Annotated in this window: 42 protein-coding genes, 1 pseudogene and 1 riboswitch (1 of these 44 only partly in view); of the genes and pseudogenes, 18 read left to right on the forward strand and 25 right to left on the reverse strand. The window is 54.3% G+C overall.

All coding sequences use genetic code 11. The features are described from left to right. The 3 genes in view from HX773_RS18430 to HX773_RS18440 are tightly spaced (each overlapping or abutting the next) and all read right to left on the reverse strand, a layout consistent with a single transcriptional unit that may run on beyond the window. On the reverse strand, positions 1 to 326 hold the start of the coding sequence (locus tag HX773_RS18430; RefSeq protein WP_081113234.1) for a PotD/PotF family extracellular solute-binding protein. 751 nt of this gene lie to the left of the window's left edge; 326 of the gene's 1077 nt are visible here — the first part of the coding sequence; the start codon lies at positions 324 to 326; its stop codon lies off the left edge, out of view. Next, positions 310 to 2340, reverse strand: coding sequence for a hydantoinase B/oxoprolinase family protein (locus tag HX773_RS18435; RefSeq protein WP_176972730.1), 2031 nt, complete (start codon positions 2338 to 2340; stop codon positions 310 to 312). Before HX773_RS18435 ends, HX773_RS18430 begins: the two co-directional genes overlap by 17 nt. Beyond that, the gene (locus tag HX773_RS18440) at positions 2337 to 4394 is read right to left on the reverse strand and encodes a hydantoinase/oxoprolinase family protein (protein ID WP_176972731.1); all 2058 of its coding nucleotides are present in this window, start codon (positions 4392 to 4394) and stop codon (positions 2337 to 2339) included. Before HX773_RS18440 ends, HX773_RS18435 begins: the two co-directional genes overlap by 4 nt. A 210-nt stretch (positions 4395 to 4604) precedes the next feature. Here HX773_RS18440 and HX773_RS18445 point away from each other — a divergent pair, with 210 nt between their 5' ends. Beyond that, positions 4605 to 6080, forward strand: coding sequence for a Sapep family Mn(2+)-dependent dipeptidase (locus tag HX773_RS18445; RefSeq protein ID WP_176972732.1), 1476 nt, complete (start codon positions 4605 to 4607; stop codon positions 6078 to 6080). A gap of 180 nt (positions 6081 to 6260) precedes the next feature. Here the strand turns inward: HX773_RS18445 and HX773_RS18450 are convergent, their stop codons facing one another. The 3 genes from HX773_RS18450 to HX773_RS18460 form a co-directional block, all read right to left on the reverse strand. Next, positions 6261 to 7028 (reverse strand): 3-oxoacyl-ACP reductase, encoded by a 768-nt coding sequence (locus tag HX773_RS18450; protein ID WP_176972733.1) that lies wholly within the window; start codon positions 7026 to 7028, stop codon positions 6261 to 6263. Between the two features lie 115 nt (positions 7029 to 7143). Further along, positions 7144 to 8592 carry an acyl-CoA reductase gene (locus HX773_RS18455; RefSeq protein WP_176972734.1) on the reverse strand — a complete coding sequence of 483 codons (1449 nt, stop codon included), beginning with the start codon at positions 8590 to 8592 and terminating at the stop codon, positions 7144 to 7146. Beyond that, positions 8589 to 9671 carry a long-chain fatty acid--CoA ligase gene (locus HX773_RS18460; protein ID WP_176972735.1) on the reverse strand — a complete coding sequence of 361 codons (1083 nt, stop codon included), beginning with the start codon at positions 9669 to 9671 and terminating at the stop codon, positions 8589 to 8591. Before HX773_RS18460 ends, HX773_RS18455 begins: the two co-directional genes overlap by 4 nt. 98 nt (positions 9672 to 9769) lie before the next feature. Then, a riboswitch (TPP riboswitch) is annotated at positions 9770 to 9897 on the reverse strand. Positions 9898 to 10018: 121 nt separating this feature from the next. Between HX773_RS18460 and HX773_RS18465 the strand changes: the two genes are divergently transcribed. From HX773_RS18465 to HX773_RS18475, 3 genes are all read left to right on the forward strand, one after another. Then, positions 10019 to 10285, forward strand: a complete 267-nt coding sequence (locus HX773_RS18465; RefSeq protein WP_176972736.1) for a DksA/TraR family C4-type zinc finger protein — start codon at positions 10019 to 10021, stop codon at positions 10283 to 10285. 82 nt (positions 10286 to 10367) lie between these two features. Then, on the forward strand, positions 10368 to 10601 hold the full coding sequence (locus HX773_RS18470) for a YgdI/YgdR family lipoprotein (RefSeq protein ID WP_176972737.1): 234 nt from the start codon (positions 10368 to 10370) through the stop codon (positions 10599 to 10601). 27 nt (positions 10602 to 10628) lie between these two features. Beyond that, positions 10629 to 10859, forward strand: a complete 231-nt coding sequence (locus HX773_RS18475; protein WP_176972738.1) for a YgdI/YgdR family lipoprotein — start codon at positions 10629 to 10631, stop codon at positions 10857 to 10859. 85 nt (positions 10860 to 10944) lie between these two features. Here the strand turns inward: HX773_RS18475 and HX773_RS18480 are convergent, their stop codons facing one another. The 6 genes from HX773_RS18480 to HX773_RS18505 form a co-directional block, all read right to left on the reverse strand. Then, on the reverse strand, positions 10945 to 11784 hold the full coding sequence (locus HX773_RS18480; RefSeq protein ID WP_176972739.1) for a sugar phosphate isomerase/epimerase: 840 nt from the start codon (positions 11782 to 11784) through the stop codon (positions 10945 to 10947). Continuing rightward, positions 11768 to 12724: an amidohydrolase gene (locus tag HX773_RS18485; RefSeq protein WP_176972740.1), complete on the reverse strand. Its 957-nt coding sequence runs from the start codon at positions 12722 to 12724 to the stop codon at positions 11768 to 11770. Before HX773_RS18485 ends, HX773_RS18480 begins: the two co-directional genes overlap by 17 nt. Then, positions 12706 to 13995, reverse strand: coding sequence for an MFS transporter (locus tag HX773_RS18490; RefSeq protein WP_176972741.1), 1290 nt, complete (start codon positions 13993 to 13995; stop codon positions 12706 to 12708). The genes HX773_RS18485 and HX773_RS18490 overlap by 19 nt, the downstream gene beginning before the upstream one ends. A gap of 59 nt (positions 13996 to 14054) precedes the next feature. Then, positions 14055 to 15053: a 4-hydroxythreonine-4-phosphate dehydrogenase PdxA gene (locus HX773_RS18495; RefSeq protein ID WP_176972742.1), complete on the reverse strand. Its 999-nt coding sequence runs from the start codon at positions 15051 to 15053 to the stop codon at positions 14055 to 14057. A gap of 10 nt (positions 15054 to 15063) precedes the next feature. Continuing rightward, a complete protein-coding gene (locus tag HX773_RS18500; RefSeq protein ID WP_176972743.1) occupies positions 15064 to 16359 on the reverse strand; it encodes an MFS transporter in 1296 nt (431 codons plus the stop codon). Positions 16360 to 16769: 410 nt separating this feature from the next. After that, on the reverse strand, positions 16770 to 19472 hold the full coding sequence (locus tag HX773_RS18505; RefSeq protein ID WP_176972744.1) for a cation-transporting P-type ATPase: 2703 nt from the start codon (positions 19470 to 19472) through the stop codon (positions 16770 to 16772). 508 nt (positions 19473 to 19980) lie between these two features. Here HX773_RS18505 and HX773_RS18510 point away from each other — a divergent pair. Both HX773_RS18510 and HX773_RS18515 read left to right on the forward strand, forming a co-directional pair. Continuing rightward, positions 19981 to 21069, forward strand: coding sequence for an efflux RND transporter periplasmic adaptor subunit (locus HX773_RS18510; protein ID WP_176972745.1), 1089 nt, complete (start codon positions 19981 to 19983; stop codon positions 21067 to 21069). Further along, positions 21069 to 24113 carry an efflux RND transporter permease subunit gene (locus tag HX773_RS18515; protein ID WP_176972746.1) on the forward strand — a complete coding sequence of 1015 codons (3045 nt, stop codon included), beginning with the start codon at positions 21069 to 21071 and terminating at the stop codon, positions 24111 to 24113. The genes HX773_RS18510 and HX773_RS18515 overlap by 1 nt, the downstream gene beginning before the upstream one ends. A gap of 95 nt (positions 24114 to 24208) precedes the next feature. Here the strand turns inward: HX773_RS18515 and HX773_RS18520 are convergent, their stop codons facing one another. Then, positions 24209 to 25231: an AI-2E family transporter gene (locus HX773_RS18520; protein WP_176972747.1), complete on the reverse strand. Its 1023-nt coding sequence runs from the start codon at positions 25229 to 25231 to the stop codon at positions 24209 to 24211. 125 nt (positions 25232 to 25356) lie between these two features. Then, positions 25357 to 28044 (reverse strand): cation-transporting P-type ATPase, encoded by a 2688-nt coding sequence (locus HX773_RS18525; RefSeq protein ID WP_176972748.1) that lies wholly within the window; start codon positions 28042 to 28044, stop codon positions 25357 to 25359. A gap of 850 nt (positions 28045 to 28894) precedes the next feature. Between HX773_RS18525 and HX773_RS18530 the strand changes: the two genes are divergently transcribed. Genes HX773_RS18530 through HX773_RS18540 form a run of 3 tightly spaced genes read left to right on the forward strand, consistent with a single transcriptional unit; the run spans position 28895 to position 33914 of the window. After that, complete coding sequence (locus HX773_RS18530) at positions 28895 to 29890, forward strand: efflux RND transporter periplasmic adaptor subunit (RefSeq protein WP_255433264.1); 996 nt, start codon at positions 28895 to 28897, stop codon at positions 29888 to 29890. Next, positions 29890 to 32952 (forward strand): efflux RND transporter permease subunit, encoded by a 3063-nt coding sequence (locus HX773_RS18535; protein WP_176972750.1) that lies wholly within the window; start codon positions 29890 to 29892, stop codon positions 32950 to 32952. Before HX773_RS18530 ends, HX773_RS18535 begins: the two co-directional genes overlap by 1 nt. Next, positions 32949 to 33914, forward strand: a complete 966-nt coding sequence (locus HX773_RS18540) for an acyltransferase (RefSeq protein ID WP_176972751.1) — start codon at positions 32949 to 32951, stop codon at positions 33912 to 33914. Before HX773_RS18535 ends, HX773_RS18540 begins: the two co-directional genes overlap by 4 nt. On the opposite strand, the gene HX773_RS18545 is transcribed toward HX773_RS18540, so the two are convergent. The 3 genes from HX773_RS18545 to HX773_RS18555 form a co-directional block, all read right to left on the reverse strand. Further along, on the reverse strand, positions 33901 to 35418 hold the full coding sequence (locus HX773_RS18545) for a carboxylesterase (RefSeq protein WP_176972752.1): 1518 nt from the start codon (positions 35416 to 35418) through the stop codon (positions 33901 to 33903). The genes HX773_RS18540 and HX773_RS18545 overlap by 14 nt on opposite strands. Further along, positions 35408 to 35968 (reverse strand): lipid IV(A) palmitoyltransferase PagP, encoded by a 561-nt coding sequence (gene pagP, locus HX773_RS18550; RefSeq protein WP_370463617.1) that lies wholly within the window; start codon positions 35966 to 35968, stop codon positions 35408 to 35410. Before pagP ends, HX773_RS18545 begins: the two co-directional genes overlap by 11 nt. Before the next feature lie 350 nt (positions 35969 to 36318). Continuing rightward, positions 36319 to 36657, reverse strand: coding sequence for a hypothetical protein (locus HX773_RS18555; protein ID WP_176972753.1), 339 nt, complete (start codon positions 36655 to 36657; stop codon positions 36319 to 36321). A gap of 159 nt (positions 36658 to 36816) precedes the next feature. On the opposite strand from HX773_RS18555, the gene cspA reads away from it, so the two are divergent. Next, positions 36817 to 37029 (forward strand): RNA chaperone/antiterminator CspA, encoded by a 213-nt coding sequence (gene cspA / locus HX773_RS18560; RefSeq protein WP_007885867.1) that lies wholly within the window; start codon positions 36817 to 36819, stop codon positions 37027 to 37029. A 189-nt stretch (positions 37030 to 37218) separates the two neighbouring features. Further along, positions 37219 to 37866: a dTMP kinase gene (locus tag HX773_RS18565; protein ID WP_176972754.1), complete on the forward strand. Its 648-nt coding sequence runs from the start codon at positions 37219 to 37221 to the stop codon at positions 37864 to 37866. Between the two features lie 27 nt (positions 37867 to 37893). Here the strand turns inward: HX773_RS18565 and HX773_RS18570 are convergent, their stop codons facing one another. Next, positions 37894 to 38370 carry a substrate binding domain-containing protein gene (locus HX773_RS18570; protein WP_255433261.1) on the reverse strand — a complete coding sequence of 159 codons (477 nt, stop codon included), beginning with the start codon at positions 38368 to 38370 and terminating at the stop codon, positions 37894 to 37896. Between the two features lie 29 nt (positions 38371 to 38399). Here HX773_RS18570 and HX773_RS18575 point away from each other — a divergent pair. Further along, positions 38400 to 38543: pseudogene (locus HX773_RS18575) on the forward strand (cold shock domain-containing protein); the annotation flags it as partial. 464 nt (positions 38544 to 39007) lie between these two features. Here HX773_RS18575 and HX773_RS18580 read toward each other — a convergent pair. Then, positions 39008 to 39418 (reverse strand): response regulator, encoded by a 411-nt coding sequence (locus HX773_RS18580; RefSeq protein WP_176972756.1) that lies wholly within the window; start codon positions 39416 to 39418, stop codon positions 39008 to 39010. A gap of 840 nt (positions 39419 to 40258) precedes the next feature. On the opposite strand from HX773_RS18580, the gene HX773_RS18585 reads away from it, so the two are divergent. The 3 genes from HX773_RS18585 to HX773_RS18595 all read left to right on the forward strand — a co-directional run bounded on the left by HX773_RS18585 (position 40259) and on the right by HX773_RS18595 (position 41604). Continuing rightward, complete coding sequence (locus HX773_RS18585; protein ID WP_176972757.1) at positions 40259 to 40528, forward strand: hypothetical protein; 270 nt, start codon at positions 40259 to 40261, stop codon at positions 40526 to 40528. A 311-nt stretch (positions 40529 to 40839) separates the two neighbouring features. Further along, positions 40840 to 41082, forward strand: a complete 243-nt coding sequence (gene ycgZ / locus HX773_RS18590; RefSeq protein ID WP_176972758.1) for a regulatory protein YcgZ — start codon at positions 40840 to 40842, stop codon at positions 41080 to 41082. Positions 41083 to 41319: 237 nt separating this feature from the next. Next, positions 41320 to 41604, forward strand: coding sequence for a biofilm development regulator YmgB/AriR family protein (locus HX773_RS18595; protein ID WP_176972759.1), 285 nt, complete (start codon positions 41320 to 41322; stop codon positions 41602 to 41604). A 113-nt stretch (positions 41605 to 41717) separates the two neighbouring features. On the opposite strand, the gene HX773_RS18600 is transcribed toward HX773_RS18595, so the two are convergent. From HX773_RS18600 to HX773_RS18620, 5 genes are all read right to left on the reverse strand, one after another. Next, positions 41718 to 41969 carry a biofilm development regulator YmgB/AriR family protein gene (locus HX773_RS18600; RefSeq protein ID WP_176972760.1) on the reverse strand — a complete coding sequence of 84 codons (252 nt, stop codon included), beginning with the start codon at positions 41967 to 41969 and terminating at the stop codon, positions 41718 to 41720. A 64-nt stretch (positions 41970 to 42033) separates the two neighbouring features. After that, positions 42034 to 42318, reverse strand: coding sequence for a hypothetical protein (locus HX773_RS18605; protein ID WP_176972761.1), 285 nt, complete (start codon positions 42316 to 42318; stop codon positions 42034 to 42036). An 843-nt stretch (positions 42319 to 43161) separates the two neighbouring features. Next, positions 43162 to 46212: an efflux RND transporter permease subunit gene (locus tag HX773_RS18610; protein WP_176972762.1), complete on the reverse strand. Its 3051-nt coding sequence runs from the start codon at positions 46210 to 46212 to the stop codon at positions 43162 to 43164. Continuing rightward, on the reverse strand, positions 46209 to 47309 hold the full coding sequence (locus HX773_RS18615) for an efflux RND transporter periplasmic adaptor subunit (protein ID WP_176972763.1): 1101 nt from the start codon (positions 47307 to 47309) through the stop codon (positions 46209 to 46211). Before HX773_RS18615 ends, HX773_RS18610 begins: the two co-directional genes overlap by 4 nt. A gap of 73 nt (positions 47310 to 47382) precedes the next feature. After that, entirely contained in the window at positions 47383 to 47997 is a 615-nt protein-coding gene (locus tag HX773_RS18620) for a TetR/AcrR family transcriptional regulator (RefSeq protein ID WP_176972764.1), read from the reverse strand. A 240-nt stretch (positions 47998 to 48237) separates the two neighbouring features. On the opposite strand from HX773_RS18620, the gene HX773_RS18625 reads away from it, so the two are divergent. Then, positions 48238 to 48783 (forward strand): cytochrome c oxidase assembly protein, encoded by a 546-nt coding sequence (locus HX773_RS18625; RefSeq protein WP_370463618.1) that lies wholly within the window; start codon positions 48238 to 48240, stop codon positions 48781 to 48783. A 201-nt stretch (positions 48784 to 48984) separates the two neighbouring features. Here HX773_RS18625 and HX773_RS18630 read toward each other — a convergent pair whose 3' ends face one another. Continuing rightward, positions 48985 to 50007 carry an AraC family transcriptional regulator gene (locus tag HX773_RS18630; protein ID WP_176972765.1) on the reverse strand — a complete coding sequence of 341 codons (1023 nt, stop codon included), beginning with the start codon at positions 50005 to 50007 and terminating at the stop codon, positions 48985 to 48987. A gap of 66 nt (positions 50008 to 50073) precedes the next feature. Here HX773_RS18630 and HX773_RS18635 point away from each other — a divergent pair, with 66 nt between their 5' ends. Continuing rightward, positions 50074 to 51276 (forward strand): MFS transporter, encoded by a 1203-nt coding sequence (locus HX773_RS18635; protein ID WP_176972766.1) that lies wholly within the window; start codon positions 50074 to 50076, stop codon positions 51274 to 51276. 294 nt (positions 51277 to 51570) lie between these two features. Further along, complete coding sequence (locus HX773_RS18640) at positions 51571 to 52059, forward strand: GNAT family N-acetyltransferase (RefSeq protein WP_176972767.1); 489 nt, start codon at positions 51571 to 51573, stop codon at positions 52057 to 52059. Positions 52060 to 52403 lie beyond the last annotated feature (344 nt).

Below are 52403 nucleotides of genomic sequence, written 5' to 3' on the forward strand. Positions count from 1 at the left end.
GCATCCAGCGGCTGCAACAAGCCCGCCGCCTGCGCGCGCTGCACGGTATCGGGCTGGAACACCACCACGTCATACGGCGAACGACGGCCTTTAGCGGCACGCAATTTGGCAAACCATTCGGCATCCGCGCCCGGCACCACGGTCAGCTTGAGGTGATTATCTTTGGCAAACTGCTCCAGACCGGACGCGCGGATGTTTTTCTCCCAGTCACCGCCGTAAACCCCGACGATCACCGAGTCCGTAGTTTCAGCCGCGCTCACCGCACCGCTGATCAACATGCCCACCAGCGCGGTGAGCAGGATTTTTTTGTTATTTAACTGGCGCATGGCCATCTCCTGGTATTGAGGTCATTGACGCTGAAAGTTCACTCTCCAGCGCGCGCAGCGCAGCGGAAAACGCCTGGCGCGCCGTCGCGATAGCTGGAGAAGTTGAACGGGGAAAATCTGTCGGTAACTGCGCTAATGCGGCGGCAAACACCGCTGAGCGATGGCGCTGGCGTTCGGCCGGACTGAGTGGATAAAGCAGCTGATTGAGTCGCGTCAGCAGATCGCCCTCAAACAGCGTCTGCCAGTTCTCGCGCGCCGCGCCGAAAGAAGATGACGCCGCACGCGCTTGGCTGCGCAAGGCGGCGGTGGCCGCGGCATCAATGCCGTGATCGGTAAGCACCACGCCATAGTGCTGCGCCGCGTCGGCGTGGCTCAGCAAATGGTTATCGACATCGTTTTGCACCGCCAGCGCATCGCGCTTGAAGGGATCGCCCCAACCGCCGCCGCCGGGCGTTTGCAGCAGCACTTCGTCACCGGCGTTAACGCTCAGCAGATCGATCTTACCGAGCGGCTGACCGCCCGCGACATCAGGATTGAGCGTCAGCGTGGTCGATTGTCCCGGCTGGCCGCCCTGCACGCCCCAAGGCTGGAACAGCATGCGCTCCATACCACGCGCCAGCAGCGTGCTGTCATTTTGCAAAATGCGCACGCGGATCTGCTGGCCCATGCCGCCGCGCCATTGTCCAGCACCGGCAGAACCCGGTCGCAGCGCGTACTGGCGGATTTCGATATGGGTTTCCGCTTCCACCATCTCCACCGGATTATTCGCCAGATTCGAGATGCTGTTGTCGCGTCCGTCGATGCCGTCGCGCCCCCAACGCGCTCCGCCGCCACCGACCATCGGTTCGATCACTTGCACATTCTGCTCGCGGCCATTGCGCGCCACTTCGGCGATCACCAGCGGAATAATGGTGCCACCGCTGGCGGCAGGCATTACGTCCGGCAACGGCTGACCCAGCAAACCGTTCAGCAGATCGTTAACGCGCACCGCCGCCGCATGGCGTACGCCAACTGCAGCCGGATAATGCGGATTGACCAGCGATCCGGCAGGCGCAAACAGCGTCACCGGCGCGAGTAAACCGGCATTCAGCGGCACGCCTTTGTCCAGCGTGCACACCAGCGCCAAAATACGCAGCGTCAGCCACGCGTGCGGATCGCCGTGGCTGGGAATGTTGATCGCTGCCGCCACCTGCGCATCGCTGCCGGTGAAATCGAGATGCACGTTGCCATCGTTAAAGGTGGCGGTGATGGCAAGCCGCACCGGCAAGCCGCTGCCGGCGGCGTCATCAAGGTAATCTTCAAACTGATACACGCCATCGGGAATGCGGCGCAGCACCTGGCGCGCGCGAATGGCCGAGTAAGCCTGCAAATCCTGCTGCGCCTGCACTACGTTCACATCGCCATGCTGCGCTACGATGCGATTCAGGCGATCGCGACCGGCATTGAGCGCGGCCAGCATCGCCTGAATATCGCCAGCAATCGCATCCGGCGTGCGGCTGTTGGCGGTGAGAATGTTCATCACATCGCGATTGAGTTCACCCGCGCGCACCAGCTTGACCGGCGGAATTTGCAGCCCTTCCTGATAAATATCGCTGTTGGTCGGCGAGATGCTGCTTGGCACGCGCCCGCCAACGTCGGAGGCGTGTAAAAAAGCCCAGCCCCACGCCACCAGTTCGCCGTTGATGAACCACGGCGCCAGCACCTGCAAATCCGGCAGATGCGTCGCCAGCCCGCGCGAGCGCCAGGGATCGTTGGTCAGAATCACATCGCCAGGCGCAACCTCGCCGACCGCCTGAATCGCGGTTAATGCGTTCAGCCCAACAAAACCGGAAACGCCAATGCCTTTCGGATAGGCAAAGAAGCGGCCCTGCAAATCGGCCACCGCACAGCAGAAATCGGCGGTTTCCTTGACGTACAGCGTGCGTCCGGTGCGCTGCAGGATGTGGCACATCTCTTCGGTGAGCGCGGTGAGTTTTTGGTTGAGAATTTCGAGGGTGATGGCATCCAGTTTCATGCTGCGTCTCCCGTTACGCGCGCGATCAGCAGATTGCCGCTGCTATCGGTGCACGCCGACCAACCAGGCAAGATCAGCGTGGTGGTATCCTCTTGTTCGATCACCGCCGGGCCCTGAATATGGCTCTGCTTACCGATGTTCACACGCTGCCAGATGCGCGCATTCACCCAGCCGCCGCGCAGATAAAGTGGGCGCGCATGTGGCTCGTCAACCTCATTCTCAGAGTTAAAAGGTTTGTCGGTAGGACGTGGCAGCGCGGCATTCAGCGAAAGGCGCAGCGTGGTGAGTTCAATGGCCGCGTCAGGCGTGTTGAAGCCATAACGCTGCTGATGCAGCTGCTGAAAACGTTGCAGCAAATGCGGATGCGTGATGCTTGCCGGGCTGCCGAGAGTGACGCTGAGTTCGTACGCCTGTCCGGCATAGCGCATATCTGCTTCCACCCGATAATGGGCGCGCTCGCTAAGGCGGCTGGCCTGTTCGGCAAACCACGTTTGCGCCAGCTGATGCAGCTCCGCAACGGTGGCGGCGATTTTGCCGTAGCTTTCCGCTGTAACGTTGATGCGCAGGCTGCGCACAAAGTCGCGGCGGATATCAGCGCTGATCGCGCCCTCCGCGCAGAACGTGCCGGGACGCAGCGGCACCAGAATGCGATTGATGCCCGCTTCTTCGGCGAAGAAGTTGGCGTGGGTCGGGCCCGCGCCGCCAAACGGAATCAGCGTCAAGCCATCGGCCGTCAAACCGCGCTGCGCCAGCGCTTTGTTCAGTTCGGTCGCCATCTGCGCCGTCGCTACTGCGATAGCGCCGCTTGCCACCTGTTCGGCCGCCAAACCTAACGTTTCGCCCAATTCGCTGAGTGCGCGATGCGCGGCGGCATGATCCAGCGTGATGGTGCCCGCCAGCGCCGCGTCGGCCGATAAGATGCCGCTCACCAGATAGCAATCGGTGAGCGTGGGTTGCGTGCCGCCGCGCTGATAGGCAACCGGACCCGGATCCGCGCCCGCACTTTCTGGTCCGACCTTGAGAATGCCGAAATCATCGACATGCACGATGGAGCCGCCGCCGGCACCAATCGCCGCTACGCCGACCACCGGCAGAATCAGCGGCAGGCCGCCAATCTCGGTGCGGTTAACGCGTTCGATTTCGCCCTGCTCCGACAGCGAGATATCACTGCTGGTGCCGCCCATATCGAAGGAGACAAAACCTGTACCGGACGCCAGATGCGCCGCAGCAATCACGCCGGATGCCGGTCCGGAGAGCAGCGTGTCCACCGGGCGCTGATGCGCGGCGTCCAGCGGCAGCACGCCGCCATTAGAAGCGGTGATTAATAAGGGAACGTCAATCGCCTGCTGCGCCAGTAAATCACTCAGCCGGTTAAAGTAGCGCTGCATCAGCGGCTGAATATAGGCGTTCAGCCCGGCCACCAGCGTGCGTTCATATTCACGAATCTCCGGCCACAGCTGCGCCGAAGAGAGCACCGGCACAGCGCCTAACTTTGCAGCCAGCGCGCTTGCCAGCTCCGCTTCACGCAGTGGATTGGCATAACCGTTGATGGTTACCAGCGCCACCGCGCTCACCTTGAGTTGCAAAACCTCAGACGCCACCTTTGCCAGTTCGGCCTCGCCTGGCCACTGCGTCACTTCACCGGCGGGACTGAAGCGCGCCGGGATCTCCAGCACGCGCTGACGCGTTAAAAAAGGCGGCTCGCGGTCGGCATGAAAATCAAAGGAAGACGGCATGCGCGCACGCGCGATCTCCAGCACATCGCGGAAACCGGAGCTGATCACCAGCGCGATGTCCGCGCCGCGCCGCTGGATAATGGCATTGAGGCCCAGCGTGGTGCCGTGCAATACCAGCGACAGCGCGCTGGCGGGCAAGCCGCTTTTCAGCAGCACGGCGCGCAGCCCGTCACTTACCGCCAGAGCGGGATCGGCGGGCGTGCTGGGCTGTTTATGGAAAAAGCGTTGCTGGCGTTGCGGATCAAATAAAACAAAATCGGTAAAAGTTCCTCCGACATCCACGCCGACTGTCGCTCCGGCTGCGGGGCTGTTATCCACCTTAATTCTCCTGCATTACTGGTGACTTAGCGTCGTAAGGCGTTAATCTCCGTTGCTTTGCCATGCAATACGAGCAACAAAAATGACTAAGCTTTGCTGGAATGCGCATGAAGTGACGCTTAGCTGCGTGGTAGCAATGGTTCGCGCAAATGCGTCTAAGCCGACGCGGTGGAATGTTTTATGTTGTGCATAAATTGAAGGAGAAGCCTTATGTCCGCGTCGTTATCACCTCAGGAAAGCGCACTGTTGCCGCAGATCCAGCAATGGATCGCGGAGCACCGCGCCGCATTAACCGATGATCTGGCCCAATGGATTGCCATTCCCAGCATCAGCCGCGCCGACCGCGCTGCGCCAGGCGCGCCCTTTGGCCCCGAATGCGCGCAGATTTTGCAGCAAGTATTAGATCAGGCCGAGCAGGCCGGTTTCAAAACCGAGCAGCATCAGGGCTATGCCGGTTCGGTGATTTATGGCGAGCACGCGCGCGACATCGGGCTGATCAACCATCTGGATGTGGTGCCAGCGGGCGACAACTGGACCTTTCCACCCTTCGCGCTGACGCAGCACGGCGATTTTGTGATTGGTCGCGGCGTGGCGGATAACAAAGGGCCCGGCGTACTCAATTTCTACCTGTTAAAGCTGATGCGCGATCTGAATATTCCTTTGCATCACAATCTGCGCATCGTTTATGGCCTGGCGGAAGAGACCAACATGGCCGATATGACGTGGTTCGCGCAGCACGGTCCGGTGCCCGATTATTCGATTGTCACCGATGGCATGTTCCCGGTGAACAATGCGCAGAAAGGGCAACTCAGTTTTACCCTGAATGTCGCTGAGTCGGGCGTGCTGGCGGGTATTGTTGCCGGTTCGGCCAGCAATAGCGTGCCGGATTTCGCCAGCGTGCGGATTGCGCAGGCCGATCAACATGCGGTTAGTGAAAAGCTGGCGCTGCTGCAGGGCATTGCCGCGACTTATGTGTCGATCAAGCCGGAAAACGATGGCGCTTTCACCCTGGAAGCGCGCGGCAACGGCGGGCATGCCGCCTTCCCCGACGGCACGCTGAATGCCACGCAGGTGCTGCTCGCCGCACTGATCGAGCTGGAGCTGCTGGGCGATCACGAACGTCAGCTGGCGGAAACGCTGGTGCAGCTGTTTGCGTCGCCGTATGGCGAGAGCGCTGGATTGGGGCTGGAAGATGCGGAGTCCGGCAAACTGACGCTGAACGCGGGCGTGTGGTACAGCCATCGCGCCGACACGCTGAGCATTGACTGCGATATCCGTTATCCGGTTTCGTGGCGCGGCGAGCAGATCGTCGAGATGCTGCAACAGCAGCTAGCCGCCACCACCATCACGCTCGATCCCGGCTGGCGCGACGTGGCTCCGTTCTTCCTGCCGGCCTCGCATCCGGTGATTTCGCTGCTGCAGCAAGTGTGGAATGACACCACCGGCAATGACGATCGTCCTTACGCGATGGGCGGCGTGACCCATTCGAAGAAGCTGCCAAATGCCATCACCTTTGGGCCCGGCTACCGGAAAACTGCGGTCAACACACCCGATTTTTTACCCGCAGGCCACGGTTTGCCGCACGGTGCCGACGAGACGATCCATCTGCCATCGCTGCTGGAAGCGTTGCCGAAATATGTGATCGCGTTGATCAGGTTGGATAGTTATTTGCTTGCGCAGGAATAACCTGTTCGCCATTCATGGCGTAATGCTCGTCAGATAAGGCATGAAAACCCGTAATTACCGAGAGCACACATTGTAGCGGCGCAATTCATTGCGCGATAAATCGCGCCGCTACAGAAGGTGCGGTGATTTGATACGGCGCTTAACTGATCGGCATTACGCCATGAATTCCGAGCGTACGGGTTAATTCATCACTAATCCGCCATCAACGTACAACGTTTGCCCGGTGACAAATTCGCTCCAGTCGGAGGCCAGAAACAGCACCGGGCCGGTGACATCTTCCGGGCGCGCGATGCGGCGCAGCGGGGTTTGCGCGGTGAGGAAGTCGCGCACCTCTTCGCGCGTTGCCTGGCTGGCATCGGTGGGATACACCAGACCGGGCGCCACACAGTTTACGCGAATCCCCAACGGGCCCAGCTCCGTCGCCAGCGTGCGGCTAAAGCCGGTTAGCGCCGCTTTGGCGGTGATGTAATCGTGGTAAGGCACCGAAGGACGCGCCACCAGATCGCTGGTGAGATTGACGATGCTGCCGCGCACGCGCGCACGCATTAATGGCAGCGCCGCCTGGCAAACGTGATAGGCGGCTTTTACCGCGCCATCGAACTGCGACTGATAGCCCGACCACGGCGTTTCCCAGAAACGTGCGCGATTTTCAGTGTCGAAAACGTAAGGTGCGAAAGCGTTGTTGATTACCGCATCGAGGCGGCCGGTGGCGTTGACGATCTGCTCCATCATCGCGTTGACCTGCTGCTCAGAAGTGACATCTGCGGCAATCGCCAGCGCGTCGCCGCCCAATGCGCGGCACTCTTCAACCACGCTCGTTGCAGCAACTTCATTGCGCAGATAATTGACCACCACAAACGCGCCCTCAGCTGCGAACGCTTTGGCGATTGCCGCACCAATACCGCGACTTGCGCCGGTGACCAGAATGGTTTGGTTGGAGAATTTCATTTTTTGCTCCAGGTTGATGTCGTCACGCACAATCTGTAGCGGTGCGATTTATCGCGCGCAGTTGATTTATGCGCAATAAATTGCGCCGCTACGGTATGTGCGATGTGTTATCGCGTCACTCCACGTACGGTGCGTAACTTTCGGCGGCCGCTTCTGCGCCCTGCTCGATCTCCGTGATGGTCACCAGATCGAGCAAACTAAAACGCCCCTCGTGATGCCAACCCGCTTCCGGCGAGGTCATGTTGCCGAACGCCGCGATGCGGGTCACACCCACTTGCCCGAGCAGAACCGAAATGCCGAACAACGCCTGCGGCGCGGCCGCCACGCCTGCGGTTTGCAAAAAATGCCGCTGTTGCGCCACCAAATTGACCACTTCCTCCAGCGCATCCACGCACACCACTTTCAACGTACGGCCCAGTGCCGCCGGCGATAAAGGCTCCGCATGATCAACGCTCACCACCGCCCAATCGTCTGTCGCCTCGCCGTAAAGCGTGCGATCGCCGCCCAGCGCGCGAATCTCCTCGCCATTACGCCACGCCGCAATGCTGTTGATCTCATCACTCGCCAGCGCACGGCGCGGATGTTTGTGCGCCAGCGCGGCGAGTTCATGGGCGATATAGCTGGCGAACTCATCCGGCGACACCTTGCCGCCGCGCTCGACAAACAGCATTTGCGGCGAGTAACAACCGGCCTGGTCGTAACGCATCACGTCATACGCCACGCGACGCGCCATCTCCGCGCCCTGACGTGCATTCAGCGCCGAACGCGCCACCATTCCGAAGCTAATTTTGTGGCCGTGCGGCAGAAAGCGCGTGGTAACCGGCAAACGCTGTTGGATCGCCGCCAGCGTTGAATTTCCGCCATAAGCCACCAGCGCATCGGGCTGACGCAGCCACGTTAGTTCGGTTTGCGCATCGCCGCCTTTCCACCACACCACCGCGATACATTCGCCGAGTTTTGGATCGATTTCCGCCAGCAACTGCGCGAACCAGCTTGCCATCAGCGGCTCATTGCCCGGCAATTTGCCGATGGTGCCCGCCTTGACCAGCAGACCGCAGATCAAACTCCACAGCGGCAAGCCCGGCACGTTGCCCGCCCAGATATGCATCAACAGTTGCGGGCCAAACGCGCGCGCAAAGCCGCCTTTGGGGCGCGGCTGGAAATCGTCGAGCATCTGCGGATCGGCGAAATCCTCCGCCAGAAAACGCTTCAGCTGCGGCTGACGAAAGGTTTTCAGATAGCCGGTGAGGCCAAGCCGCACCATTTCGGCATCGTAACCGGTGACGATGGGCAGCAGCTTTTCGGCTTTGATACGCAGTGGATGACGACGATCGAGCAGTCGCGCCACCGCTTCATCAATGATGGCGATGATCTGCGCGACACTCAGCTGATGAAGATAAGCGCGGGCGTTGGTGCGGATGCGCGCTGCGAGCGCCTTTATCTGCGCGTCATCAAGTTGCGGAACGCAAACCTCGAGGCGCTCGCCACGATGACTGAAACTCAGCGTATGCCACTGCACTTCATCAGCGGAAAGGCCCGGCAGGTGTCCGGCAACTTCCTTCACAGCGCCGCCTGCGCGCTGGCGAGAAACGCTTCCATGGTCAGCGAACAGCCTTTGGCATCAGCGCCGGTCGCACGTCCTAGCAGATGGAATCCGCCGGGCACCATCACGCCCGCATCTTCCGTTAACAAAGCCGAAACCGAGTTGAAATGCGCCAGATCGTGATGCACCAGCACGCCAACCTCTCCGTCCGGCACATCATCACCGGTGAGCGGATTGACCACGCGCGTGCGGATCCAGTGCGGCCCGGATTTCACCGGCGGGCAGCGCTCATTGCCCGCGTCGTAAAACTGCGTGCTGATTTCCGTCATACCGTACATGTTGATGCAGTGGGAACGCGGAATGCCGAAGGCGTGAGAGAGCGATGCGTAGAATTCCTCTGCGCCAATCTCGCGCGACTGGCCTTTGAAACCGCCGGTATCAAGAATGCGGCTGCCGGCAGGCAGCGCGAAACGGCGTTGCTGGCGCTGCATTTCATCCAGCAGATGCACGTAGCTGTAGCTGGCGCCCAGCAGCGCGTAGGGTTCGCCACCCGCTTCGGCCTGCTCCAGCGCACTGAACAGACGACTGGTTTCGAGGCCATGTTCGCCCACCATTACTTCACTGTCTGGCGTGCCACACTCCTTCATTGCCAGGTCAAGGTAAGTCGCCAGCGAGGAGTTCGGCATCGCCACGGTATCCGGGAACAAAATGCCCATGCGGATGCGTTCGCGGCCCGCCATAAAGCGACGGCGGAAGTTGAGCAGCATCGATTTTTTCCACACCTCCAGCGTCGGATGGTAGCTGCGCCCTTTTACCGTGCCGGTGGTGCCGCTGGTCATAAAGATCTCGGCAATTTGGTCGGTGGGACGGCAGCTGAGCGTCAGATCTTTGAAGGCATTAATCGGGATGGCGGGAATGTTGCGCCAGCTTTTCACCGTCAGCGGCGTACGTCCGCGCTGGATGGCGAAGCGGCGATAAGGTGGATTGTGTGCGAACTGATAAGCGAAGATTTCGAGGGCCAACTGATTGAAGTCGTCGTCTGAGCTATCTTCACGCTGCAGGAATGTCAGCAGAGCCTGGATGATGTGTGTTTCGTTCATGTGTCGCCACCTTTGCGATTGCGCAGAGACTCTCAGGCACGCCTGAAGAGCGCGAACTGTCCGCTACAAAGCACAAAGAGGGAATCAAGGCGCAATATCGCCCTGCGGTTCCGCATCCCTACGCCGGTATTAGCCGGATCAGGTTCGGAGGGTCACTACGTTGCCAACGCATACACGCCAGCCGGTAGAATCTCAGCCCCTTAACAGAGCACCCCTTGGAACAAGCCGCAGTCTAGGATGGCGCGCGATGATGTGTCAACCTTGTTAAATACGCGTGAAATTCTGCCCTGCCCGACATAAATCACAGCGTGTCTTATACTTTCACCATCAGTTTTTGGAGGTGAAGTATGGCTGGCGGTTGGTCAGAAGACGGGGCGGTGCACAAACAAATTGATGCCACGGTAGATGACGCGGTGGCCCGCGCCCGCGAAAATCTCGGTCATGGTGAAAGTGCGGAGTTTTGCGACGAGTGCGGCGAACCGATCCCGGAAGCACGTCGCGCGGCATTGGCTGGCGTGCGTTATTGCGTGAATTGCCAGAGCAAGATCGATAAAAAACAGGCGGCGATCAGCGCTTATAACCGCCGCGGAAGTAAGGATAGTCAGTTGAGATAACCCCGATTCCTGGCTGTTTTAGGAAAATGTTCTAAGCTATTTAGGTAGTTAAAACTTATTCCACTGAAAGGAACTCATCACGATGAAAAAAACAGTACTGACAACGGCATTTCTTGGCACTTTTATGGCAATGACTTTGACCGCTTGCTCTTCAAATCAGGCGATTAAGACCACCGACGGACGCACTATCGTGACGTCTGGTAAGCCGCAAATCGACAGTGACACGGGCCTTGTTTCTTACAAGGATGCGCAAACCGGTAAAACTGAGCAGATCAATCGCGACAAGATTACCAACATGAGCGAACTGGATAATTAATATCCTTTTAACAGCCTGGAGAGACTAATGAAAAAATCAATTTTGCTTTCTATTACTGCGCTTATTGCCCTGTCCGCACTGACCGGCTGTACGCGTACCTCGTACGCGATCCACACCAATGATGGACGTACCATCGTCACCGATGGCAAACCACAGGATGCCGAAACCGGCCTGCTGGGTTACGTCGATGCCAATGGTGTTAAGCAGCAAATGAATAAGAGTGACGTGAAAGAGATCTCTGAAATTCCTAAGAAATAATCTTCCCCACTTAAGCCGCCCGCTGTAGTGGATTTTCTCAACAGCGGTGCGGACTTAATGTTCTGAAATGCCTGATTCCCCCCGTCTAATGCTGCAATCCATCGATATACCTTTTACTCTCCCTCAGCACTTCAACAATCCGTTCCAGTTCTACTGGCGTATCACTGCGTACCGGCATGCTGTCAGCCAGTCGATGCATACGCAGCGGGATTTCCAGCGTACAGGGAATATCGTGCACAGCCAGTGACTTGATGAGCGGCTGATACTCTAATATGCCCTGCCCGATGGGCGGAAAGTGAAACTCTATGCCCTGCTTATATACATCTTTGATGTGACAATGCCGCATCTGCGGCAACAACTGCAGCATTTGCTTTATCGCATCAGCGTCGGATCTCAACGACACCATGTTGCCGGCATCGCCATTAAACGCTACAGCCGCGCTTCCCACCTCCCGCAACAGCTGTTCACCTTCGGCTGCCAGCGCAAACGCATCATAATTGTGGTCACCGCCATTTTCGATCAGTAAACAACAACCGGCCTGCTCAAGATGTGGCGCGATCTGGCGTAGATGACCCACCAACGCCGCATAATCCTCACGCTTTGCCGTGCAAGCGTTGAGCAACTTGACGCCAATCGCCTGAGCAAAACCGATGCGTGTTAGCATGTACTCGACCGCTTCGGGTCGAGCGAGGTTAAAGGTGCAACCGAGCGCCAGCGTTTTCAGTTGATGCTTGTCCAGCAGTGCACGGATGCGTTGCGCATTGGCCGGGCTAAACAGGCTGTCATCCAGATCACCCACATAGCCCTGGTTGTAGGCCAGCTCCACATAGTCGTAGCCCAACTCGCGAATAATAGCGAAAGCGAGATCCATATCGTGCCCGTCGAAAATAGAGGTGTTAACACCGAGCTTAAGCGGATTGGACATAGCGAACGTTCTCCTTATGCTGTTTTGGGGTGGTTTGCAGTGCCGGGCGGTAATAACGCAGCGCGTTGTCATAGAACAAGCGGTATTGCATGTCGTAAGGCAGATGCTCAACCATCTTTTTGAAACCGGTATATAAGTTGTCAAAGCTGACGCACAGCCCATCGACCGGGAAATTGCTGGCGAACATGCAGCGACGAGTGCCGAACATCGCCAGAGTATTGCGTACAATCCCCTGATTACGTGCCACGCTCCACGGATAATCTGGCTCACCTAAGCCAGAAATTTTCACCGCGACATTTTCATATTCAGCCAGCGATCCCATCGCCTGTCGCCATGCTGCAAGGCCTTCTTCACTGCGGTCAGCTGGTAAGCCGGTGTGATTGAGAATTATTGTGGTATGAGGAAAGTCTCGCGCTAATCGGCACGCTTCATCCAGATGCCACCACGGCGTTTGTAGATCGAAATGCAACGCATATTTCTCCAGTACGGCATAGCCGCAGAGCCAGTGATCGTCACTCATCAGGCTGCGCTGACCATCGTGCGCCTCTTGCCAACTCGTAGCGCCTCCCGGCTTATGGCGTACACTGCGCACCAGCGGATAGGCGGCTTGCCACGCGAGCACATCCGCAATGTCCTCGCGATCCAGCCAGGCCTGTGCAATCACGCCGTTGGGATAACCAAACCGTTTGGCAATCTGATGGATGTAGCGCGTTTCATTCAGAGGCGTTGCCGGATCCCATTCAGCCTCCATATAAATGGTGGCTTCAACACGATGAGTCGCGGCATCACGCAGGTAATCGGGTGGTAAATAATCGCGTTTAATCGCGTCATAATCACCGTACCGAAACGGTATTTTAGCCTCAGGCTTTAGCCAGGGATGCGGATTCCGCTGCGGTTGCCAGAAGTGCTGATGCGGATCAATTATCGGACCGTGATACATGTTGTTACCTCCGCGCGTTGCTGGATACCAATCAACGCGGTGCCAAGCACATACACTGCTGAGCACCCAGCAAAAAATAGCGGGATACTGTCATAGTGAACACCCAGTTGCAGCATAATGCCGACCAGCAGAGGAACCACAATTCCCCCCACGCTACCCGCCATATTCATGGCTCCGCCCGCGAGTCCCATTTTCTCCTTTGTGGTCAGTAGCGCAGGCAAACTCCAGTACAGACTGCCCCACATCAGGAAAAAAGCTGCAATACACAACACCGCGACAGCGGCAATGGGACTGCGAAGATACGGTAATGAGAGAAATGCAACTAACGCCACCGTGCCAGAAATTGCCAGTAAACCTTTCAATGCACGTCCGTGTTTCATGCCACGCTTCACCAGTGCATCAAGCAGGAAACCGCCCGAGAGAGAGCCCACCGCGCCGCACAGGAAAATAATAAAGGTGGCATTACCAATCGCGATGAGATCAAAGCCACGCGCATGGGCCAGATAACTGGGTCCCCAGGTAAGCAAACCAAAAAACATCATTGCCCATGCGGCGCGCCCGGTGAGCATCGCCATCAGCATAGGTTTGGCAATACCAAAGCCGCGCGTCACGGGTCCGGCCGCCACTTCCGCTGGTTGTGCACCTGCCGCAATTAATGCCCGTTCAGCCGTATTGACCTCAGGATGCTGTGCAGGATCGTCGCGTAGCCAACGCCATGCGACCCACGACATCAGCAACGTGGCAACGCCGGTGATAGCAAACACCAATCGCCAGGATCCCAGCATCACAATCAAATGCGCAATGATGAGTCCACCTAGCGCTGCGCCAATAGGGCCGCCACAATCCATCAGCACCGCGCCCCGTCCACGTTCGTTAGCTGAAAGCCACATCGCATTGAGTTTGCCGCCCGCAGGAAAAAGCGGCGCTTCAGCCGCGCCCAGCATCACACGCGACAGCAGCAGTGAAATACCGCCCGTTGCTAGCGCCGCCAACGTCTGAAAAATGCCCCAGAAAAAGGTCGAAAATGTGATCATACGACGTGGTCCGTAGCGATCAATTAGCCAACCGCCAGGAAGCTGTAAAAGCGCATAGGCCCAGAAAAAACAGCTCAGTATCACGCCCTGCAGCGTAGGTGAGAGATTAAATTCGGCTGCAATAGTCGGCATCGCGATGGAAAGCGAAACGCGGTCAATCAGATTGATTACCACCAGCGCAAAAATGATGAAAAAAAGCGTCCAGCGAACACGCGTTGGACGATTATCAGTGTGCATAGGACCTCCCCGGTAAAGAAGGATGCACCCCGGCAACATCCCGGGATGCCTAAACCCTGTTAAGCGGCGCTGGCTGCCATACGAACCAGCAAGCGGAAGGCGTTTTCAAACGCCGATGGCGTTGCAAGGTTTTGCCCATATAAATTGTATGCGGTGCCGTGGTTGGCGGTCGCGATCGGGATCGGCAGTCCGCCCTGTACGGTAATGCCACGTTCGAAGCCCAGCATTTTTAACGCGGTGGCGAACTGATCGTGGTACATCGAAACCACGGCATCCAGTTGCTGTGTCTCTACTGCTTTGTAGGTGGTATCGGCTGGATAAGGGCCATAGACATCAATGCCTTGTTCTTTGGCCTTGGCCATCGCCGGTTTAATGAGGGTCTGTTCCTCATCACCAAACAGACCATTCTCACCCCCGTGTGGATTCAGGGCCTGCACGGCAATTTTCGGCTTAGCAATCCCCGCCTGACGCAGCGTGCGATCCATCAGCGCAATGGTATCCACTATGCCTTCAACGCTGAGGTTCTTGACGATATCGCGGAAGGGAATATGCGACGTGGCACGCCCGGCCCAGAGGTTATCAACCACATTAACCTCACAGCAAAAGCTGTCCCACTTCAGCAGTTCGGCGAACCAGTGCAACTCGTCCCGGTGCTGTAAACCGCCCATGTGCATCGCTTGCTTATTCAGCGGCGCAAAACAGACACCTTGGGTGATGCCCTGCTGTGTCAATGCGACCGCGCGCGCCAGCGTTTCCAGGATATACACGCCGCTCTGCTCGCTGGCATTGCCATAGTCAAAAGGCGTGCGCGTAGACCAGTCATGATTGAGCAGCAACGGTTTACCCGACGTGAACCTAATATCGGCGGTATCAGAGATTTCGTCATAATCGAAACGCTGACCGGCAATCGTCATGCCTTTTTCCAGCTCGTGGCGGTCGGCAATGATAATGACGTTAGCCAGTTCACTTAGCGCCGGTTGCGACAGCACTTTGGCAACCAGTTCGGGACCAATACCTGCTGGATCGCCCAGCACCAGTGCAACAGAAGGTTTTTTCATCAGGATTTCCTCAGTGATAAGCATTATTTGCGGGCTGTACTTCACCGCGAGAAGGGGAATCTTCAGACAACGGAATGTCTGGGCGCATAAAGAAGGTGAGCACAATGCCGGCCATCAACAACACTACCGAGCCATAAAACGGCAGACTCCAGTTGCCCGTTCTATCAATGATGATGCCGAAAAGAATCGGTGAAATGATGCCCGCCACCGCTGAACCGGCATTCACCAGGCCACTGGCCACGCCGACGTACTTGGGCGTGATCTCCATTGGCACCGCCCAGATAGGGCCAATGGTGAGTTCCAGGCAGAAGAACGCCAGGCCGAGACAAGCGGTGATCACCGACATGTTGGTGGAGCTGATCACCGGAATCAGCAGCAAACCGGCGCTCAGGAAGCTGAAAATAATCACGTTACGTCGCGCCGCCACGACGTTGCCGGTACGTTTGAGGATTTTGTCACTCACCATGCCACCGACGGTATTGCCCACCACACCCGAGAGAAACACGGCTGAGGTGAAAAGTGCGGACGATTTCAGGTCCATGCCGCGACCGTTCATAAAGAAAGTGGGCAGCCAGGTGAAGAACAGCCAGCCGGTCCAGCCGTAGCAAAAATAGACGCCCATGGTTGGCCCGATCCGCTTGAGGAGTGCTTTCCACGGTGTGGGCGCTTTCACCTTGTCGGTCATGTAGGCATCAAGTTTCGGCAGGATCTTGCGCTCCTCTTCGCTCATGTCGGCAATGTGATGCGGATTATCGCGGAAGCTGGCAATCCAAAAACCGAGCCACACGGCGGTGATAACCCCGAGTGCAATAAAGGAGAAACGCCAGGAGTGCATCAACACCAGCAGCGCCACGAGCGAGGGCGTTACGGCATTGCCGAAGCGGGAAAACGAGTGGGTGATGCCTTGTACGAAGCCGCGCTTCTCGCTGGAGAACCAGAATGTCATGGCGCGCGCTTGTGACGGCAATGCCGCGCCCTCACCTACGCCAAGCAACATGCGTGACAGGAACAGCGAAGCAAAACCACCGGCAAAACCGGTACAAATGGTCGCGACAACCCAGATGCTGCCGCAGATGATGATGGTTTTACGTGCGCCAAAACGGTCAACAAACCAGCCCCCAATAATCTGGAACACGAGATAGGTGTAAGCGAAGGCAGAAAAAATCAGCCCGAGATCGGTGTTATTGAGGCCAAGATCCTGCTTAATCAGCCCCGCCGCAGTCGAAAGGTTGACGCGATCGACGTACATCAAAAATGACAGGGCGCAGAAAAGCGCCAGCACTTTCGTACTGTATCGGTTTTTCATGGATGAACCTTTTTGGTTTAGGTCAGAGGTTGTAGGCTGCACCTTGCTCAAATGAACGCGTGTTGTTCATTTGTTATATTTTATCGCTTATTTTTCGCCTGCTCATTGTGAGCGCCATCACAATAAGCCTGCTAATTGATTTTCAGCGTCCAAGGTGTGATCGTCATCTCAGCATTGCTAGCTGACTATGAACATATGCACAATCAAATACTAAGCCATAAACAAAAGCTCATGGGTTAAGCGTTACTATCTGTTCCTGATGCGTACATATGCGCAGTGAAAGAAAGGGCTGGAGGGATAATTCAACGCAGAATTATTGATGCGCGCGAAGCATGCAGGAAGATTTTAACAAGGTTTAGAACGATGATGCCGGGCCATGATGGCCCGGCATTTACTCAAGATTGGCACGCTTAATTTCGTGCCAGGCGCCAACCGCGTGTCAGGCGCTTCTCTATCTCCACCAGCACAAAGATCCCGGCGCTCACCGCCAGCGAAATCAGCCAGTATCTGAACGGCAGCGGCGCGGTGCCAAACAGCGTGTTCATCAGCGGCACATAGATAATCATCGCCTGCAACGCAATCAACACCACGGTGACCAGCCAGATGCCACGGTTTTTCAGCAAGCCGGCATCCAGCGAGAATCCGTTGCTGTTGCGGCAGTTCAGCATGTAAACCCACTGTGCGGTGACCAGCATCTGCAGCAGCACGGTGCGGATAAACTCCGGCGTGTAGCCGCGCGGCTGGAGCCAGGCTTCCAGCACAAAGGCGCTAATCGAGATCAGCAGACCAACGAAGATCACGCGCCAGATGGCGTAAGCGTCCATCACCGGGCTGCGCGCGTTACGCGGCGGGCGGCGCATGATGTTGCGTTCTGCCGGTTCAAATGCCAGACCAAACGACAGCGTCGCCGAGGTTGCCATGTTCATCCACAGAATCTGCACCGGCGTAAGCGGCAGCAGGTTGCCCATCAAAATCGCAATGATGATCAGCAATCCCTGCGCGAGGTTGGTCGGCATGATAAACAGAATGGTTTTCTTCAGGTTATCGTAGACGCGTCGACCCTCTTTCACCGCCGCCGCGATGGTGGCGAAGTTGTCATCGGCGAGAATCATATCCGCCGCCTCTTTGGTCACTTCGGTGCCTTTGATACCCATCGCGATGCCGACGTTGGCCTGCTTCAGCGCGGGCGCATCGTTAACGCCATCACCGGTCATGCCGACGATTTCACCGCTGCTCTCCAGCGCTTTCACCAGACGCAGCTTATGCTCGGGGCTGGTACGGGCAAAGATGTCGTACTCACGCGCTGCTACGCCCAACTCGACATCGTCCATGTGCTCCAGCTGATAACCGGTAATCGCAGAATCGCTGTTACCAATGCCCAGCATCTGGCCAATCGCCATGGCGGTTTCCGGGTGATCGCCGGTGATCATCTTCACGCGAATCCCTGCCTGCTGGCAGTCGCGAATCGCGGTAATGGCTTCCGGACGCGGTGGATCCATCATGCACGCCAGGCCCAGCATCTTCATGCCGTTGCGTAAATCGTCGTGATCGATATGGTGCTGCGCTTCCGGCAGCCAGCGCCACGCGGCGGCGACGGTGCGCAATCCTTCGCTGGCGTACGTGGTGATCGCCGCTTCCCAGTATTCGCGATCAATCACTTCCGCATCGGTAGCGCCCTGCTGCTGCTGACACAGCGACAGCAACACATCGGGCGCGCCGGTCATCAGCAGGCACGGTTTGCCATCAATCAGGCAGCTCACCGCCATGTATTTGTAGGCCGAGTCAAACGGCAGCTTGCTCAGAATTTGCACCTTGTCACTCTGAATGCCCGCCTTGGCGGCCAGCACTTTCAGCGCCCCTTCGGTTGGGCCGCCGACAATACCCCAGTTGCCGTTGGCATCCTGACGCAGCTGGCTTTCGTTACAGATATCCACCACCTGCAGGAAGCCCTGCATCAGCGCATCGCTCTGCTGGCCCGCTTCAAGGGTAAATTTGCCTTTTGGCTCATAGCTGTTGCCGCTGATGCGCCACTGGCTGTTCGCCAGCACCACCGCTTTCACCGTCATCTCGTTCATGGTCAGCGTGCCGGTTTTATCCGAGCAGATCACCGTCATGGCACCGAGCGTTTCCACCGTCGGCAGTTTGCGAATAATGGCGTGATTACGTGCCATCGACTGCACGCCAAGCGACAGAATGATTGAGATAATCGCCGGTAAACCTTCCGGCACCGCCGCCACCGCGAGGCTGATCACCGACAGCAGCAGCTCTGTCACCGCGATGTCGCGCAGCAGATAACCAAACACGAACAGCGCCGCCATCATCAACATGATGATGCCGAAGATGGCTTTACCGAGTTTATCGATCTGCACCAGCAGCGGGGTTTTCGCCTCTTCAATCGAGGAGATCATCGCATTGATGTGGCCCAACTCGGTGTCGCCGCCGGTGGCGATCACCACGCCGAGCGCGGTACCTGAACTGACGGTGGTGCCGGAATAGGCCAGATTCAGGCGATCGCCCAGCCCTTTTTCACCCTCAAGTGCCACGGTGTTCTTTGATACCACCGTGGATTCGCCGGTCAGAATCGCCTCTTCGACGCGCAGGTTATGTACCTCGAACAGCCGCAAATCCGCTGGGATCTTATCGCCGGGACGCAACATCACCACATCACCGACCACCAGATCCTGAGTGGCAACGGTGATCTGCTGGCCGTCGCGCAGCACCATGGCATCGCTCGACATCATGTTCTGGATGCTTTTCAGCGACTTTTCCGCGTTGCTTTCCTGAATAAAGCCGATCAGGGCGTTGATCACCGCCACGCCGAGAATCACAAAGGTATCCACCCAATGGCCCATCACCGCGGTGATTACCGCCGCAGCCAGCAGGATGTAAATCAGCACATCTTTGAAATGCGCCAGAAAACGCATCAGCAGTGATTTTTCCGCTTTTTGCGGCAGCACGTTCGGCCCGTTGGCGTCCAGTCGTTGCTGTGCGTCGGTGGTGCTTAACCCCGCGGGTGAGCTGTTTATTGCTTTAAATACGGCGGCGTTATCCTGCTGATAATAGGGACGCGCGGATGCCTCCGGACGTTTTGGCTGAATAGGAATAACGGTCATAATTAACCCCGTGACATTGAATTGAAAAATAAAAAAGCGTGCGAAAATAAAAAACACATTTTAATTATATTTTCCCGAAGCATACTGACCGTGGTCATGTTTTTACCGATTTGGAAGTGTGATGCTAATAGCGATAGCACTGATTGCGTAGCGTTATTATTTAAGCACAAATAGACAACTCGCGTGATGCCTATTATTTTTAGTTTCATCCTGGAATCTATTATGCAGAGGGAGAATTATTATGAATAAAATACATAAACTGACATTACTGATGATTATTTCCTTTATTTTCATTGCGGTATCATCAGCAACCGTCATCGGTTTACTTACTTACCATCTCGTCTCCCGCATGGCTGGATAATTGACTTCGCTGTACACGGCCAAATTAAACCAACGTTAAACGCACATAATTCATCCCAGCTAATGACCCTTATTTTGCGGAGGGTCATTATTTACCCTTTCATCTAATGGCATATTCCCGCCCTTTCTTTCTTAATGAGGCAGGGGCATGAATAATTGGCCAGTGCTGGGCGCACTTCTAATTTGTTTGGTTTTGTTCGGTTGTGACAATAAAAGCGGCGATGACAGCAGCGCACCGCGCGTAATTAAAGCGCTAACGCTGACAGAAAATACCACAGAGAAAGTCAGGGTATTTCCGGCGCGTATTTCAGCCGGCGATTATACCGAGTTGGCGTTTAAGCGTACCGGGCGGCTGGCGCAGTTGCAGGTACGTGAAGGCAGTCATGTTAAGGCGGGCGAGGTGATTGGTCGGCTGATCGATACCGATGCGCAGCTGCGCGTCAACGATCAGCAGAACAGATTCCAGCTGGCGGACCGCCAGTATCAGCGCTTCAGTGCGCTGGCCACGCGCAGTGCGGTTTCGCAGGCAGATATGGATATGCAAAAGGCCAATCGCGACTCCGCCGCTGTGGCGCTAAACATCGCCAAAGAGGAGCTGGATTATCACACCTTGCGCGCCCCGTTTGACGGCATCGTCACCAGCGTAGCTTCACAAAATCATCAGGTGGTCACCGCCGGACAAACGGTGGCGGTGATCAGCCGCAACGATGTGCTGGATGTGATTTTCAGCGTGCCGGAAAACCTGTTCACCAGCCTTGACGTGCAAAACGTGAATTATCAGCCAGAGATCAGCCTGAATGCGCTGCCGGGCCGCACGTTTCGCGCGGCATATAAAGAGCATCGCGCAGAAGCTGATGCCGCCACGCTAACCTGGCAAGTGGTGCTGACGATGCCGCGTCCGACAGATTTACCGCAGGTCAGCGGGCTGAGCGGCACGGTAAAAGTGCAGATGCATAATCTGCCCACTTCCGATGGCACGCCGCTGCTGCGCGTGCCGGCCAACGCGGTATTTAACCCCGATCATAGCCTGCCGAATCAGCCTTACGTGTGGCTGATCAGCGGTGAAGGCGATGTGCTTAACGTTCAGCAGCAGCCGGTGGTGGTGGGAAAACTCAATGCGCAGGGCATCGAAATTCTCTCCGGCCTGCAAGTGGGCGATCGCATTGTGGTCGCGGGCGTCAGCGATCTGCGAGATGGTCAGGCGGTGCGCCTGTGGACACGCGAGCGAGGTCTGTGATGCGCCTGCTGGAACAGTTTCTCAAATACCCGATTCGCAGCTGGCTGGTGATCCTGCTGCTCGGCGTAGGCGGCATTTTTGCGCTGCTCAATATTGGCCGTCTGGAAGATCCGCTTTTCACCATTAAGTCGGCGGTGATTGTGACGCACTATCCTGGCGCGTCGGCGCAGCAGGTTGAAGAAGAAGTCACGCTGCCGCTGGAGAACGCCTTGCAGCGTTTGCCGTCGCTCGACAAAGTCAGTTCGATCTCCAGCAACGGTTTGTCGCAGATCACCGTTACGATTCACAGCCACTATCGCGCCGACGACTTGCCGCAGGTGTGGGATGAACTGCGTCGCCGCGTTGACGATGCCACGCGCCAGTTTCCACCCGGCGTCAGCGCGCCGCTGGTGAATGATGACTTTGGCGATGTCTACGGCTACTTCTTTACCCTTTCCGGCGAGAACTTCACCAACAGCGAGCTGCGCACTTACGCCGATCAGCTGCGGCGTGAGCTGAATCTGGTGCCCGGCGTGGCGAAAGTGGCGATTGCCGGTATCGAGCAGGAGCAGGTGAATATCACGCTCTCCAGCCAGAAGATGGCGGCGCTGGGCGTGACGCCACAGCGCGTGGCCGCCCTACTCAATAGCGTCAATACCGTCTCCGATGCGGGCCAGATTCGCATCGGCAATGAAGCGATCCGCTTCCATCCGACCGGCGAATTTCAGTCTCTGGACGAGATCGGCGCGCTGCCGATCTCTGCGCCCGGCAGCAGCCAGCAAGTGTTGCTGCGCGATATCGCCTCGCTCAGCTATGGCGTTACCGATCGGCCGGGCAATCTCTATCACGCTAACGGCAACGCCGCGCTGGCGATGGGCGTCTCCTTTGCGCCTGGCGTCAATGTGATTGATGTCGGCGATGCGTTAAGCGCCAAAATTCAGCAGCATCAGCAGGCCAAACCGCTCGGCATCGACCTGAACGTGTTTTATAACCAGGCTCAGGAAGTGAAGCAGTCGGTGGATGGTTTCATCAATAACTTCCTGATGGCGCTGGCGATTGTCGTCGGAACGCTGCTGCTGTTTATGGGCGTCCGCAGCGGCATGGTGATCGCCGCCTCGCTGGCGCTCAACGTGCTGGGCACGCTGCTGATCATGTATCTGTTTAAGCTTGAGCTGCAGCGCGTGTCGCTGGGTGCGCTGATTATTTCCCTCAGCATGCTGGTGGATAACGCGATCGTGGTGGTGGAAGGCATCAAGGTCGATCGCCAGCGCGGCAAGCCGTTGCAACAGGCGATGATGCAGATGGTGAAACGCAGCGCGCTGCCGCTGCTCGGCGCCACGGTGATCGCCATCATCGCCTTCGCACCGATTGGTTTATCGCAGGATTCCACCGGCGAATACTGTAAATCGCTGTTCCAGGTGCTGCTGATTTCTCTGCTGCTCAGCTGGATCACCGCGCTGACGCTGACGCCGGTATTCGTGCAGTGGATGGATGGTCATCAGGCGATAAGCAAACAAGACGCGGAGCCATATCAAGGCGTGGTGTTCCGCCTGTATCGCCGCGTGCTCACCACGCTGCTGCGCTTCCGCATCACGACCTTGCTGCTGATGGCCGCGTGCCTGGCCGCCTCGATCTATGGCTTTGGCTACGTGAAGCAGAACTTCTTCCCCGCCTCCAATACGCCGATTTTCTTCACCGATCTGTGGCTGCCGTATGGCACCGACATTAATTACACCGCGCAAACCGCGCGCGAGATTGAAGGCTGGATCAACCAGCAGCCGGGCGTCACCAGCACCGTGACCACCATTGGTCAGGGCGCGATGCGCTTTACGCTGACCTACGATGCAACGCGTCAATACAGCAATTACGCGCAGATTATGGTGCGCGTGCAGGACGCCAAGCAGCTGGAAACGCTCACGCAGCAAACCGAGCAGCACATCCGCGAGCACTTCCCGCAGGTGACGGAGCGCATCAAACGCATCAATTTCGGCAGTGCCAGCGACAGCGCCATTGCGCTGCGGATAACCGGCCCCGATCCCATTACACTGCGGCAGATTGCCAGCCAGATAGACGACATTTTCCTCGCCGAGGGCAGCGCGTTTCCGCCGCGCAATGACTGGCAGGCGCGCAGTAAAGTGATTCGTCCACAGTATTCGCCGCTGCGTGGTCAGGAGCTGGGCGTGGACAAGCGCGATATCGACCGCGCGCTGCGTATCAACTTCAGCGGCGATAGCGTTGGTTTGCTGCGCGAAGGATCGCGGTTGATGCCGATCATGCTGCAAACCTCCGAGCTGGAGCGGCAGAATATCGACCATCTTGGCAATATTCAGGTGTGGAGTCAGGCGCAGCAGCGCTATGTGCCGCTTGCCAATCTGGTGAACGATTTCCAGCTGGAATGGGAAGATCCGCTGATTATGCGTCGTGACCGCATGCGCGTCTTGACGGTGCAGGCCGATCCCAATCCAGCCAGCGGCCGCACTGCCGCAGAGATTGTGGCGCGCGTGCAGCCGGCCATCGTTCAGCTGAAGTTGCCCGCCGGATATCATCTGGAATGGGGCGGCGAGCTGGAGAGTTCACGCGATGCCCAGAGCGGCCTGCTTGGCTCGCTGCCGTTAGGTTTCCTCGCAATGTTTGTGATTACCGTGCTGATGTTTAATTCGCTGCGCGATGCGCTGGCGATTTGGATTACCGTGCCGCTGGCGCTGATTGGCGTCACCTGCGGCTTTCTGCTCACCGGCATTCCGTTTGGTTTTATGGCGTTGATTGGTTTGCTGAGTTTGTCGGGCATGCTGATTCGTAACGGGATTGTGTTGGTTGAGGAGACGCGCCAGCTGGCGCGGCATCAGCCGTTACAGCAAGCGATTCTCGATGCCGCAACGTCGCGTCTGCGTCCGATTCTGCTCACCGCCTTCACCACCGTGCTCGGCCTGCTACCGCTGCTGCGCGATGTGTTTTTCCAGAGTATGGCGGTGGTGATCATTTTCGGTTTGGGATTCGCCACGGTGCTGACGCTGCTGGTGTTGCCGGTGCTGTATCAAACCTTTTATCTCGGTAAAAAGGATTAAGCGTTTAACACCGCACACTCCGTAGCGGCGCGATTTATCGCGCATATCATGGGTGGCCCCCTGCCCATCCAGATAATGCGCAATAAATTGCGCCGCTACGAGATATCATCAACACGTTGCCCCGCGCTCGCTAATAATATTTTTTTCAACATAAACGTCAGTGGAATCGCCAGAATTGCGCCGATGATGCCCAACAGCGATTGCCAGATAAGAAACGCCAGCAGCTGGGTGGTGAGCGCCATATTCAACCGCTTGCCCAATAATAACGGCTCAATCACTGAGCTCAGGATTAAATTCAACGCCACAAAGAACAGCGCGACCACCAATGCGGTTTGGATATCGTACAGCATATAACTTTGCAGCACCGACGGGATGGCCGCCATAAATGAACCCAGCACCGGAATATAGTTGAACACAAACATCAACACACCCCAGAAAAAGGCGAACTTCAGACCGAGAAGATGCGCGCCAGCCCAAACAATAATGCCGCCGACAATACTGGTCAGGGTTTTTACCTGAGCATAAACAATAACGCTTTGCACACCCTCTTCAAGCGCCACGTAATAGCGCTGATATTTCCCTTCGGCCTGTTTGCGTAACAGGATTTTTAAATTGCTCATTTCATACAGCATGAAAAACAGCATCAGAAATACCATCAGCCACCAGGAAAGAATGCTGGGTATTTGCGTAAGAAAACCGGTGACAAAGCGCACCACCGCACCCGCATCAACAAACGCCAGCATGTCGTTGGGCGTCAACACAATGCCCAGATGACTAAACGTCTGCGTTACCGGCTCGAAGCGTTCGGCCAGAAGCTGCGGTGCCTGACGGCTGAGCTGAATTAAATCGGGGGTTAATACCGTGAGTTTGATGATGGTGAACACAATCACCAGTAACAGCAGCACAATCACCAGCAGCGATGACAGCAGACGCGGCACGCGTTTTCTTTCGAGCCGACTGATTAATGGATCGAGCATAATCGCCAGAAACAATGACAGCATCACCTGATTAATTAATGCCGATGCCAGATAGATACCGGTGAGAATTATGGTCAGCGTGGCGAGAATTAACAGTACGCGCAAAAGCCTCGACCATAAAGGAAACTCGTTCAGTCCCATTATTAAGATCCTTCATCCTATACAAAATGTATTATAGAGAAAAACCTGTGTGCTGGGCCTTGTTTGAGGTCAAGTGACGAAAAACATTCAGGCCGTGACTGCACCGGCCTGAATGTCACGCGCTATTAATTAATTCTGAATCTCCGCGTTAATGGTTTTTCGATTTCGACAATTAAAAACATCACGAAGCCAATGATCAGCGTAATAATCCAGTAGCGTAACGGTAGCGCGGTGGTACCAAACAGCAGTTGCATAAAGGGCGCGTAGATAATCAGCAATTGCAGCACTAACAGTACGCCGCTGACAATCCAGATGCCTTTATTCATCAGTAACCCTTTGCTTAATGAGAAGCCGTTAGAAACACGGCAGTTCAGCATATAGAACCACTGCGCCGTCACCAGGGTTTGTAATAACACGGTACGAATAAATTCCGGTGAATAGCCGCGCGGTTGCAGCCAGGCTTCCAGTACGAAGGCGCTAATGGCGATCATCGAACCGACAAAAATCACGCGCCAGATGGCGAAACCATCCATCACATGCAGCTTGGGATCGCGCGGCGGACGACGCATGATATTTTGTTCACCCGCTTCAAACGCCAGGCCAAAGGAGAGCGTGGCGGAGGTCGCCATGTTCATCCACAGAATCAACACCGGCGTCAGCGGAATTAAGTTACCCGCCAGCAAGGCAATGATGATCAGCAAGCCCTGCGCGAGGTTGGTCGGCATGATGAACAAAATGGTCTTTTTCAGGTTGTCATAGACGCGCCGCCCTTCGCGCACCGCGCTGGCGATGGTAGCGAAGTTATCGTCCGTCAGCACCATATCGGCGGCTTCTTTGGTCACTTCGGTGCCTTTAATTCCCATGGCGATGCCGACATCCGCTTGCTTCAGCGCGGGCGCATCGTTCACGCCATCGCCGGTCATTCCGACCACCTCTTTTTTGCTCTGCAGCGCCTGCACCAGACGGAATTTATCCTCCGGGCTGGTACGGGCAAAGATGTCGTACGCCTGCGCCGCCTCACTCAATTGCTGGTCATCCATCACTTCCAGTTCGCGTCCGGTGATGGCGGTGCTGGCGTTACCGATTCCCAGCATCTGCCCAATACTCATCGCGGTTTGCGGGTGGTCGCCGGTGATCATTTTCACGCGAATGCCGGCTTGCAGGCAGTCGCCAATCGCGGTGATGGCTTCCGGTCGCGGGGGATCCATCATCCCGGCGATGCCCAGCAGAATCATGCCCTGATGCAGATCCTGATGCGTCAGCTCAGTTTGTCCTGGCGTGGCTGGTTTCCAGGCCGCCGCCACCATGCGTAATCCTTCGCGCGCATACTCTTCAATTTTGGCTTCCCACCACGGCAGATCGATCGGTTGCAATCCGGCTTCCGTTTGCTGCTGCTGACAATGCCTGAACAGCACGTCTGGCGCGCCGGTCAGCAGCACGCACTCTTCATCGCCGATCAAGTAGTGCGTCGACATGTATTTGTATTGCGAATCAAAGGGGATTTTATTGCGCAGTTCGGTGGTGACTGAAGGCAGATGTCCTTTGGCGGCCAGCACTTTAAGCGCGCCTTCCGTCGGGCCGCCGGTGATTTTCCACAGGCCGTTTTCGTCTTTAATCAGCTGGCTGTCGTTACACAGATCGATGGTGCGCAGATAGCGCTCGAGTATCGAGCCTTGCGCCACTTTTACCGGCACAGCGTCATCGGCTTTGTGGATGGCGCCCACCGGTTCATAGCTCACGCCATCAACGCGGTAAATCTGATCGGCGGTGATAATCGCTTTCACCGTCATTTCATTCATGGTCAGCGTGCCGGTTTTATCCGAGCAGATCACCGTCATCGCGCCCAGCGTTTCCACGGTAGGCAGCTTGCGGATGATCGCCTGCTGCTTCGCCATGGTTTGCACGCCAAGCGACAGAATGATCGAGATAATCGCCGGTAACCCTTCGGGCACCGATGCCACCGCAAGGCTAATCAGGGACAGCATCAGCTCTGAAACCGGCATATCGCGGAACAATAAACTGAAGACAAACAGCGCGGCCATCATCGCCAGGATGATCAGGAAAATGGCTTTACCGAGTTTATCCATTTGCACCAGCAGCGGCGTGCGGTGCTTTTCGATGTCGGACATCATCTGATTGATGTGCCCAAGTTCCGTGGCACCGCCGGTAGCGACCACCAGCCCTTTGCCGCCGCCCGAACTGACGGTGGTGCCGGAGAACAGCAGATTGGTGCGGTCGCCCAGCGGCAACTCGCCGGTGAGCGCGTCGGTGCCCTTCTCGACCACGGTGGATTCGCCCGTCAGTATCGCTTCTTCAACGCGCAGGTTGTGCGCCTCAATGACGCGCAGATCCGCCGGGATGCGGTCACCGGCACGGATCACCACTACATCACCCGGCACCAGCGCGGTGGTGGGCAGCGTCTCGTGATTACCCGCGCGGATCACCACCGTTTCGCTGGAGAGCATATTGCGAATACTTTGCAGGGATTTTTCCGCGTTGCTCTCCTGAATGTGGCCAATCAGGGCATTCACCACCGCCACGCCGAGGATCACCAGCGTATCGACCCAGTGTCCCATGACGGCAGTCAGCAGCGCGGCGGCCAGTAAAACGTAGATAAGCACATCGTTGAAGTGAGCGAGAAAACGCAGCCAAACCGGCTTGCCGGGTTTCTGTGGCAGGGCATTCTCTCCGTACTGGGTTAAGCGCGCCGCCGCTTCAGCACTACTGATTCCCTCGGTGGAACTTTGCGTACTGGCCAGCGTTTCATCGACAGAAAGTTGATAATAGGTACTTTCCGGTTTAGCAGTATTCATCGCTTTCTCCTCAAATCCTGTTTCGGAAATCAAGGCGGTGATATCCCGTGATTAACAAGTCGCCATTGAACGAAAAGATCAGACCTGACTTATCCGGTGGGAGAAGCGGTCCGTTTCAGATTGAAAAATATGTAATTAATGGCTGCTCAGCGGCAATGGAGCAGCCCTATTTTCTATACGAGATTGAAAGTATTTTGAAAAATGAACGCTATAAACGTAGCACAGGGATATTCAACGCATTCATTTAGCAATAAAAGTTACGAGGCTGAATCCGATTATCTCATCAGACTAATCTGAGGTCGAAAAATAATAAAAATATAGTGTGATAATTCATAAGTCTGTGCATTTTAAAGCCAATAATAGGGTTATTTTACGCAAGTTCTTTATATCGATAACGCAACATATATATCTATAAGATTGATTACCGATGAAATTTAATCTTGTTTATTTTCTAAAAAATATTACAACCTACACGCCTTTACTTTTTTTGACATCTGCGTCTATGCTCATCGATAACAAAAACATCCTGTTAATACTTCTCACCTTTTAGGGCGATGGCGCAGTTTTTCTGTGGTCATGGTTAATGGAGGCAACGATGTATGGTTATAGCCTGCTCCGTCTGAGTCTTTATGTTGTCATTGCGATCGTTACCTGCTCCGCCGTAGGGCTATTCACCTACGCGGTTGTCTCTATGCTTGGTAATTAAATTATCCACTCAAATATTGCCAACAATGGATTCGTTGTTGCTGAGGATAAAACAGTGACTCGTTATATTACGCTGGTTGCCATTGTTATATTTATAACAACTGGTTGCGATCAAAAAACACAGGAAGTCACGCCACCGCCGCGCATGGTCAAAGTCGTTGAAGTTGTGGCGTCCGGCGAATCTCAACAACGTATCTTCCCGGCGCGCATTGAATCCGGCGACTCCACCGATTTGTCATTTAAGCGTTCAGGACAGATTGAATCGCTGGATATTCGCCAGGGCAACCGTATCGAGCAGGGCCAGCTCATCGCCAGACTCACCGCGCGGGAAGCGCAGCAACGCGTTAATGAGCGCCAGACCGCCGCCACCCTCGCCCAGCGGCAATTTGCCCGCTTCCAGACGCTCTCCGGCCGCCAGGCGATTTCGCAGGCAGAAATGGACGTGCAGCGCGCCAACCGCGATGCGGCCAATGCCGCGCTGCAAATTGCCCGTGAAGAGTTAAGCCAGATGACGCTAACCGCGCCGTTCAGCGGCGTGGCCGCCGTGGTTAACGTGCGCAATCATCAGGTGGTCGCCGCCGGACAAACCATCGCCACCTTGACCCGCAACGATCTGCTCGACGTGGTGTTCAGCGTGCCGGAAAACCTGTTTACCGCGCTGGATATGCGCAACCTGACTTATCGCCCGGTGGTGCGCATCAACTCGCTGCCGGACCGCGAATTCCAGGCCGAGTACAAAGAGCACACCGGCAGCAGTAACAGCAACTCGCTGACCTGGCAGATCATTTTAACCATGCCGCGCCCGGCCGATTTCCCGGCGGTGGGCGGCGTCAGTGGCACGGTGACGATTAATCTCGCCAATCTGCCTGCCAACGTGAATCGCGAATCGTTAGTGGTGCCGGTGGAAGCGGTGTTCAATCCCGATAACAGCCAGCGCAATGAACCGCATGTCTGGGTGGTGCAAGGCAGCGGCGATCAGTTGACGTTAGAGGATCGCAAAGTCAGCGTGGGCGAAGTGACCGATCGCGGCGTGGTGATTACCGCCGGGCTGCACGCCGGTGAACGCGTAGTCGCCGCTGGCGTCAACGAGCTGCATGCTCAACAACCGGTACGCATCTGGACGCGTGAGCGGGGGCTGTAATGGATATCTCCCGGCAGTTTATCGACAATCCGGTCCGCGTCTGGCTGGCGATTCTGTTACTGGGCGTCGGCGGCATTTTTACTCTGCTCAATATTGGCCGTCTGGAAGATCCGGCTTTTACCATTAAGACCGCGGTGGTTGTCACCCACTATCCCGGCGCGTCTGCCCAGCAGGTGGAAGAGGAAGTTACCTTGCCGCTGGAAAATGCGCTGCAGCAGTTGCCCTATCTGGACAATGTCAGCTCCATCTCTTCCAACGGCCTGTCGCAGATTACCGTCAACATTGACTCGCGTTATCACTCCAACGAGTTGCCGCAAATCTGGGATGAACTAAGGCGCAGAGTCGGCGACGCGGCGCGTTTCTTTCCTCCCGGCGTGGCCGCGCCGTTCGTTAACGATGATTTTGGCGATGTGTTTGGTTTCTTCTTCGCTATTTCTGGCGATAACTTCAGTAATCCGGAACTGGTGCAATACGCGGAGCAGCTGCGGCGTGAACTGGTGCTGGTGCCGGGCGTGGGCAAGGTGGCGCTGGGCGGCGTAATCCCGCAGCAAATTAATATCGATGTTTCCCTGACGATGATGGCCGCGCGCGGTATTACGCTGCCACAGCTCGCCAGCGTGTTGAGCCGCCTCAACGTGGTCTCCAACGCGGGCGACATCAAAGCCGGAACGGAATCGATCCGTCTGCACCCGACCGGCGAGTTTCAGAACATCGAGGAGTTGGGCGACTTGCTGGTCAGTCCGCCGGGCGATCACGCCACCACCCGATTGCGCGATATCGCCTCGCTGTCGCGCGGGCTGAGTGAATCGCCTTCCAGCATTTACCACGCCAGCGGACGTCCGGCGGTCACCATGGGAATTTCGTTTATTCCCGGTGTGAATGTGATTGATGTCGGGCGCGCGCTGGAGGCCAAACTGCAGCAGATGTCGGCAGAAAAACCGGCGGGCATCCAGATCAACGTGTTTTACGATCAGGCAGCGGAGGTGGCGCACTCGGTGAATGGCTTTATTGCCAACTTCCTGATGGCGCTGGCGATTGTCGTCGGCGTGTTGCTGATCTTTATGGGCGTGCGCAGCGGCATTATCATCGCGCTGTCGCTGGCGCTCAATGTGCTGGGCACGTTGCTGATCATGTATCTGTGCGGCATTGAGTTGCAGCGCATCTCGCTGGGCGCGCTGATTATCGCGCTGAGCATGCTGGTGGATAATGCGATTGTGATTGTCGAAGGCGTACTGATCGCGCGTCAGCAAAATTCGCCGCTGATGACCACCATCAACTTTGTGATTCGCCGCACCGCCTTCCCGCTGCTGGGCGCGACGATTATCGCCATTCTGGCGTTTGCGCCGATTGGTCTTTCGCAGGATTCCACCGGCGAGTACTGCAAATCGCTGTTTCAGGTGCTGCTGATTTCCCTGCTGCTGAGCTGGTTCTCGGCGCTCACCATCACGCCGGTGCTGATCAAATGGTGGCTGTTTAAAACACAGCAACCTACCAAAGCCGCGGCTGAAGTTTCACCTTATGACGGCGGTTTTTATCGTCTCTATCAGCGCATGTTGCAGGTGTTGCTGAGGCAAAAAACCCTCACGCTTTCGCTGATGGCAGTGCTGCTGGCGCTGGCGATTTGGGGATTTGGATCGGTGCGACAAAACTTTTTCCCTTCGGCGAATACGCCGATCTTCTTTGTCGATCTCTGGCTGCCGTACGGCACCGATATCAACGCTACCGAACAGATGGCCAGCGACATTGAAAAATCGATTACCGGGCAGCAAGGCGTGGTATCCACCGTCACCACCATCGGTCAGGGCAGCATGCGCTTTATCCTCACCTACAACGGGCAGCGCCAGTACAGCAACTATGCGCAAATCATGGTGCGCATGGACGATCAGCGTAACATCGCCGCGCTGTCACACCGTATCGATGCCTACATCGCGCGCCAGTATCCGCAGGTGAATGCCAGCACCAAACGCGTGATGTTTGGTCCTTCGGGCGGTAGCGCGATTGAGGTGCGTATTAAAGGCCCCGATCCTGACAGAATGCGCCTGATCGCCAGCCAGGTCGGCGACATCCTCACCGCCGATCCCGCCACCGACAGCGTGCGCAATGACTGGCAAAACCGCAGCAAGGTTATTCGCCCGCAGTTCAATCTGGCGCTGGGCCGCGAGCTGGGCGTCGATAAGCAAGAAGTGGATAACGCGCTGGAGATGAATTTCACCGGCAGCCGCGTCGGGCTGTACCGTGAAGGCGCTGACCTGTTGCCGGTTATTGTGCGGCCACCGGCCAGTGAACGGCAGGACGCCAATCATCTCAACAACGTGCTGGTGTGGAGCCAGAGCCAGCAGCAGTACATTCCGCTCAGCAACGTGGTAAGCGGCTTTACGCTGCAATGGGAAGATCCGCTGATTCTGCGCCGCGATCGCAGCCGCGTGCTCACCGTGCAGACCGATCCCAATCCGCTCAGCAACGATACATCCGGCGATATTGTGGCGCGCGTAAAGCCGCAGATTGAGCAGATCCCGCTGCCGCACGGCTACAGCATTGAATGGGGCGGCGATGCGGAGAGCTCCAGCGAAGCGCAGCAAGGCGTGTTTACCTCGCTGCCGCTGGGTTATCTGGTGATGTTCGTGATCACCGTGCTGATGTTTAGCTCGCTGAAAAACGCCGTCGCTATCTGGCTGACGGTGCCGCTGGCGCTGATTGGCGTAACGCCGGGCTTTTTGATCACCGGGATTCCGTTTGGCTTTATGGCGTTAATCGGCCTGCTGAGTCTGAGCGGCATGCTGATTCGTAACGGCATTGTGCTGGTCGAAGAGATTGAACAGCAGAAGCTGTTAAAGCCGCAGGCTGAAGCGATTATCTACGCCGCCACCTCGCGTCTGCGCCCTATTCTGCTGACCGCCTTCACCACCGTGCTCGGGCTGGCGCCGCTATTGCGCGATGTGTTCTTCCAGAGCATGGCGGTGGTGATTATGTTTGGTCTGGGTTTTGCCACGGTGCTGACGCTGCTGGTGCTGCCGGTGATTTACGCCTGCTTCCATCGCCAACCGCTGGCTAGCGCATCATGAATGTGACCGGCCTCAACGTGATTAAAACGCTGGGATGTATGACGGCGGTGACGTTTTTTACCGTGTATAACACCTGGGATCGCTACGATTACGATTATCACTGGATTCTGGCGTTTCTAACCTTTATCTCCACCATCGCCACGCCGCTGTTTTTTGTCGTTGCCGGGATTATGGATGCCCGTTCCGAGCAGGATGTAAACTGGCAGATGGGCAAGATTCGCAATCTGGTGATCGTGTTTCTGTTCTGGATGACGGTTTATTACCTGTGGGAACCCTATCAGCGCGGTTACCTGATTCAGCCGTGGTTCGTCTTCTCGTTCATTATCATCTACAGCTTTCACCCGCTGATGATCTGGCTCAGCCAGCATCGCCGCGCGTTCTGCGCGCTGGTGTTTGCGCTGCTGGCGTTCTCGTATGGCTACGATTTACTGGCGGTGCTGCATCCGGACGATCCACTGTTCCGGCTTGAGCCGCAGTATCGGCTCTGGACCTGGCTGCTGTTTTACTTAACCGGCCAGCTGCTGTGCGATCCGCTGATTGCCGACTGGATGGAGCGCAAAAAAGTGGCGCGCGGCGCGGTAATCGCCCTGCCCTTTATCTACCTGTTTACCTGGTTTTATGAGCAGCACTTCTTCTTCGCGCTATTCAAAGCCGATCGCAACGCGTTTATTCTTACTGGCTCGCAGATCTATCTGCTGGTGGTGGTGCTGGTGATCGCCGCCAGTCAGGTGCGCTTTCGCCGCAATGTGGCGGTCAAAGAGACCATTCTGGCGACCATCAGCAAAACCATGACCGGCGTGTATATTCTTCACTACTCGGTTTTCCATCTGCTCACCGCGCTGATTCCCATCACCTCGCTGGCGACTAAGCTGACGCTGATCGCCGTGACCTTTGCCGCTTCGGTGCTGCTCTCCAGAGTGATCCTCGCCAGCGGCTGGCTGAAAAAAGTCATAACGCTTTAAAGCAGGCCGGCAGATTGCTCTGACTGCTGCAATCAATGCGCCCCTTGATTTGCAGCATCATGTAATCAAAAAACGGATTGGAGGTGTTGCGCATCAACGTATCCAGCCCAACGATCAGGCTGGCGGTTTCACCGCGCAGCGAGATGGTGCCAAAGCTAATGCCATAACGATTCTTTTCCGTTGGTTCGCGGCCATACAGCGAGTCGCTGAGCGGGAACGGCACGGCAATGTGCGATAACGAATAGGTATCCTGCGGCCAGGCTTCGTGCATCGAACGCACCATCTCTTGCGTCTGATCCGCCGCTGTAATGCGCGCCACCGTTTGATAGGTGGTGGGTGACGCGTTGGTGATGACGATTGATGCGTAGCGTCGCGGCGCAGGCGGCAACAAATCATTGACCGCCGAATAGAGCACGGGCTTGAACAGCGCGCGTAAGTTGGCGGCCTGGTTGACGTCGAACATCACCAGTTCACTGCCGTTATCCGGTAGATAGCGATAGAACCCATTGACCACCGCGCGGGTGCTGACGGTGGAATCCATCACCGACTGGAAAGTCAGCACCGGCGGAAACGCCGGCATGGTGCCGCCGCGTATCACATGCAGCAGTTGATCCTGCATCGCCTGAGTCAGCAGCCACGATTGACGCGCCGCGCGCACCGGGAACGAGTTGTACTTGAAGGGATTGTATTCCGGGATGATGCTCAGCCACGCCGCTTTGGCGAAGCCGGGAATAATGGCGGGCCAGCCGGCTAAACCAGCAAATCGTGCATAGGCGGTGACGCCAATCATCGGCGACAGCAATACCAGCTGTTGCGGCTTGCGCAGCGCGTTGTTCTGCAGCGTATCGAGGCTGTATTTCACTGCCAGCGCGCCGCCGTTCGAATATCCAACCAGATGCAAAGGCACGTTGCTGCCCGCCAGGCGCGTCGCTTCCCGCACCGCTAAGCGTGTTGCCGCCATCCACATTTGCCAGTCAACTTTGGTGAGCGAACCGGGCGCTGTGCCGTGTCCCGGCAGTCGCGGCACCACCGCCACAAAACCCTTCTGCTGATAGGCCTGCGCCAGATAGCGCATGCTGTACGGCGAATCAGTTAATCCATGCAGCAGTACCACCGCGCCTTTCACTTCACCTTCTGGTTCGAGGATGTAAGAGCGATTCCAGTCGGTGTCGAATTGCGCCGGATAAACCGGGCTTTGCGCGTTAAAGCGGTTGAGTGCCGTTTTCTCATCGTCGCTGAGCTGGTCGGTCACGTTGAGTTTCATATCGTGGAAAATCGCCGCTTCGCGCGTCAGATAATCCGCGAAGCTGGCGCGATCGATCTCATCCACCGACATTTCATCCGCCGACCAAGTATGCCAGCGATGCAGTGGCGGTCCCTGTTCGGATTGATAACCGCGGATCACCAGGAACATCACCAGCAAAACCAGCAAGCCCAACGCTATGCGCTTGAGCACTTTGCTGAGGCGATCTTTATGCAAGGCGTTGGCGGAATCAGAAGGCATAGCGAACCCAGGCGAACAGCACGTTACCGTTATTGTAAGTGCCGGGAATGTAGGTGAATTGCACGTTAAGGCGTTTATAACCGGCGGAGAACAGCGGCAGCACGATGGGCAGCGGCACGTAATTGGCGAAGTCATCGCGCGCGGTGATACCAGCGGTTAGCCCGAGACCGAGACGAAAATCGCGCGATTGATCCAGATACCAGCCTTTCTCCCAGCCATAACCGATGATCGGCTGCCACTCGTTATGGGAATCTTTAAACGCCATCGCATAGAGCGCGCTCCAGTTACCGGCCTCATTAATTCGAGAGACGCCCAACCCGCCGCCCCACGGCATTTCATTGTAGTGATCGGTTTTATCTTTATCGTAAGCGAAACGGGCATGCCAGCTGATGAAAGGCAGATAGAGATCGTAATACTGCGGTTCCTGCCAGGTTTGTGAAACGTCCTGCTTGAGCCATTCCCAGCCATCGCTGATCGAGTTGGCCGCCGTGGCGGGACAGACAAACAGGGCCAGAATAAGCAACCAGGCCGCCTGAAGAGTTCGCATCATGTATGCCTCTGAAATTCACCGCCGCGAAAAGGAGTGGAAAAGCTGACGTGCTCACAAAGCAGATCAAGCCACTTAACCGGTAAGATTATAGTTGCTTGTTATTGCTATAGGAAATGACCTGAAAGGGCTAATGATGGATTAACTATTATCGCGTTTTTCAACCAAAAGCACGTTAAAGGGATATGTCGATAAAATCGAGTTTTCTAAACATGTCGCCCCAACATGTTTACGCTATCGACACGTTAAGCCGATATGTCGATAAAACTTGATTTTTTAAACATGTCAGAAGAGATCAAGAAGCCCATTTCAGGCCTCCTCATTTGTTATCAGAATGGTCCCCAGATAATCGCCTAATGCTCGTCAGTTAAGAGATAAAAACACAAATTACTACGCGCACAACTCGTAGCGGCGCAATTCATTGCGCGATAAATCGCGCCGCTACGAAATGTGCCGTGATGTGATGCGGTGCTTAACTGATCGGCATTACCCCAGATAATCGCCACGCCAATCAGTAGCATCTCCACGCAGATAACAAACCATACGGCGATGACCGGCGTGAAAAAGCGCAGCCAAAGATCAAGCGTAACCGGCCGTTCAGCCATCCAGGCCTTTAAATGGTTAAAATAAATAAACATATTCGTTGCTAAATTATTATCGCTATGTCTTAATGCGTCATCGGTTTGGAACACAGACCTTATGAAAGCAGTTTTAGTAAAGCAGTCCTCAGTTCAAGTGTTATCCCTAGATATCCTTCTTCGAGAGCCTCCTCCTAAGTGCCCAATAAGTAAATCTTTCACTTCAGGCCAATTTTCGCCGCTACGAGTGGCTCATCAATTAAGGAATTATCTATGTCTAACAAAATGACTGGTTTAGTAAAATGGTTTAACTCTGATAAAGGTTTTGGCTTTATCACTCCTAACGATGGCAGCAAGGATGTATTCGTCCATTTCTCTGCTATCCAGAGCGACAACTACAAAACTCTTGATGAAGGTCAGCAAGTTTCCTTCACCATTGAAAATGGCGCCAAAGGCCCAGCAGCGGGCAACGTTACTCCGCTGTAAGCCGCGCTCATTATCAGCAACGCTTACAATAGCGATGAAGACAATAGTCTGAGCAGATAAGCACCGCTGATAATAAAAAACCCGCCTTGTGCGGGTTTTTTGTTGCCTGAAATTTAAATCAGAAGGAAATAAGATGCTTTTGCCAGATTTGAGTTTTACGCAAACGCTATATCAACTGTCATTTCAGCCATGAGCCGTCCGCTGTTTGTTTCTCTGGATGGACCCAAAGGCGTCGGTAAAACCACGCTGCTGGAAGCCATTACGAAAGTACTTAGGGCCGATAACATCAAGGTGATCCGACTTTGCGAGAAAAAAAGCGATCCCTACAGGAGAGAAACAATGGCTCTGGTGAACAGGCTCGCCAGAAATCCCTCCATGGATTTAGAGTGGGAAGTTTGTGCGCGCTTTGCTGAAAGCCGTGCATGGATTTCCCGTCATGTGCTGACTAAACAGCCACCGGACAGCATAATTTTGATGGATCGTTGGTACCCGTCGGACGCCGCGTTTCGCCGGACGGTTCCATTTGCAGAGATTTTACAGCTAAACATTGACCGAAACGTGCAAGCGCCAGACCTGCATGTCGGGGTTGTTACTGCGCCGGAGATTTCATGGGCAAGGGCCGCGGCCAGATCGCGTGGGTTAAGCAGTACTGTGATTCATCAGTTGGAAGAACATGTCGCTTGTACTCAGTCGTTCGAGCGAGCCGTTGCAGAACACGGCTGGGTTTTATGCCGTAATGAAGGAATGATTGAACACGCCACCACGCAGGTGATTAATGAGATCTACAGATTGCCTGGATGCTCTTTAGGCATCAGTTCTGCTGCATCCCGCCAGTAATTACAGCAATCTCTTGGTGGGAACGAACTACCAGCGTGGAACCGCAAACCACGCCACCAGCCACTCCGTTAACGCGCTGATCTTCGCTGACTGCAGTTGACTTGAAGGTTTCACCAGCCAGACGCCGTCTTCACCTATCGCCTGCCAATCCGCTAGCACCGGTATTAACGTGCCCTCTGCCAGTTCTTTTTGCACCAGCCAATTGGCGGCCAGTGCTACGCCCATGCCAGATTGAGCGGCCAGTATCAATGCATCCATCTCATCACTTTCATAACGCGTTTGCACCGGAACGGCTATCTGCTGGCCCTCTTTTTCCAGTCGCCACTCTGGCCAACTGTGCATCGGCGTAAATCCCAGACAATCATGTTTACGCAAGTCCTGTGGATGCGTGAGCGCTGGATGGTGATCCAGATATGACGGCGCAACGCATAATATGCGGCTGGTATCCGCCAGCTTTCGCGCAATAAGCCGGTTATCCGTGAGGACACCGATGCGGATTGCCATATCGAAATTGTCACCGAGTAAATCGACGTAACGATGGCAGCAAGGATGTATTCGTCCATTTCTCTGCTATCCAGAGCGACAACTACAAAACGCTTGATGAAGGTCAGCAAGTCTCCTTCACCATTGAAAATGGCGCCAAAGGCCCAGCAGCGGGCAACGTTACTCCGCTGTAAGCCGCGCTCATTATCAGCGACGCTTACAATAGCGATGAAGACAATAGTCTGAGCAGTTAAGATCTGCTGATAATAAAAAACCCGCCTCGTGCGGGTTTTTTATTGCCAGAATTTAGTGAGGTAATGAAGAATATCCCGGCCTGCGTCGCAGAAAAACAGGGCCTGCTGAGGCATAAATGAGTAAGACTCCTCTTTAATAATACCCAACTTTAATTGGCACCTAATTAATAACCAAAGTTATCTATAAAGCACAGCTCAACTCCTTGATACCAATATTTTTATCAAACATTTATATGCCTAAGGAATTATTCAATATCGTTAAATGTAAAATCCCTGGTGTTATATTGCTATCATTAAACAAAAAACAGATTATTTCATTTAACTCTTTGACAAATAGTCTCATTCAACAAATATTAGTCGCTTCGAGGAGACTGTAACTCCGATTTTTTTTCAGCAAACTTTGCTTATGTCACGAAACTGCGACGTTTTGTTAGGGTAGGATAATAGGTCATCCCATTATTCATCGCACGTATCGCCAGTAATAATGACTCAGGCTCTTGCGATTTAGGGATATAGGCTTTTATGCCAAGGGCCATACACTCATTTTGATAAAACAAATCGTCATACTCGCTAAATATAATTAGGCGCGAAATGAGGTCCTTTGATTCAATAATACGAAAAATCTCAGCATTCTTCATATCAGTGCAATGTAAATCCATGATAATGAAGTCGGGATTGATGTTGATAATATTTGAATAAACATCGCTACTTTCATGATAAGCATCAACAAGGTGATACCCATTGTCTTTAAATAACTGGCTGAAACCATGGAAAATCATTGGATGCCTATCAATTAATAAAATATTTCTTTTCATAAAATCATCCTTCGTTTCTTTTTAGTGGGAATTTTTGATACATGCTGTGTGCGAAAATGAGTACGCATTAGAATGTGCGTAAACATCGTTAAGACATTTCTTGGAAAATGCATCAACAACCTAAGTCATTCCGATATAATATTGTGTAACCTCCTGAATGTTAAATTAATTTAACTTATAGCATCTTGATATAGGATTTCAATTCTTTCCCATTGATGATGGTCAGACGTTTCCTCTATTTCTCGGTAAATCTGGTTGAAATAGCGATGATTAATTCAGATTGATTTCCCAGCTACTGTTCACTGGCGAATCTCAGTTTTACGTCTGGGACAGCAACATGAGTACCTATCAATAATACCATCTATTCAGTTAATAATTTGGCAATGGCATTTCCGGTCAAAAATAAGAAACGAACTGACGCCAAAGGACGTAGTCCGGCTCTGGCCGGAAGACGACGACGAAGATGACCTCATCATCGGTAGCGTTTAAGCGTGTACCGACCTGAGAATATGTCAGGGACGACACTCTCCGTATCAATACCCTCTTGTTATTTGGCAGTATTCATTTCCTATTTTTAATTCTGCTATAAGAATCTTAGTTAGTTTAGGTAAGCCTTATCTTGAAAACGATTTCATTTCGCCCCCTACAAATTGAGACTTTTCTTTATAATACCGCAATGTGTCTGCATTTCTCTTTATTTAAGATAATTATCAGTCACTTGGGTAATGGAGATTTTTTTTAGATTTGGATAAATAGAAATCTGCAACCCATTTTTAAAGCCTAAATGAACTTTGTTACTACACTAGTATCATTGGCAATCGAAATCCTGGAGGAAACGCAGTGTTATTTCATGACGAAGAACAAGGCCATATCATTATTGGCGAGGCGGTGATTAATCTTGCTGTGAGTCAAAATGAAATCAACATTAATTCCCTAATTATCGAGTTGGGCAGCATGGCTGAAGGCGATGCCAGCGATAACAGGCTGGCACAGATAGCTGACGCCAGGCGCTGGCTAAAAGCCTTCGTCGAAACGTCTCCCCGAAATCGGGAAGAGTTGCGCTGGCTTTCAGCATCCAGGCATTTACGGCCAACCGATAGAGACAGTTAACGTTGATTCAGGTGAAGGATGCGCCTCAGGGCGCTCCGCATTATGCGGATACCGTTATTCGAGTCTTTGAATTTTTCCCCTGCCAGTAAATCGCCCCTCTCTTTACCGTACAGCTTTTCCATTATCCTGAACAATCAGAGCCCAATCGTTCGTCCCACACTCAAACATAACCCTCTGAATAAAAACAATAAGCATCTTTTGCTAAAAAACAAAACCTGTACAAGGAGGTAATTTCTGTACAAGTTTTAAAAAATTGTCTAACTTTATGTTCAGACAGAATCGACTATATATCAATCTTTTATGAGGTTCGCATGCGTCAGAGTATTTCTAAGTTTCCCGATACGGCCAGCGATATTGCACATTATTTCAGCAAGGCGACCGCTCCTACTCAGCAAGAAACGCTCGGTCAAATTGTTGTCGAAATCCTGCGTGCAGGCAAGAACCTTAACCGTAAAGCTATCTGCAGTAAGCTGTTAAGACGTCTTGAGGTCGCTGCCACATTGGAAGAAGAGCGCCACTATCAGACATTAATCGGCATGTTGTTTGACCGCTAAATCACCGGTGTTAGCGAGATAAAGTGGGCATCATCTCGCCAAACGAAATTTAGGCTTTAACCGTTCAACAACTGATTTTATCCATCAAAGACGTGCCATAACAAAAATATGCGCTAAATTTAGTGCTGAATGCGTCTTGCCTGGGTAAATGGCCCAGAAACCTTGAGCCTGGTTTAGCCAGGACTTGATAGATTATTTAAACGTTGCCGCAGAAATATCTGACAACAAGGAGAGAAAATGCAACAAAGCACACAGCAAACGTCCCGCGAAATAGACATTACTTATCATCTCCAGAACGCAGGTGAAAAACTTTCTGCGGAGACGGCACTGGTTGAATCCGCCGCACAGACGTTAGCCACTCAGGGTAAGAGTGTCACCAATAGCGCCATCATTTTGTACCTCATCTCGGAAATTGAAAGCACCACTGATCCTTTGCAACTTGATGCCTTACTCAACGCGTTGAAAATTGTCGTGGGCTTTACGCCCGGTGAAGAAGAGCGTTGGGCATTTTTCTATTGGTGAATTAAGCCTCAGGGATTTGAGGGGGGCAATATTTTCAATATGGATAGACAGGTCAGGAAAGCGGGGAATAAATACAGGACTCCCCGCCGAAAGGCGGACAGGATAAGTCTTTTTTAGTCGTCATCATTAGGCGTACGGCCTACAACAATTTCAAGGCAGTTGCGCAGCACATCGAGTTGTTCAATATCGGTCGCACTCTCCAGCTCCGCTATCAAACTCATAATGATAGCCTTATTCGTTACTCGTCCTCTCTCCGCGATTAATGATTTCACGATGATACCAATGACTTCTTTTTCCTGTGCATATTGATCACCGGTGCTTTGTAAATAGGTCTGAAGTTCTGACTCAATGGTATTCTGCTGCATAAAATTTCCTTACTGTATTACGCATTTTTGTCTCTTTCCCACGCACTTAAGCCCTTAGACGGCGTTAATGTCGGGTTGAGTCGTCATTACCGAATTTGTCTATATCAAAATTCGCCATATGTTCCCGGTCTCCAACCTTAGGAGATTCACTCTCGGCAATTTCTGTCTTCACATCCTGTATAGCGAGCAGTGTCGCACGCGCACGTTTTTCATCCTCTTCAGCTTTAAGCATCAACTCAAGCTTCGAGAGAAGCGCACGTCGCGAGATCCCCACTTTTTCGCGCAGCAATGCAATTACCGCCTCGCCGATGAGAAGGTCACACAGCTTTTCATCATCGTGATTTTTCATTTCACTCTCTGCTCAACGTTTACTGTTGAGGAGCAAGTGAGGCGCGGCTGAAATACGCAGCATTATCATTTACTGAATGGGGTGTACCCCGGTTCTGTTGCAAGAAAACCTCACGTGTTCAGAATTTAATCATCTCGTCATGAAGTAAAGTTATACAAGGATCGCAAAGTTGTACAGCTTTATTGGCGTTAATTTATGAATAATTACTATGAGATGAGATAAGTAAATAACACGTGATTTTTATGGCAGAAAAAAGGACCTCTGAAAGTGGAAATCCTTAACGCTTTCAGAGGCGATGCAAAGCATCATTCGTTACGTGCGGAGAGTACCGCTGGGTCAATTTATAGGAGAATTAAAAAAATGCACGGGTTATATTTTTAATTTTAGCATCCATTACAGTCATTTAAATTACATCTTTATAAAATGAAACCGCTTCGTTTATTTATGAACTTAATCATTAAAAAATAATTAACTTTTATCTGGCTCTCTCGAAGAAGCGCCATTCATTAATCGACATCTCAATATTAAAAGGACCTAAGCTGATGAGTAACACTCGGGCATTTATGACGCGGATACACGGGGACTTGATAGTGTCTCAGAGGCTGTTCATCATCCAGGCGTTACTATCATGATTAAAGAGATTAATGCCTTACAACGCGTCATCCTTGAGCGTTTTCATTTTATTTTTGGACCTGAGTTGCAGGAGTTAAATACTGCTACTACTCTTTTTGCGCTTCATACTTGGTACGAAGGTTACACACAGCACGCACAGCGTGCGAGAGTCTTTCATATTGTTCATACTTATTTCCCCGCTCAAAGCGGGGATTTTTTTACAGCAATAATCTACTTAACGCGGAACCAGATGGCATACATCGCCGGTAAAAACACCAGCGTCATAATGGTGCCGCCCAATGTTCCACCAATCAGCGTGTAAGCCAGCGTGCCCCAGAACACGGAGTGCGTCAGTGGGATAAATGCCAGAATCGCCGCTAGCGCTGTTAGTAAAACCGGCCGGGCGCGCTGCACGGTTGCCTCGACGATAGCCGTGAAAGGATCGTGGCCTTCCCGCTCATTCTGATGGATTTGTCCAATCAGGATCAGCGTATTACGCATCAGAATCCCTGACAGCGCGATCAGTCCGACCAGCGCATTGATGCCGAAGGGCTGCTGGAACAGCAGCAGCATGGGCACAACGCCCACCAGCCCCAGCGGCGCGGTCAAAAACACCATCACCATCGCTGCCATCGAACGCACCTGCAGGATGATGATCAGCAGCGTCAGGGCGATCATGATCGGGAACAGCGGCAGCATTGCTTCGGTCGCTTTACCCGACTCCTCAATCGAGCCAGCCTGTTCAATACGGTATCCCGGCGGCAATGACGCGATTAATGGCTGAAGTTCCTGGCTCAACGCGCTAGAGACATCCGGTGGCTGCAATCCGTCGGCAATATCGCCGCGCACCGTTATGGTTGGCGTTCTGTCGCGGCGGCGCAGCAGCGGATCTTCCATGCGGATTTCGGTTTCACCGAGTTGCGAGAGCGGAATGCGCTGCCCATCGGCCCCGGCTAGCGTCAGAGCGTCAAGGCGCGCGGGATCGAGGCGCACTTCTCCCGCAGCCCGCCCAACCACTTCCACAGAGCGGATGTCTTCACGAATCGCCGTGATAGGTGCCACACTCAGCAGGAACTGCAGCTGACGAGCCGCCTCGGCAGGCGTCAGCCCCATCGCCTGCAGTCGATCCTGATCCAGCCTGAAATGCATTACCGGCACCCGTGAACCCCAGTCGGTGTTAACGGTGCGCATCATCGGGCTGGCCTGCATCAACACTTTCACTTTCGCGGCCAGCTGGCGCAGCACGTCCGGATCGGGCCCCATCACCCGATAAGCGACTGGATAAGGCGAATAGGGACCGAAAACCAGCTGCGTGACGCGCACCTGTGCTTCAGGCGCGAGCCCATCTGCCGCCGCTTCTCGCAGACGCTGCTTCAGCGCATCGCGGTCGTGCTCGCCGTTGGTCAGCACCACGATTTTGGCGAATGAGGGATCCGGCAGCTCCGGAGCCATCGCCAGATAGAAACGCGGCGCGCCCTGCCCGACATAGGCGGTTACCGTGCGGGTTTCTTTTTGCTTTTTCAGCCAGTGCTCAATTCGCGCCGTGGTCTGGCTGGTCTGCTCTATCGAAGTACCGTAAGGCATTTGCACTTCAACCAACACCTCGGGACGATCGGAGGTTGGAAAGAACTGTTTTTTCACCAGCCCCATGCCAATGATCGCCAGCACAAAGCAGCCAATCACCGCGCCTGCCACCCACCACTTATGCGCGATGACTTTGGTCAGCAGCCGTCTGAAGCGATTGTAGTGGCGGGTGTTATAGATTGCCGCGTGGCCACCGGCCACCGGCTTGATGTCGGGCAGCATCTTCACGCCCAGATAAGGGGTAAACAGCACTGCTACTACCCACGAGGCAATCAGGGCAATCCCTACGATCCAGAACATATTGCTGGTGTATTCACCGGCGGTGGATTGCGCGAAACCGTTGGGCATGAAACCGATCGCGGTAACCAGCGTGCCGGCGAGCATCGGCGCGGCCGTATGACTCCAGGCGTAGGCCGATGCCTTGATGCGGTCGTAGCCCTCTTCCATTTTCACCACCATCATCTCTATCGCAATGATGGCGTCATCAACCAGTAAACCCAGTGCGAGGATGAGTGAACCCAGCGTGATGCGGTCAAAGTTTTTTCCCGTGGCCGCCATCACCACAAACACCACGGCAAGCGTCAGCGGAACCGCGGCAGCAACCACGATGCCGACGCGCCAGCCCATGCTGACAAAGCACACCACCATCACCACCAGCAGAGCCACGAAGAACTTCACCATGAACTCATCGACAGCCGAACTGATGTTAACCGCCTGATCGGAAACGTTGGTGAGCGTCATGCCCAGCGGCATGTTGTTATTAATAGCTCCGACCTCTTTTTCCAGCGCCTTACCCAGCTCAAGACCGTTCCAGCCTTCTCTCATCACCACGCTCAGCATCAGCGCGGGTTCACCCTCATTACGGATGAGGAAATCGGGCGGATCGACATAGCCACGTTCGACCTTGGCCACGTCGACAAGCCGCAGTGTGTGATTACCGGAGACGACCGGCGTATTGCGGATTTTTTCGAGCGTATCCAGCGCGCCGTCAAGGCGGATAAACACCTCGGGCCCGCGCGTTTGTATCGAGCCGGCGGGTGACAGGGCATTTTGCCCGTTCAGGGCGTTAAATATCTGTTCCGGTGTAATGCCCAGCGTAGCGAGGCGATCGCTGGAAAAGGAGACATAAATCCGTTCTGCCTGCTCGCCGGTGATAGTTACTTTTTTAACGCCCGCAACGTGCAGCAGTTGCTGGCGGAGTTTTTCGGCATCGCGGGCCAGAAATCGCTGCGGTTCACCCTTTGCTTTTAATGCGTAGAGGGCAAAAACCACATCCGAGAATTCATCGTTAACCATCGGCCCGATCACACCCGCTGGCAGGTTGCGCGCCTCATCGCTGAGCTTTTTGCGCGCCTGATAAAACTGCTCCTGCACTTCAGAAGGTGGCGTGCTGTCCTGCAGGGAAAGCATGGTGTAGGCCATTCCGGGGCGGGTATAGGTCTCGGTGCGGTCATACCACTTCAGCTCCTGCAGCCGCTTCTCCAGCGGCTCGGCCACCTGATCCTGCATCTCCTGCGCGGTGGCGCCGGGCCAGGCGGTGATCACCGTCAGCTGCTTGACGGTAAATGGGGGATCTTCCGCTCGTCCCAGCCCAAGAAAAGCCACTACACCGGCAACCGTAACGAGAATGATCAGGAACAGCGTGACCGATCGTTCACGCACCGCGAGCGCTGAGAGGTTAAAGCGATTGCGGCTCATGGCGTGGCTCCTTGCGACCCAGGCGTTCCGATGCGTACGGCTTCGCCTTCATGCAGCAGATGCGCGCCCAGCGCGGCCACCTGTTCTCCACTCTGAAGCGGACCCGACACGCGCGCACTGTCATCGCTGATGCCGAGTAGTGTCACGGCACGCCAGGTGACTTTGGCGGGTTTACCTGCCACCAGCCAGACGCCAGCACCGCGTCCCGCATCCCACACCGCACTGAGCGGTACTGACCAGGATTCTTGCGCAGCAGCAGATTCCGGGATACGCAGGGTAACGGTTGAACCCAGCGGAGCACCGGCTGCGGCACCGCTCAGCACATAACGTGCTTCGTAGGTGCGGGTTGCCGCATCAGCCGAGTCTGACAACTCGCGCAGCCTGGCATGGTTCTCGATCCCACTGCCATAGAGGATGGCCGTGGCTGGCGATCCAACCTGCGGACGCAATGTCTCCGGCAGACTGACCATCGCCTCACGTTGACCGGCACGGGCGAGGCGCACAACCGTTTGACCGGCGCTAACCACCTGGCCTGGATCGGCCAGCGTATCCACCACCACGCCATCTGCATCAGCGCTCAGTACGGCATACTGCGAGGCGTTGAGCGCCACGCGTGCCTGCGCCTGCGCGGCGCTCAGATCGGCACGCGCGGCATCTGCCGCTGCGCGAATCTGACTGTAAGAAGATGCAGAGACCGCGCCAGAACCCACCAATCCGCGATAGCGTTTCTCATCATCGCCGGTTTGGCGCGCCCTTGCCTGGGCGGCATTTACCGCCCCTTCCGCAGCGCGAACCTGCAGCGCGAGATCCGCGGGATCGATCCTCATCAGCAGTTGGCCGCGTTTGACGCTTTGCCCTTTATCGACCAGACGCTCAAGCACCTTGCCCGACACGCGAAAACCCAGGTCGCTTTGAAAACGTGCTGCCACAATGCCGGTGAAAACGCGAGATTGACCTGCGGCAGGCTCGACGGTCGCCGTCCTGATAAGTGGCGGCCGGGAGCGCGGATCGTCAGCGGCTAATGAGGGTTCGCCGCAGCCAGTCAGAATGACCGGCAGCAGGCAGACGACGGACAACAAAGGGAGATGCCGGAGCATGGGTTACCTTACTCAAGGAAAGTATGAGAACGCCATTCTCTGACTAGTGACCAATTATGTCAATGGTCACAAATTACGGAGCGAGACTTCTAAGCACCAGCGCAGCCAACTGGCTTGCATCTTCTCCGGCCGTATCAAGTGAGGTTTGTAATTGGAGGGGATCGGCAAGAGGTCTGAGTACCAGATAGACGGCGGCGGCGGTTTCATCCAGCGGCGTTTTACGCTCGAACTCCCCGGCAGTGCGTCCTTCACGCAGGATGGCGAGCACGATTTCACGCAGTGCAGCTTCATATTGCACGGCAGCAGGCCAGTGCTCACGCGAGGAGGCGGCGGCGATGTCATACAGTCGACGCTCGCGGAAGAACAGCTCGCAGCCCGCTACAGCAAGCGTCTGAAACAACTGCCTTATTTTTTCCGTAGCGGAAGGTGACTTCTCCAGCGCAGCGTTCAGCCTTTCCGTGATATCCGTAAGGCAATTGGCGCAGATAACTTCACCGATTTCCTGCTTAGAACCGAAAAACTTGTAAATATACGCTTTGGAGAAGCCAATTGATCGCGCGAGGTCAGACACAGTGGTTTTCTCAAAGCCGTAATGGCTGAAGTACTCCATGGCGGCAGCCACAATCTGATCGCGGATGGTGTGATCGGAAGGCCCACGCGTGGCGGCGGTATTTTTTTTCTCTGTCATATTTCAACTTTGCTCGGTGAGCTGATGTAAACGATGGGTGACCAGTAGATATTTTGGTCACAATTTCACATCGCTTCAAGGCCTGATTTATTTCATCACAACCTCAGCGGAATCTCTGGAAAATCGCTTTTGATAACTCCGTGCGCCCTGCCTGGCATACCGCTAGCGGAAACCGACCGGGCTCGTGGAATTATCAACTACGCTTCTTAAGTGAAATTTAACTTTTGCCCGGAGAACGTAGTGCCGACTTTGGCTGACTGGGCGCATCATGACTTACGTGGTCACATGCTGCAGCATCTGTTTCTCGGTATTTTTGGGCCTATTGGACGGGTATTTGGTGCGCCCGGCTCACTGACATTGCGCACTATTTCCGCACGGTGGGTGCGCAATATTATGAATACTCTTCGCACCCGCCCGATGCATTTTTTAATCCACCCATTTACCCCTGCTTCGCTGGATATTGGCGGGATGTATCCTCTTTATGTCACTCCGTTATATGCGCTGAGCATGTCCATTCCCGCCCTGTTTATTTTCCTTCATCTGCATTTTGTCCTCTCCGGCTACCTTTTCACCTGGTCTGTCGCCGGGCCTGATCCCGCCCCACATCGTCAATCGAGGCCAGTTCGTTTGGTGGTGATTTTTCTTGCTATGGCCGCTCACGGCATTCTTGCTAAGTTGATGTACGGCTACGGATATCCACATGGAACCTTAGCCAGCCATGAAGAAATCCAGCTGGCTGCGCAGCACGCTGCTAAAAATGCTGGTAGTGAAATAAATATCGGCTAATTAAAAATATCTGGAGCCTGCGGCGAACGCGGTAGTAGTTAAGGACAAGCAAGTATTGAGGAGGTATGTCAGGCTGCTTCGTGCCGGGAGCGGAAAAAGGGGAATTGGCGATACTTTAAATGATGAAAAGTCGTTTCCGCTCAGTTTTTAATATTGAGCGCAGCCTCCTGCAGCTAATCCAGCAAATGATAAAAATAACTTTCACTCATTTACTGTATTAACGCCTCTCGCTATTCGCTGACGCATCGCGCCCGGCGGATATCCATTGATGCGCTTGAAAGCTCTGCTAAACGCTGCCTGTGAGGCATAGCCGAGGCGTAGAGCAACGGTATCAATTGAGAGCTTATCGTGAATAATCCAGTGACCTGCGATGCGCATTCGCACTTCCCTTGCATAGCGCTGGGGAGGTATGCCGATGATTGATTTAAAGCGTTCAGCAAAAACAGAACGTGATACATGCGACTGGGCAGCAAGCTCAGCAACAGACCACTCCCGGCTCGTGTCGCGATGAATGGCCAGAATTGCACGGGCAAGTCGTGGATCACGTAATGCAGCGATCAGGCCAGCGGCGTTCTCGCTGCCGTTTTCGATCCATCCACGCACAATCATGGCAGCCGCCACTTCTGCCAGGCGGGCCAGAATGCCCGCGAAGCCAGCGCGTCCGGCACAGATTTCAGATTTCATCGCGCCCAGAACGGGAACCAGCCCCGGATAAATCTGTTCATTTGCCTCAACCACGATGGCTTGCGGCATCAGTTTACCCAGGCCCTGCATTCCACCAAGATCGAACTCCATACAGCCATAAAACAGAACCGTGCTGGGTGTCGGATGCGAACTCGGGCAGGTATTGATTCCGCTGACGGCCTCGCCTAAAGGAGCAGAGCCGAACGTGTCGATATGTTGAAATGAACAGCTGACATCCGATAAAAGCTGATGCTCCTCACCCTGCGGCATGAATACCATGCTTCCGGCTTTCAGTTTGTGCAACGTACCGTCGTGTGTGCGCAGCAGAGCAGTACCCACTGCGATGTAATGAAAATAGGCATGTCCCGGTCTGTTGCTAAAACCGACGCCAAACTCAGAGCCCGTCTGTAAACGGCGATACTGCACGCCACGCAGGCGCATCTCCAGCAGCAATTCGCTGATGAGTTCGGATGACAGGGCAAAGTGTTTATTCACATGCATAATCGGGGTTTCGGGTAAAAAATCAGGATGTGGCATCATAGATCGTCCAGCTGCTCAACTCTAGACTTGGAGTTATCATTTTTCTCCAAAAAAAAAGAGTGTGTTATGAGAAATGAAGTAACTGAAGCTGTATCCGCTAGTTTGAACAGTTCGGAACCCAAAGAATCCGCATGGATGGCCGTTATTTCACTGACTATGGGCGTGTTTGGCTTGCTGACTGCGGAATATCTTCCAGCCAGCCTGTTGACACCCATGGCCGCCGATCTCGGTGTGACCGAAGCGCTTGCTGGTCAGGCTGTGACGGTAACGGCTGTGGTGGCCCTGTTTGCTGGTCTGATGGTTCCCCGCCTGACGCGTAATTATGATCGCCGAACTGTTTTGCTGGGTTTTACCGTGCTGATGATCGCCTCCAACCTGCTTGTTGCACTCTCCTCCAGTCTGGCTGTTCTGTTAGTCATGCGTATTTTGCTGGGTATCGCGCTGGGAGGCTTCTGGAGTATGGCTGCTGCCGTCGCTATGCGGCTGGTCCCTGCTAAAAGTGTCCCGCGTGCTCTCTCCATTATTTTTAGCGGTATTGCTGTCGGTACCGTGGTTTCGATCCCGCTGGGAAGCTATTTAGGCGGGCTTTATGGCTGGCGTAGTGCTTTTATTGCTGCAACCGTAGTAGGCGTGCTGACACTGCTCTTCCAGCTGTTTACCCTTCCTGGAATGGCTCCGCGTAAAATGATGATAACGGCATCTGTCATGGATTTACTCCGCCGCCCAGGCATTGCGATGGGAATGACGGGATGTGTGATTGCCCATACGGGTCAGTATGCGCTGTTTACCTATATTCGTCCGGCTCTTGAAAATATCGTTCAACTTGATGTGGATCGTTTGTCTTTGATACTTCTTGGGTTTGGCGTCGCTAATTTTATCGGTACGCTGCTGGCCGGGTGGCTGATGGAGAAAAGCCTGCGCCTTACCCTGATACTAATGCCAGCGCTTGTTGGTTTAGCGGCTTTAAGCATGATTTTGCTGCCACTTGAGGAGGCAGGATTGATGTTGTTCGTCGCGTTGTGGGGGATGGCATTTGGTGGCGTACCCGTTGCGTGGTCAAACTGGGTAGCACGTTCCGTTCCCGATCAGGCTGAAACTGCTGGCGGCATGGTAGTCGCAGCCGTTCAATCCTCAATTGCTGCGGGCGCTGCGTTGGGAGGATTACTTTTTGGTCTCAGCGGCGTAACCGGTGTTTTCATCACCGCTGGTTGCATAATGTTTTTTGCCACGCTGGTTATTGGACTAAAGGTGAAGGTCGCCCTGACCTGACCACTTCCTCTGTAAAAACTTTTAAATAAAGGCCAGCTGAATAAGGTGGCTGGCCTGAAAAAAAGTAGCGAGATTTCCTACATCTTCCCGCTCAATTTACTGTCCGCTAGTCAGCTCTGAGCTGACCTTGCTCGCGCGTCCCCTTCGTGCCAGTAGAGGAAAATAAGATGTCACCTCAAGTAATCGCCCGGTATCGTTGTTATTATTTAAATGAATAACATTGTCGTTATATCGTTGTTAATGCTATTAATCTGCCCCTTTCTATCTGTAAACTTGCTAAATAAGGGTTAAAAGATGGTCTCGTTTCGCTTAATGACGGAAGAAGAGTACCCTGCTTATCTTGAATATTTTATTTCTGATTATTCAGATGAGATAAGGTCAAATTATCGGATGTCCAAAATTGATTCGCTGGCGAGAGCCAGGCAGGAAATATCAGAATTGCTTCCGGAAGGAGTGAATACACATGGGCAAACTTTACTGTCTATTGTCGAAAACTTAGAAGTATCTGAAAGGCATGTTGGCTATCTCTGGTACAAACCAGATGCGGTCATGCGCACAGCTTTTATTTATGATTTTCATATTTTCAATTCATACCAAGGAGAGGGGTTAGGTAAACAGACTCTTCGCGCTTTTGAAGAGAATCTTCAGGATAGAGGTTTTAAAGAGATTAGACTTCGCGTTGCTGGAGATAATACCCGTGCTCTCCATATCTACGAGAGCAGCGGTTATGGGGTAACGGGTATCAATATGAGCAAGGCCATTGTGAACAAAAATATTAAATAACAGACTCAGTAATTGAAAACTATGTCAGGTGTTCGCTCGTGGCTGCCATCGGATCCTTATCTGAGGCAGCTTCGTACCTGCAGCGGGCAGTGCATACTTTTGCAAGACGCTAATTAACGTTTAGCAGTCACAGTTGAATGATAAGGTTGTGGTTTGTTCCCTCTCAAAAAAGGCCATCGGCATGAGCAATTTGATAACAAGGAATTATCATGTGTTAGGTGAAGTAAAGGTGGAGTTGCCCCCGCTCAAAGCGGATCGTGCAGTGCACATGTCCGCTCTGTGCTGTGAGTTCAACGGGTCGACGCAACGCTATCCTTAAACAAGGGGGGACGTTGCCATGAAAC

This window comes from Pantoea sp. B9002 (genome assembly GCF_013385945.1).
GTDB lineage: Bacteria > Pseudomonadota > Gammaproteobacteria > Enterobacterales > Enterobacteriaceae > Pantoea.

What these genes read in the sequence shown, in the direction of transcription:
- HX773_RS18565 (WP_176972754.1), top strand. Translation starts at nt 37,219, where the DNA reads ATGAGCCGTCCGCTGTTTGTTTCTCTGGATGGACCCAAAGGCGTCGGT.
- HX773_RS18545 (WP_176972752.1), bottom strand. Translation starts at nt 35,418, where the DNA reads ATGCCTTCTGATTCCGCCAACGCCTTGCATAAAGATCGCCTCAGCAAA.
- HX773_RS18515 (WP_176972746.1), top strand. Translation starts at nt 21,069, where the DNA reads ATGCGCCTGCTGGAACAGTTTCTCAAATACCCGATTCGCAGCTGGCTG.
- HX773_RS18580 (WP_176972756.1), bottom strand. Translation starts at nt 39,418, where the DNA reads ATGAAAAGAAATATTTTATTAATTGATAGGCATCCAATGATTTTCCAT.
- HX773_RS18470 (WP_176972737.1), top strand. Translation starts at nt 10,368, where the DNA reads ATGAAAAAAACAGTACTGACAACGGCATTTCTTGGCACTTTTATGGCA.
- HX773_RS18450 (WP_176972733.1), bottom strand. Translation starts at nt 7,028, where the DNA reads ATGAAATTCTCCAACCAAACCATTCTGGTCACCGGCGCAAGTCGCGGT.
- HX773_RS18610 (WP_176972762.1), bottom strand. Translation starts at nt 46,212, where the DNA reads ATGAGCCGCAATCGCTTTAACCTCTCAGCGCTCGCGGTGCGTGAACGA.
- HX773_RS18570 (WP_255433261.1), bottom strand. Translation starts at nt 38,370, where the DNA reads ATGGCAATCCGCATCGGTGTCCTCACGGATAACCGGCTTATTGCGCGA.
- HX773_RS18480 (WP_176972739.1), bottom strand. Translation starts at nt 11,784, where the DNA reads ATGTCCAATCCGCTTAAGCTCGGTGTTAACACCTCTATTTTCGACGGG.
- HX773_RS18525 (WP_176972748.1), bottom strand. Translation starts at nt 28,044, where the DNA reads ATGAATACTGCTAAACCGGAAAGTACCTATTATCAACTTTCTGTCGAT.
- HX773_RS18630 (WP_176972765.1), bottom strand. Translation starts at nt 50,007, where the DNA reads ATGATGCCACATCCTGATTTTTTACCCGAAACCCCGATTATGCATGTG.
- HX773_RS18605 (WP_176972761.1), bottom strand. Translation starts at nt 42,318, where the DNA reads ATGAAAAATCACGATGATGAAAAGCTGTGTGACCTTCTCATCGGCGAG.
- HX773_RS18465 (WP_176972736.1), top strand. Translation starts at nt 10,019, where the DNA reads ATGGCTGGCGGTTGGTCAGAAGACGGGGCGGTGCACAAACAAATTGAT.
- cspA (WP_007885867.1), top strand. Translation starts at nt 36,817, where the DNA reads ATGTCTAACAAAATGACTGGTTTAGTAAAATGGTTTAACTCTGATAAA.
- ycgZ (WP_176972758.1), top strand. Translation starts at nt 40,840, where the DNA reads ATGCGTCAGAGTATTTCTAAGTTTCCCGATACGGCCAGCGATATTGCA.
- HX773_RS18520 (WP_176972747.1), bottom strand. Translation starts at nt 25,231, where the DNA reads ATGGGACTGAACGAGTTTCCTTTATGGTCGAGGCTTTTGCGCGTACTG.
- HX773_RS18475 (WP_176972738.1), top strand. Translation starts at nt 10,629, where the DNA reads ATGAAAAAATCAATTTTGCTTTCTATTACTGCGCTTATTGCCCTGTCC.
- HX773_RS18635 (WP_176972766.1), top strand. Translation starts at nt 50,074, where the DNA reads ATGAGAAATGAAGTAACTGAAGCTGTATCCGCTAGTTTGAACAGTTCG.
- HX773_RS18530 (WP_255433264.1), top strand. Translation starts at nt 28,895, where the DNA reads ATGGTCAAAGTCGTTGAAGTTGTGGCGTCCGGCGAATCTCAACAACGT.
- HX773_RS18540 (WP_176972751.1), top strand. Translation starts at nt 32,949, where the DNA reads ATGAATGTGACCGGCCTCAACGTGATTAAAACGCTGGGATGTATGACG.
- HX773_RS18510 (WP_176972745.1), top strand. Translation starts at nt 19,981, where the DNA reads ATGAATAATTGGCCAGTGCTGGGCGCACTTCTAATTTGTTTGGTTTTG.
- pagP (WP_370463617.1), bottom strand. Translation starts at nt 35,968, where the DNA reads ATGATGCGAACTCTTCAGGCGGCCTGGTTGCTTATTCTGGCCCTGTTT.
- HX773_RS18495 (WP_176972742.1), bottom strand. Translation starts at nt 15,053, where the DNA reads ATGAAAAAACCTTCTGTTGCACTGGTGCTGGGCGATCCAGCAGGTATT.
- HX773_RS18615 (WP_176972763.1), bottom strand. Translation starts at nt 47,309, where the DNA reads ATGCTCCGGCATCTCCCTTTGTTGTCCGTCGTCTGCCTGCTGCCGGTC.
- HX773_RS18505 (WP_176972744.1), bottom strand. Translation starts at nt 19,472, where the DNA reads ATGACCGTTATTCCTATTCAGCCAAAACGTCCGGAGGCATCCGCGCGT.
- HX773_RS18485 (WP_176972740.1), bottom strand. Translation starts at nt 12,724, where the DNA reads ATGTATCACGGTCCGATAATTGATCCGCATCAGCACTTCTGGCAACCG.
- HX773_RS18460 (WP_176972735.1), bottom strand. Translation starts at nt 9,671, where the DNA reads ATGAACGAAACACACATCATCCAGGCTCTGCTGACATTCCTGCAGCGT.
- HX773_RS18620 (WP_176972764.1), bottom strand. Translation starts at nt 47,997, where the DNA reads ATGACAGAGAAAAAAAATACCGCCGCCACGCGTGGGCCTTCCGATCAC.
- HX773_RS18445 (WP_176972732.1), top strand. Translation starts at nt 4,605, where the DNA reads ATGTCCGCGTCGTTATCACCTCAGGAAAGCGCACTGTTGCCGCAGATC.
- HX773_RS18490 (WP_176972741.1), bottom strand. Translation starts at nt 13,995, where the DNA reads ATGCACACTGATAATCGTCCAACGCGTGTTCGCTGGACGCTTTTTTTC.
- HX773_RS18500 (WP_176972743.1), bottom strand. Translation starts at nt 16,359, where the DNA reads ATGAAAAACCGATACAGTACGAAAGTGCTGGCGCTTTTCTGCGCCCTG.
- HX773_RS18535 (WP_176972750.1), top strand. Translation starts at nt 29,890, where the DNA reads ATGGATATCTCCCGGCAGTTTATCGACAATCCGGTCCGCGTCTGGCTG.
- HX773_RS18435 (WP_176972730.1), bottom strand. Translation starts at nt 2,340, where the DNA reads ATGAAACTGGATGCCATCACCCTCGAAATTCTCAACCAAAAACTCACC.
- HX773_RS18600 (WP_176972760.1), bottom strand. Translation starts at nt 41,969, where the DNA reads ATGCAGCAGAATACCATTGAGTCAGAACTTCAGACCTATTTACAAAGC.
- HX773_RS18595 (WP_176972759.1), top strand. Translation starts at nt 41,320, where the DNA reads ATGCAACAAAGCACACAGCAAACGTCCCGCGAAATAGACATTACTTAT.
- HX773_RS18640 (WP_176972767.1), top strand. Translation starts at nt 51,571, where the DNA reads ATGGTCTCGTTTCGCTTAATGACGGAAGAAGAGTACCCTGCTTATCTT.